This window comes from Neisseria sp. SLRRB23 (assembly GCF_050896295.1).
GTDB lineage: Bacteria > Pseudomonadota > Gammaproteobacteria > Burkholderiales > Neisseriaceae > Neisseria.
The window spans coordinates 1-56133 of sequence record NZ_JBPBFH010000010.1; the positions used below are offsets into that span (position 1 = coordinate 1).

Consider the following 56133-nt stretch of genomic DNA (forward strand, 5'->3'; position numbering starts at 1 on the left):
TTCTGCTCATTTGTCTCTTCCATCCTATCGGCAAATATGCCGTAAAACACAATCAGTAAATTTTTCCCAGTATAACATTTGCGGTACGGATAGGCGAATACGNCAATCAGAAACCGCGTAGATCAGACTGCCAACAAGAGTGCAGGCAGCGTAATCAAACCACCCCCGCCCGCAATCGCATCGATAAATCCGGCGATCATCGCAACCAAACCCAAAGCGAGTATTATGTATAAATCTTCCATGTTTCTTATCCTGTTACTTGCGCCAATACAGGATTATCTTCTCCTATTAGATTAAACTTATTTCAGACAACCTTTCCAATAAGGCAAGGTCGTCTGAAATCCTCAGCTTTGCATACCGAAATAAAGAACAAACTGCTATTGCATTCTTCAATCTGTCCGCAAACTGATTACCGCCGATATGGCTGCGGACTGGTCGTCGGCGATGCTGGCGCAGCGGCTTAATTGCAGCGAGGCCGCGTTGCGGCGGCGGTTGGCGCGACAGGACACGAATTTCCGTACGCTGCTGACGGATGTACGCATGATGCGCGCGCTGACGCTGTTGCAGGTTACGCAATGGCCTGTGGCACAGATTGCCGGCGCGGTCGGCTATGACTGCCCGTCCCGTTTCAGCGCGCGCTTCAAAGAGCGGTTCGGTTGCGTACCGTCGGCGGTCCGCTCGGAAGCGGAGCAGGCGGCATATCGGCGCACGGGGCAGGTCAGCGTCGGTGTTCGACCGTGAATTTCGCTTCGCCCAAGCTGTTTGCCTTAGTGAAGAAACCGACCAGCGCGGGTGTGGATTCAGCGGTGATGTTCGGCAGCTTGGCGACTTTTAGCGCGGTGAGCGTGAATTCGTAGCGGTGTTTCCTGCCTTCGGGCGGACACGCGCCGCCGTAGCCCGGGGTGCCGAAGTCCGTGCGGGTTTGCAGCGCGCCTTTGGGCAACCTGCCGTCTTGCGCGGTAATGCCTGCGGGCAGGCGGCGGACATCGGCGGGAATGTCGGCGACCACCCAGTGCATCCAGCCCAGGCCGGTCGGCGCGTCTTTATCGTAAACGGTCAGGACGAAACTTTTTGTCCCTGCGGGCGGGTTTTACCACGACAGCGCGGGCGAAGCATTGCCGCCCGAACAGCCGAAGCCGTAAGGCGCGCTCAAAAGCTGGTTTTGTGTGAAGCCGCCGTTTTTGGACGGGTTGTCGAATTGCAGCGTGAATACGCCCCCGGCAAAGGCAGCGGTTGAAAAAGCCAGCAGTACGGCGGAGAGGATGCGGGTTTGCATAGATGATTCCTTTGCTTGATGAATAAGTGGATTCATTATAGGCTGTCAACGGCGGCAGGAATGTGCCGAAACGGTTGGATGATGTGCCGAAATGCGCAAATGCAAAAATTGTGGTTTCAGACGACCCTTTGCAGGNCGTCTGAAGTCTTTAATTCCTTTCCCTGATGCTTTGGAAATATCGCATATTTAGACATTGCCGCAACCCGACCCTCAAGGTTTCCGCCTCAGCCTGTTCCTACGCCGGCGTGCGGGAATGGCGGAAATCGGGGATTTTGCCGTCAAATCCATGATAGAGATACGGAGCAAACGAATGATTACCCTGCCTTCCTTAAACAATCTGCCGTCAAAATGGGATGAAATCCGCCATTGGCTCGAAACCCAAGTTTTTGAGTGCGAAGTTATGCCGTATCCCAATCTGACGGAACNCGAAGCCAAGCAGTTCGAGCAGGATTTTATCGACTGTATCGGCTGCACGCCCGAAGAATATGTCCGCATCCACCGCGCCATCCGTCTGTTGGAAGCGCGTTATCCCGACAGCTTGAACGAACTGACCTCCGCCGCCATTGCCACGCCTTTGGGCGAGATGTTGGCGGTGTTTGGAAATAAGGGATTGTGTCTGCTGGAATTTGTCGGACAGAAGCATTTGGAACAGGAAATTGCCGCCGTCCAGAAAGCCTTGCGCGGACTGTTTGTGTTTCGGGAGGATGAGTGGACGCAACTTTTGCGGCAGGAATTGGATTTGTATTTCCAATGCCGTCTGAAAACTTTTGCCACGCCCTTGGAAATGATTGGTACGGCGTTTCAAAAGCAGGCATGGGACGCACTTTTGGCGATTCCTTACGGCGAAACGCGCAGTTATAAGGAGCAGGCGCAGCGTTTGGGCAACCCCAAAGCCGTCCGCGCCGTTGCCGCCGCCAACGGGCAGAACAAAGTGTCCATTCTGATTCCCTGCCACCGCGTCATCGGCAGCGACGGCAAACTGACCGGCTACGCGGGCGGTTTGAACCGCAAACAGTTTTTACTGGCTTTGGAACGCGCCGAAGTTCAGACGGCATTGTTTTAAGCGGGGAAATGTAGAACGGTTCACTGGGCTTAAATATGGTGTGATGACGGCTGTGGAAATTCATACAACGGCAATCCTTTTAAGGCATCGGTCTTAATGTCTTTCTGATTCATATGCTTGTCGTTTTGTCGCCCATTTTTCCAAAATTAAGGATTGACACATTTTTTGCGGACGCTATAATACGCCCCATTCCCCGATAGCTCAGTCGGTAGAGCGACGGACTGTTAATCCGCAGGTCCCTGGTTCGAGCCCAGGTCGGGGAGCCAAAATTCTAAAGCCTGAACATGATTGTTCAGGCTTTTTCATATTTGCACGTCCGGCGTTCGGAATGCGGCGAGATAGGTTTTCCAACGGTTTCGCGGTAAAATTCCGCCTGTCTGATTTCGGTTTCTTGTTATGTCCATCAAAATCCTGATTATTTCCCCCAGTTGGATAGGCGACTGTGTGATGACCCAGCCCTTGTTCCGCCGTTTGAAGGAACTTCACCCCGGTTGCACGATTGATGTGTTCGCACCGAAGTGGTCGATGGCGGTGTTTGAGCGTATGCCTGAAGTGAATGAGATTCTTGAAAATCCGTTCGGACACGGTGCGTTGGAGTTGAAACGCCGTTGGCGGGTCGGCAGGGAGTTGGGACGGCGCGGATACGACAGGGTTATCGTGTTGCCGGGTTCTTTGAAGTCGGCAGTCATCGCGCTGGCAACGGGCATCGGAAAAAGAACGGGTTATGTCGGCGAAAGCCGTTATTTTCTGTTGAACGATATACGCAGGCTGGATAAGGAACGTCTGCCTTTGATGGTGGACAGATATACGGCTCTCGCGCATCAGAGTCAGGAAGATTTTGACGGGCATTCGGGATTCCCCGAGTTTTCCATTGATGAACGGCGGCGGGAAATTTCTGTCGAAACTTTCGGTTTGAATCTTGGAAAGCCTGTTCTGGCTTTTTGTCCGGGTGCGGAATTCGGACCGGCAAAGCGTTGGCCGGCAAAGCATTTTGCCGAGTTGGGCAAACATTATTCGGCGGCGGGTTGGCAGGTTTGGCTGTTCGGTTCGCAAAAAGATGATGAAATCGCCGAGGAAATCAACCGCCTTTCAGACGGCATATGTGTGAATTTATGCGGTAAGACCGATTTGTCTCAGGCAATGGACTTGTTGTCGTTGGCAGATACGGTTGTGTGTAACGACAGCGGGCTGATGCACTTGGCGGCAGCTTTGGGCAGGAGGGTAGTGGCGGTTTACGGTTCTTCCAGCCCGACGCATACGCCGCCTTTAAGCGATAAGGCAAAAATCGTCAGTCTGCACTTGGAATGTTCGCCCTGTTTCAAACGGGAATGTCCGTTGGGGCATACCGACTGCCTCAACAGGCTGTATCCCGAGAAGATTGTGCAGGCGGTTGAAGAGGCGGTATGATGGCTTCTGTTTTCGGATTTATACCGTCTGACGGCGGATATTGATAGGATGTTTATGGCTATTGCGAACAATAAAAAAGCATTTCACGATTTTTTCATTGAAGACCGGATTGAAGCCGGTTTGGTATTGGAAGGCTGGGAAGTTAAAGCAATCCGCGCCGCGCGCGTACAGCTTAAAGAGAGTTATATTTATTGGAAAAAAGATGCGTTTTATCTGGTCGGCTGCCATATTACCGCGTTGCCCACAGCCTCGACACACATCAAACCTGATGCCACACGCCCGCGCAAGCTGTTGTTAAAACAATTGGAAATCAACAAATTAATCGGAAAAACCGAACGTGCCGGTTACACTATCGTGCCGCTGGATTTGCATTTTTTGCGCGGAAAAATCAAGATGGAAATCGGTTTGGCAAAAGGTAAGAAACAGCACGACAAACGCCAGAGTATGAAAGAGGCGGATTGGAAACGCGAGAAACAGCGGTTGATTAAGCATACGCGCTGATGGGGGATGCGGTTTCAGACGGCATTTGAACAATGCCGTCTGACGGTCGTTTGGACAATGGTGTTGAAATACGAAACGGAAAAACAGGGCGGTTGCCCTGTTTTCTATTTGCGTAAAAGATGCGGATGACGGGAAGCGGAAAAACGGAAATGCCCGTCTTTGGCGAAATCGTAAACGTTGCTGACTGCCCTGATATGGTGGGGTGATTCTTTTCCTTGTTTTAGACGTTCGCGCGCTATTCTCCGTAATTTCCGGTTGGCAAGGCGTTTGTCCTGTTTTTCGCTGACTGCCGTGGTTATAGGGGAAAAGGGGTGTTTTCTGTAACTTTTACTCATGATGGTCTCCCAGGTTGAAATACCTAGGTTTCCTTGAGTGCGATTCCGTACTTTGTCTTCATCAAAGTTTCTGTGATGTTTGAAATATATTTAGTAAATGCTGACCAGTACATTGCTATTTGAATGCCGGGCGGTTTTGTAAAAATTGCCGATTTTGTAAAAGTAGTCGGTAATTTCTTCTTTTATATCATCAATTTCATCTTCATAATCCCAAATGTCGGGGTAGATATGATGCTCTTTGCACACCTGCATACTGAAATGCTCCATTGCGCTTTTTATGTCGAAGCCTTCCAAAGCTGAGACGATTTCATGGATTTGGGCGGATTCGATATAAGCGGCGTATCCGTCGCCGTCCGAAATGGGTGCCGTTCCGACGATTGATTCGGATAACAGATTGCCCTTTAAGGGATTTTCTGCANTTGTTCCGGTCAGTATAAAATGCAAAACATCCCACATTTTATCGATGTCGAGACAGACGGCAGCCTCATCCTCCAAATCTTCCAGTTCTTCAAACAATTCCTGCCATTCGGTATCGGTGTTTTTAAGCAAAGCCAGTTTTTCATTATCGACCAGTTGATAGGTTGCTGTCATTCCCATGATATTTCCTATAATTTCATTTTAAATCAGTTATTTATGGAAGAAGTTTGCCCGGGTTCATGATGTTATATGGATCAAGGTGTTGTTTGATGCTTTTCATCAGGGCGATTTCGGCAGGGGTGCGTACTTTGTCCAGCCACTGTTTTTTGATGATACCTATGCCGTGTTCTGCGGCAACTGTACCATTGCAGGCAAGAACGTTGCAATAGACTGTGCTGTTGATGTCGTTTTCGTAACGATAGACTTCATTGCTGAGGATTTCGGGAAGGAAAGTATTGTAGTGCAGGCTGCCGTCGCCCAGATGTCCGAAGCAGACGATTTGTATGCCTTTGAAATTCTGTTCCAAATCTTTGGCGCACCGGCGGACAAAGTCGGCAACGCGCCCGATGGGGACGGCAATATCGTGTTTAATGCTGGTTCCCAGTTTGCGTTGTGAAGCGGAGATGTTTTCGCGCAACGCCCACATATTGATACGTTCTTGTTCGCTTTGTGCCAATACGCTGTCGGTAAAGCCTTTTTCGTACAGGAACTCGGCAAGTTGTCCGTCAAGGTTGCTGTTTGGCAGAGAGTCGGTCAACTCAAGTAAAATATGCCATTCTGAATGTGTCGGCAGGGGGAGTTTGCTGAATTCGGAAGACAACTCGGCGGCAAAACGGCTGATCAGCTCAAAACTACATAGGCGTTCGGCAAAGTGTGCTTGGGTTTCGGTCAGCAGGCGGACGGCGGATTCGATGTCGGGTATGCCGACCCATGCGGTTGCTTTGTCTAAGGGGCGGGCAAACAGCTTGAGCGTGGCTGCAGTGATAATGCCCAATGTACCTTCGCTNCCGATAAACAGATGGCGCAGGTCGTAGCCGGTGGTGTTTTTATGCAGGGGATGGAGATGGGAAACTAGCTCGCCGTTGGGGAGGACGACTTCCAAACCGATAACCAGGTCGCGCATCGTGCCGTAACGCAATACGTTCAAACCTCCGGCATTGCAGGCGATGTTCCCCCCGATTTGACAGGAGCCTTCGCTAGCAAGACTGAGCGGGAACAGACGGTTGGCAGCTTCTGCCGTTTGTTGTACGGTTTTAAGGACCGTACCTGCTTCGACGGTTATGCAGTTGTCTGACAAATTGATGCTGCGGATGCGGTTGAGTTTGGAAAGGTTCAGCAATACGCCGTTTTCCGATACTGCCGCGCCGCACAAACCGGTATTGCCGCCTTGAGGAGTTACCGAAATATGGTGTTGGTGGCAAAAGCGCATTATGGTTTGAACGCTTTCAACGCTGCGCGGCTGCAAAATGATGTCTGGTGCAGACGTAAAACGGTTGCGTTGATCTTTTAAAAGTATCGGGGAAGGCTCAATGATTTCGTCTGCCGGAAGGAGTTGGGAAAATTCGGTATGCAGGTCAATCATGTTTTTGGGAAAAAGAGTGGAGATTGAGAAATAGGATTAAATGCGTCTGGAAAATTAAAAAAGCAGGATACGCAAAGTATCCTGCTTTTTTGCAAGCAGAAAATGCTTATTTTGCAGCTTCAGAAGCAGGAGCTTCAGAAGCAGCAGCCTCGGCAGCAGGAGCTTCAGCAGCAGGAGCCTCGGAAGCAGCAGCTTCGGCAGCAGGGGCTTCAGCGGCAGGAGCCTCGGAAGCAGGAGCTTCAGAAGCAGCGGCTTCAGAGGCAGGAGCTTCGGAAGCAGGAGCTTCAGCAGCTTTTTCTCCGCCGCAGGCGGCCAGAGCCAAAGACAACAAAGCAGCAGCAAACAGGGATTTTTTCATTTTAGTAACCTTTAAAATCAATTTAAATTATTGAAACAAACCGGTCTTCATTGACCGTACTACAAACTGGGTTGGAAATTCATTGCTGAATTTCGCGTAATTATGCACCATGAAATAAGGGATTGCAATGTCGTAAAAATGCTAAGTAAAGATTGAATGAAAAGTTTTTAGGTAGGGAGAGTGATAAATCCTGTAAAACAACTGCCTCATTGAAAGCCTGATGGTCAGGAATATTATATAGATTGATATAATTCAGTATGTNGTATGATTTATCGGGGCATGACAAGGGGAGTGGCGGATGAAAAGAGCGGTATTTATTCCATGTTGCGTAAAAACAACATGATAATAAAATAACAGAACTTTACATTTTGACGGACGGAGAATAGTCTGTGAATAGGTTAATGGTAATCGACGGGGGAGGGGGTTATGTTAGAATTCGCCTGTAATCAATCTGCTGTCCCTGAAAGGATAAATATGGCTATCGTGAAAAATTCCGTCGTTTCTCTGCATTATGAAATGTATGATGTCAACAATCAGCTTCTGGATAAGACTGAAGAACCGATTGTGTATTTACATGGTGGTTATGACGGTATTTTCCCTTTGGTGGAAGAGGCGTTGCACGGCAAGGATGTCGGCGATACGGTAGATGTGGTGCTTTCGCCAGATGATGCGTTCGGCGAGCAGGATCCGGAGTTGGTCCGTATCGAAGATGTCGGCGTGTTCCCTGTGGAGGTCGAAGTCGGCATGATGTTTGAAGCCGACGATCCGGAAACCGGCGAAGTTATTATCTACCGTGTAACCGATGTTGCCGACGGCAAGGCGGTGGTAGACGGCAACCATCCTTTGGCCGGTATGAAGATACGCTTTAAGGCAACGGTTGAAAGTGTGCGCGATGCATCTGATGAGGAAATCGCACACGGACATGTCCATGGTCCGCACGGTCATCACCATCATTGATTTGCCGGCAACTTGTCGATATTGGATGCCGTTTGAAAATGGTTTGCTCCGTTTCAGACGGCATTTTTCCGTATGGGGGTTAAATTATGTCGGTTGGGCATTATGAGAATTTTCCTGTCGGCTCATTGATTTTGCCGCGCAGGTTAAGAAAGCCGGTCCATGCTGTATATGCGTTTGCACGGACTGCGGACGATATGGCGGATGAGGGGGATTTTCCGATTGAGGAGAGGTTGGAAAATTTGGACGTATTGCGGCGCGAGTTGGATGTGTTGGCATTTGGTGGACAGTCTGCACATCCTTTGATTGCCCGATTGGATGCCGAGGCAGTTACACCGTTTGGTTTGGATTTACAGCCGTTTTATGATTTGCTTTCTGCATTTTCTCAGGATGTGGTTAAAACAAGGTATGAAAATTTCGGCGAACTGGTCGATTATTGCCGGCGTTCTGCCAATCCTGTCGGACGCATCATGTTGGCCTTATACGGAAAAACAGATGCGGTGAGCGTGGCGCAAAGCGACGGTATCTGCACGGCTTTGCAGCTTGTGAATTTTTGGCAGGATGTGGCTGTCGATTGGCGTAAAGGGCGTGTCTATATCCCTCAGGACGATTTGCTGAAATTTGGTGTTGCTGAAGAACAGATTGCGGCAGGCAGGGCGGATGCGGCGTTTCAACGTCTGATGGCCTTCCAATGCCGACGCGCATTCCGTATGCTGAGGGCCGGTTCCCCCTTGGCAAAGGAATTAAAGGGGCGTATCGGTTTGGAACTTCGTATGATTGTGTTGGGTGCGCAGATGATTTTGCAGAAACTGGATGCATGTCGATATGATGTGTTTGCCCAGCGTCCCCTTTTGGACAAGAAAGATTGGCTGATTATGTTGAAACGTGCGGTATGGCGATAAGGCGGCATATTCAAACCGATATGCCGTCTGAAAAGGTCTGTTCGGTTTCAGACGGCATATTGTAACCGGTTCGATGCTCCTAGGAGATTTCGTGAGGGTTGGGTCTGGCATTGTCTTCAGCCCCCAAGCCGACAAGCCTGCGTAACCTGGTCATGTAGGCGTTGACATCCAATCCCGTTCCGTAGCGTTGCGCCGTCCATAAGGTTTCTGCCAAGGCCTCCATCATGTCGTGTTCGGCTTTGAGCCAGCCGTTTTTGGCACACAATGTTTTATGGATGGTACGTATCCCGTGCGGTTGGTCTATGCCTGCTTGTTCTTGGATGGAAAGGTGCAGCGACATGTGAAGAAACGGGTTGCTTTCTCCGTTTTCCGGCAGCCAGCAGGTATCCAGATGGTTTTCGATATGTTCGAGGTAACGGTGGTATTCGGGGTGTGCCTCGATAATGCGAAGAGCCTTTTGTTCTAATGCGCTCAGCTGTAACGGGCGGAGGCGGTGTTCCCATACTTTGGCGAAAAATCGGCGGACATCGTGTGTATTTACATCATACATGGCGTATTATCAGGTAGGGTGTTTATAGGTTTGATCAATGGTGGTTTTACATAAATTAAATTCAGCAGTCAACCGCACCCTATATAATGTCGGAAACTTATCTGTCCGAAACGGGCTTAGTTATGAAAAAACTGATTTACTTTTTTACCTTATTTTTCGTTTTGTGCGGTCAGGCTTTTGCGCTGGACGCGAACGATTTGTTACCGCCGGAAAAGGCATTTGTGCCTCAGGTCAGCGTGGCGGATGATGGTGTAAACGTCCGCTTCAAGATTGCCGACGGATACTATATGTATCAGGCAAAAATTATCGCGCAAACCGATCCCGCAGGTTTGTTGGGTCAGCCTTCGTTTGGCAAGGGCGAGGAAAAAGAAGATGAGTTTTTCGGCAAACAGACGGTTTTTCATCAAGAGGCTCTGGTTTCCTTCCCATATACCAAACCTGTCGGCAAGCCGTATAAATTGGTCTTGACCTATCAAGGGTGTGCGGAAGCAGGTGTATGCTATCCGCCTGTAGATACGGAACTCGACATTTCCGGCAACGGTGTTTATCAGGCTCAGAGTGATGAACCTGTATCGGCAAAAGACCGGTTTCTGCAAAAAGAACCTTCAGGCGGTGAGCGTTCTACAAGTCCGAAAAATACTCCGGACAGCAGCCGTTTCAAACTGTCTTGGGATACGCTCAACGCCAATCTTTTGGCGTTTTTTCTCGCCGGTTTGGGCCTGAGCTTTACCGCCTGTATGTATCCTTTGCTTCCGATTGTTTCCAGTATCGTGGTCGGGGATAAAAAGGCGAGCAAGGCGCGGGCATTGGCATTGACTGTCGTTTATGTTCAGGGGTTGGCGTTGACTTACACATTGGTCGGTATTGTTGCCGGACTGACGGGCGCGCTGCTGACAGTTTGGTTGCAGCAGGCTTGGGTGGTGTTGGCGGCATCGGCTTTAATGGTCATATTGGCGTTGTCCATGTTCGGCATGTTCAATATCCAACTGCCCAATGCCGTACAGTCATATTTTCAGAATCAAAGCAGTAGGCTTTCCGGCGGCAAGATAGTATCCGTTTTCGTAATGGGCATATTGTCCGCACTGATTGTCGGCCCGTGTGTCGCTCCGCCGCTGGCATTTGCTTTGGGTTACATCGGTCAGACGGGTGATGCGGTCCTCGGCGGTTTGGCACTTTATGTCTTGGCACTCGGTACCGGCGTACCGTTGATTATTATCGGAACATTCGGCGGACACATCCTCCCTAAAGCAGGCGACTGGATGAATGCCATCAAATACGCTTTCGGCTTTATCCTTTTGGCTGTAGCGGTTTATCTTGCCACACCGCATCTGCCTTATTATCTGGTGGTGGTGCTTTACACCCTTTTGATGCTGGTTCCGGCCTTTATGCTTTTGGGTAACGGACGCAAGCAGAAATGCCGTCTGAAAGCAGCGGCGTATGCATTTGGGGGCGTATTGTTGATAGGAGGCGCATGGTTTGGCTGGCAGAGTGCAAATGGAAAAACGACTGCACTTCACCATTTTCTGACGCTCAATCCGCCGTCTGAAACAGGCAACCCTGCCGAACATGGAAAAATGTTTACCGATGTTGCGGCACTGAAAGTTGCAATGGCAGATGCATTGAAAGAATATCCCGATAAACCGGTTATCTTGGATTTTTATGCGGACTGGTGTATTTCCTGTAAAGAAATGGCGGCATATACACTCAATCAGCCGGAAGTCCATCAGGCAGTCGATATGGGACGATTCTTCCAAATCGATGTAACTGCCAACACGCCGGATCATCAGGCATTATTGAAAGAATACGGATTGTTCGGGCCGCCGGGTGTATTTGTCGTCCGCGCGGACGGCAGCCACAGCGAACCGCTGTTGGGGTTTGTCAAAGCAGACAAGTTTATCGAGTGGTATGAACGGAACCGTTAATCCGATTTTTAAAATGCCGTCTGAAATTTCAGACGGCATTTTATTTGGCAGGGCAATGCCTGCTATACACATGGAAACCGCCTGAAGATGTGAAAATTTTGTGTATAAGCCGGTTTGTCATTTGAAAATAAAGCAGAAAAAATAATTGATGGAAAAATAAGCAGTCAAGAGTAAACACAGGAAGTGTTTGCCGGTGTGTGTACCTTTTGTGGATAAATATCTTAAGAATATGTATTTTATAGAAAATAACGGGTTGATTAAAAAGTAGTCAGCTGCACGGTTTGAATGGGTGCCGAATTTTTAATACATTTTAGGCCAAATGGATCAAGAAAATCTAAAGGATTTTGGACATAAAAATACGGCGTGCTAGCACCTTCTAATCCAATCGGATCAGAATTTAGGTAACAAGCCGTTTCAGGATTATAGTAACGGAAACGGTTATACGCTAAGCCGTTTTCTTAGTTTTCTAAGCTTAAATTACCTGATTTCCATTCACTTAAAATAGTCTCGGCATCAAGTCCAAATATATCTGAAGTATTAGCTATTTCTGCTAATTTTTCTTGGCTAATTTCTGAAAAATTTTTACTAAATAATAAATAACTTGCAGCCCAATTTATGACGGAGCTTGACTTGCTATGTAACAAGACTTCTAAACTATCTATTTTATCAATAGAAAGAAGATAATTTTTAGCACTAACTATTTTCTTATAGCTACTGTTAGCTAATTTGTAGTTTCCTTCCAACGTTGCTTTTCCATGTATATCAGAATACTTTTCAAAATACTGAATAGCTTGAGATATATTATTAAACTTCATATTCCTACTCCTAAAATTTCTAACCAAATCGTTCAAGAGCTTTAATACCGTATTGATACTGTTCATTAAAATTTTTATTTTTCAACCAGTCTCTAACTCTCATAGATGTTCCACGACTAAGTGCCGATACCTTGAAGCCATCAAGTGTGTATTGTTTGGGCATTAGGGTAGAAAAAAACTGCCTCTGTTTCCAGAGGCAGTTTGCGTGCGGATTGAATCTTACAAACCGCTCAAGCGAGCGGTATCGTGTGCAATCATCAATTCTTCATTGGTCGGAATCACAACGGCAACGGCCGTGCTGTCGGCAGTCGTAATTACGCCTGCGTTACCGAAGCGTGCCTTCAGGTTGGCCTCGTGGTCGGCTTTCAGACCGAGAAAGCCCAAGTAGCCGAGTACGCGCTCGCGGATGATTTCGGAGTTTTCGCCGATACCGCCGGTGAAGACGAGTACGTCCAGACCACCGGCAGCCACAGCCATGCTGCCGATGTATTTGGCGAGGCGGTAGATGAAGACGTCCAGGGCGAGTTTCGCGCCGGGATGGCCTTTACCGGATTCTTCTTCGATAGTGCGGCAGTCGTTGGACAGACCGGACAAACCGAGCAGGCCGGATTTTTTGTTCAGCATCTCGGTTACTTCTTTGACGGACATGTCGGCATTATCGGCTAGGAAACCGAATACGGCAGGATCGATGTCGCCGCTGCGCGTACCCATTACGAGACCTTCCAGCGGTGTCAGACCCATGCTGGTGTCGCGTGATTCGCCGTTGGCGACGGCGGTAATGGATGCGCCGTTACCCAGGTGGGCGATGACCATGCGCAGGTCTTTTTTGTCTTTGCCGAGGAAGCGTGCGGTTTCGTCGGCAACGAAGCGGTAGCTGGTACCGTGCGCGCCGTAGCGGCGCAGGCCGTATTTTTCATAGTATTCTTGCGGAATGGCGTATTTGTAGGCGTGTTCCGGCATGGTTTGGTGGAAGGCAGTGTCGAAAACGACGACGTTGGGCAGGCCTTTGAAAATGCTTTGTGCGGCACGCAGACCCAAGAGGTGGGCGGGGTTGTGCAGAGGAGCGAGCGGGATGCATTTTTCGATGCCGGCAATGACTTCGTCGTCAACGAGGATGGATTCGCTGTACAGCTCGCCGCCGCTGACGACGCGATGGCCGATGGCACCGATGCGGCTGTCGAGGCCGTGGGCTTTGAGTTCTTCCATCAGGGCTTCGACTGCGCCGGTGTGGTCGGGCTTGGCAGACAGGTCGACTTTGTGTTTTTCGCCGTTTACTTTGAATGTGATGTACGCGTCGGGCAGGTTGAGTTTTTCGGCAAGGCAGCTGAGCAGGACTTCGCCGCTATTGTTATCTAAGACTGCACCTTTGAGGGACGAGCTGCCGCAGTTCAAAACCAAGATTAATTTTTGGGACATTTTCTAACTCCGGAAAGTTTCAGACGGCATGGGGGTCGGACCCGGATACTAACCAAGTCCCGTGCCGAATCCGTTTTGCTTTCCTTGACGGGAAAGTAGTGGGGCCGACTGAAACGGTTGATGAATAAAAACGCGTTATTTTATCAAAAAACCGTTGCGGCTGCTTGGCTTAATCGGGCGTTTGCGTGAAAATGGCGGAAGTTGGGTATTTTGATGGGGAAGGGAAAATATGCGGGATGCCGGTATTTTTCAAGGTTGCAGAGAGGATTCTTTGCGTTTTTCCCGTTCAAGCTGGTACATTCGCCCTGTTTTTAGTTGATGCCGTCTGAAAAAAGGCGGGTGGGGAATTTATGCATTATTTCAGTATTCATGACCAATCGGGACAGCATATAGGCTTCTTTGTCTTGCTTGCCGACGATGAATCGGAGGCGCGGCCGCAGAGCGGACGTTTTGCCGTTAAATTGGAAGATGGGGCGGGCAACCATGTCCTTTCGCCGTTTGCCCAGACGGAAGTTCCCCAGTATTGGCGCGTGGTCAAAGACCGTATCGAGCTGTTTTTTGACGAAGCGGCTGTAGGGACTTTACGCAATGAGTATTTGAACGTGTCGGGGCAGACTTTTATTCTGACCGACCTGACCGGAGCGGTGTGATGGAAAGTATGTTTATTCTGGTGCCTATCAGCATTATTTTGGCATTTGTTATCGGCTGGTTTTTTTGGTGGTCGGGTAAAAACGGACAGTTTGACGACTTGGAAGGGCCTGCGCACCGCATTCTGATGGATGATGATTCAACAAGTAAACTGATTGAAAAAGAGAAGGAAAACGATGGACGCTAAAAAAGGCGGTTTGGGATTGGTCAAAAGCCGCCGTTTTGCCCCGCTTTTCGGCACGCAGTTTCTCGGCGCGTTCAACGACAATGTGTTCAAAACCGCGCTGTTTGTGATGATCAGCTTTTACGGTTTGGGAAAAAACGGCTTCCTGCCTGCAGGACAGATGTTGAATTTGGGTGCATTGCTGTTTATTCTTCCGTATTTCCTGTTTTCTGCACTGTCGGGACAGTTGAGCAATAAATTCGACAAGGCTGTTTTGGCACGTTGGGTCAAGGTGCTGGAAATCATCATTATGGCAGTGGCGGCATACGGGTTTTATATCCAGTCTGCCCCGCTACTCTTGCTCTGTTTGTTTTGCATGGGCGCGCAATCGACGCTGTTCGGCCCGCTGAAATATGCCATCCTGCCCGATTATCTCGACGACAACGAGCTGATGATGGGCAACAGCCTGATTGAATCCGGTACGTTTGTCGCCATCCTGTTCGGTCAGATTTTGGGAACAGCGGTTGCCGGCGCGCCGCCTTGTATTGTCGGGATACTGGTTTTGCTGGTCGCCGTCGGAGGGACGATCAGCAGCCTGCTTATGCCGTCCGTACCCGCCAAAGCAGCAGATACGGAAATCGAGTGGAATATTGTCCGGGGTACAAAATCCCTGCTTCGTGAAACGGTGCGGTACAAACCCGTCTTTACCGCCATTATCGGTATTTCGTGGTTTTGGTTTGTCGGCGCGGTCTATACTACGCAACTGCCGACCTTTACCCAAATCCATTTGGGCGGCAACGACAATGTTTTTAACCTGATGCTTGCCCTGTTTTCCATCGGTATTGCAGCCGGTTCGGTACTGTGTGCCAAGTTCAGCAGGGAACGGCTGATGTTGGCTTGGGTAACGGTTGGTGCGTTCGGTTTGACGGTTTGTGGCCTGGTTTTGGTATGGCTGACGCACGGTCATCGTTTTGAAGGGCTGAACGGCATTTTCTGGTTCCTGTCGCAAGGATGGGCATACCCCGTCATGTTGGTGATGATGCTGATCGGCTTTTTCGGCGGCTTCTTCTCCGTCCCACTCTATACTTGGCTNCAAACCGCCAGCAGTGAAACTTTCCGTGCCCACGCTGTTGCCGCCAACAATATCATTAACGGTATCTTTATGGTTTCCGCCGCCGTTTTGAGTGCGCTATTGCTGTTTTTGTTTGACAGCATTTCACTGCTGTATCTGATTGTCGCCTTGGGCAATATTCCGTTGGTGGTATTTTTGATTAAGCGCGAAAGGCGGTTTTTAGGCGCGGCGGCAATCGGGGAAAAACGGTAAATGCCGTCTGAAAACATTGTCCCCAAAATACACAATCCGCCTGTCCAATGTTGTGAACACGCTGTGAATAAGTGGGTTTGTGCATTGAAATGAAAATAGAAAAATACGCTGCCTAAAAAATAGTCAGCAGATGGAAAATTTGAAGAAAGAAGCAGATATGATTCAACGCCAAATCATCCTCGATACCGAAACCACCGGCCTGTATGCCGACGGCGGCGACCGCTTGGTCGAGTTTGCCGGTCTGGAAATGGTCAACCGCCAAATGACCGACAAAAACCTACACCTCTATGTCCACCCCGAGCGCGATATGCCCGAAGAGGCGGCACGCGTCCACGGCTTGACGATACAGGTTTTGGAAGGGAAAAACGCGCCGCCGTTTGCAGAGGTCGGCAGGCAGATTGCCGATTTTCTGCGTGGTGCGGAACTGATTATCCATAATGCCAAATTCGACGTGGGCTTCCTCAATATGGAGTTCCGCCGCATGGGGCTGCCGACTGTTGAGGAACTCGGCTGTACCGTTACCGATACCCTGGCGATGGCGCGCGAAATGTTCCCCGGGCAGAAAGCCAGCCTGGATGCCCTGTGCAACCGTTTTTCCGTCGACCGCAGCAAGCGCGTCCTGCACGGCGCATTGATTGACTGCGAACTTTTGGGCGAGGTCTATCTTGCTATGACACGCCAGCAGTTCGACTTGATGGGGGAGACCGCAGAGGAAAAAATGGAAACCAAACCCGTGGCGCATACCGAAACCAAACGCAGCGGCAAACTGAAAGTCATCAGGGCGGACGAAAACGAGTTGGCGGAACACGGGCAATATTTGGACGGCTTGGGCGAAGCCTGTATTTGGCGTAAGGAAGCCGTGCCGTCTGAAAACGGCGGGGAAAACGCATGAAACGCAAAAATATTGCCCTGATTCCCGCTGCGGGCATCGGGGCGCGTTTCGGTGCGGACAAACCCAAGCAGTATGTCGAAATCGGCGGAAAAACGGTTCTGGAGTATACGGTTTGCATTTTTCAAAATCATCCGTCCATCGATATGACGGTTGTCGTCGTATCGCCGGAAGATGTCCTTGCCGATGGTTTTCAGACGGCATTTGCCGGTGTGGAAGTCTGGAAAATCGGAGGGCGGAGCCGCACCGAAACCGTCCGCAACGGTGTGGCAAAACTGTTGGAAACCGGTTTGGTGGTGGAAACCGACAATATTCTGGTACATGATGCCGCCCGCTGCTGCCTGCCGTCTGAAGCTCTGACGCGGTTGATAGAACAGGCGGGCAACGCTGCCGAAGGCGGAATTTTGGCAATTCCCGTTGCCGATACGCTCAAGCGTGCGGACGGTGGGAATATTAGTGCAACCGTCGAGCGGACGGGCCTTTGGCAGGCACAAACGCCGCAGCTTTTCCGCGCCGGGCTGCTGTGCCGCGCATTGGCTGCGGAAAACTTGGAAGGCATTACCGATGAAGCGTCCGCCGTGGAAAAATTGGGTGTGCGTCCGCTACTGATACAGGGCGACGCGCGCAATTTGAAACTGACGCAGCCGCAGGACGCATACATCGTCAGGCTGCTGCTCAATGCCGTCTGAACTTCAATTCAAAACATCAGGAACACAAATGATGACGAACATCCGTATCGGACAGGGCTACGATGTCCACCAACTGACCGAAGGCAGAAAGCTGATACTCGGCGGAGTTGAAATCCCATTTGAAAAAGGGCTGCTCGGACATTCCGATGCCGACGCGCTGTTGCACGCCGTTACCGACGCGCTGCTCGGCGCGGCAGGTTTGGGCGACATCGGCAGCCATTTCCCCGACACCGCCGCAGAGTTCAAAGATGCGGACAGTCGCGCCCTTTTGCGTGCGGCGTATCAAAGCGTTCAGGCGCAGGGTTGGCAGGCGGCCAATGTCGATACGACCGTGATTGCACAGAAACCCAAACTCGCACCGCACATTCCGCAAATGCGTGCCAACATCGCCGCCGATTTGGGTATCGATATTTCGTGCGTCAATATCAAAGGCAAAACCAACGAAAAACTCGGCTATCTCGGGCGGATGGAAGGCATAGAGGCGCAGGCGGCGGTATTGCTGGTACGGATTTGAACGCGGCGGGCAGGACGTGCAAAAAAATGTTAAGATGGCGGCTGTTTGTTGATACGGTTTCCCAAAGGACAAAAATATGACGACACAAGACGAACTCAAGCGCATCGCCGCCGAAAAAGCAGTCGAATTCGTACCCGAAAATGAATATATCGGCATCGGTACCGGCTCGACCATCAACTTTTTCATCGAAGCCTTGGGGAAGAGCGGCAAAAAAATCAAAGGCGCGGTATCTACTTCCAAAAAATCCAGCGAACTGCTTGCCCAGTACGACATTCCCGTCGTTTCTTTGAACGAAGTGTCCGGTTTGGCGGTCTATATCGACGGTGCGGACGAAGTCAACCACGCCCTGCAAATGATTAAGGGCGGCGGCGGCGCGCACCTCAACGAAAAAATCGTCGCCAGCGCGTCCGAAAAATTCATCTGCATTGCGGATGAAAGCAAATATGTTTCACGTTTGGGCAAATTCCCTCTGCCTGTGGAAGTCGTCGAAAGCGCGCGTTCGCTCGTGTCGCGCCGCCTGCTCGCTATGGGCGGACAGCCCGAACTGCGTATCGGCTACACCACGTTTTACGGCAACCAAATCGTCGATGTCCACGGCTTGAATATCGACAAACCGCTGACGATGGAAGACGAAATCAACAAAATCACCGGCGTGCTCGAAAACGGAATATTCGCCCGCGATGCCGCCGATGTGTTGATTTTAGGTACGGAAGAGGGCGCGAAAGTCATCTATCCCTGCCAAGGGTAATCCTGACGTTAAGATGCCGTCTGAAATCCGGTTCCGATATGTTCAGACGGCATCGGCATTTGAAAAATATGCAGATTAAAAAAATCATGAAATGGCTTCCCGTCGCCCTGTCGCTTTTGGGTGCGTTGGGTTATACGGGATACGGCAGNGAGGCGGTGCGGACGGCGGTTGCCGTACTCGACGTACTCGGCACGGCAGGGGACGTGGGTTCCGACGCACCCGTTCGCCGACGGGCATCGGCGAAATCCGGCCACCGCTACACAGGCACGGTGTCCAAAGTCTATGACGGCGATACCCTGCACGTCATCGACGGCGACGGCGCGAAACACAAAATCCGTATGGCGTATATCGATGCGCCGGAGATGAAGCAGGCTTACGGCACGCGTTCGCGCGACAACCTGCGCGCGGCGGCGGAAGGCAGGAAAGTCAGCGTGCGCGTGTTCGATACCGACCGCTATCAGCGCGAAGTGGCGCAGGTTTCTGTCGGCAAAACCGATTTGAACCTGATGCAGGTGCAGGATGGGGCGGCGTGGCATTATAAAAGTTATGCTAAAGAACAGCAGGATAAGGCGGATTTTGCCGACTATGCCGACGCTCAAATTCAGGCGGAAAGGGAACGCAAAGGATTGTGGAAAGCTAAAAATCCGCAAGCGCCGTGGGCGTACCGCCGGGCAGGCAGGAACGGCGGGGGCAATAAGGATTGGACGGATGCCGTGGGCGAATGGTTGGGCATTTGGTAAAGACACCGCACGGCTTTGAACGGCAAATGCCGTCTGAAAACCGCGCGTCCGGCATTTTTGCGGAAACGCGCAACCGCCGTCTGCCGCGATAAAAAAGTTCAGGCGGCGGTTTTTACGGTAAAATGGCGGATTATTTTGAAACGGCGGCAGTTTCGCCGGTTTTTGATACGGACACTATATGGATTTTCGTTTTGACATTATTTACGAATACCGCTGGATGTTCCTTTATGGCGCACTGACGACACTGGGGCTGACGGTCGTGGCGACCTCGGGCGGTTCGGTATTGGGGTTGCTTTTGGCATTGGCGCGCCTGATTCACTTGGAAAAAGCCGGTGCGCCGATGCGTGCTCTGGCATGGGTGCTGCGTAAGTTTTCCCTGTTGTACGTTACCTTGTTCCGCGGTACGCCGCTGTTTGTGCAGATTGTGATTTGGGCGTATGTGTGGTTTCTGTTTTTCGTCAATTCTTCAGACGGCATTTTGGTCAGCGGCGAGGCGGCAGTCGAGCTGCGTCGGGGATATGGGCCGCTGATTGCCGGTTCTTTGGCACTGATCGCCAACTCGGGGGCGTATATCTGTGAGATTTTCCGCGCGGGCATCCAGTCTATAGACAAAGGGCAGATGGAGGCGGCGCGTTCTTTGGGTATGACTTATCCGCAGGCGATGCGCTATGTGATCCTGCCGCAGGCATTGCGCCGTATGCTGCCGCCTTTGGCAAGCGAGTTCATCACGCTCTTGAAAGACAGCTCGCTGCTGTCGGTCATTGCCGTGCCGGAGTTGTCCTATGTTCAGAAAACGATTACGGGCCGGTACTCGGTTTATGAAGAACCGCTTTATACCGTCGCCCTGATTTATCTTCTGATGACGACTTTCTTAGGCTGGATATTCCTGCGTTTGGAAAAACGTTACAATCCGCAACACCGCTGATTGGAGTCATATCAACAAAAAGTCGCCTCGGTATTCATTTGAGGCGGCTTTTTTGTGGCAAATTTACATTCAAAGAGAAAAAGCTATGCCGTCTGAAAGTTTTTCAGACGGCATTTGTCAGCCTCACGCAAGAGGGAATCCCATCTGTTTGGTTTCAATTTTTTGGGGTGATGTATGAGCCGTCATTCCTGTGCAGGAGGGAATCCTGTCCGTTCGGTTTCCGTTGTTTTTGAGTTTCGGTTTTTCCGATAAATTTCTGCAGTTTCCGGATCTGGATTCCCGCTTTCGCGGGAACGACGGCGGCGGCGTTTCAGTTATTTCCGATAAATTCCCGTGGCTTTGGATTCCCACTTTCGCGGGAATGACGAATCCATCCATACGGAAACCTGCACCACGTCATTCCTACGAACCTACATCCCGTCATTCCCACGAAAGTGGGAATCCAGAACGTAAAATCTGAAGAAACCGTTTTATCCGATAAGTTTCCGCACCGACAGACCTAGATTCCCGCCTGCGCGGGAATGACGGCGGCGGCGTTTCAGTTTTTCCGATAAATTCCCGTGGCTTTGGGTTTCTGGATTCCTGTTTTCGCGGGAATGACGGCGGAGAAGTTTCGGTTTTTCCGATAAATTCCCGTGGCTTTGGATTCCCGCTTTCGCGGGAACGACGGCGGAGAAGTTTCAGTTATTTCCGATAAATTTCTGCAGTTTCCGGATCTGGATTCCCGCTTTCGCGGGAATGACGGCGGAGAAGTTTCGGTTTTTCCGATAAATTCCCGTGGCTTTGGATTCCCCCTGCGCGGGAATGACGGTGGATGGTTTCTGTTTTTTTGATAACTTCCTGTGATTTTGGATTTTTGGATTCTTACAAAGCGACGATGAAAAAAGTGGGCTTGAGGGGGTCGGTCTGTCTGCAAAATGCCGTCTGAAGGCTGTTGATGCTTTCAGACGGCATTGTTGTTATTTGATTTTGAAGTGCAGCCAGGCGACGTGCCCCTGTTTGAGGTAGCGGAAGGTTTCATTGAGGTTGCCGACGGGCGGCGGATGGTCGCCGACGATAATGACTTCCACGCCTTTCATTTCGGGGCGTCGGATCAAATCCGCCAGTTGGTCGAAGAATTGGGTGTGCAGGCTGAAATTGCGGCAGAGGTCGGTTTCGGCGGGCAGGCCGTATTCGGTGCATTTGAGCCTGTGGTTGAAAATGTCGGATTCGGGATAGTCGGCGTGGCTGGTCAGCGTCATCCAGTAAAACAGTCCCTTGTCGTGTTTTTTGAAAAATGCCGACACTTCGCCGAACAGCTCGCTGTCGCACACGCCGCTGAAAATGGCGCAGGTTTTTTTACCGATCAGGTTTTCGGCGGTTTTGATTTCTTGAAAGCCCGCCCTCGGATACCAGCTGAAGCGGTCGTAAAGCGAACTACCCGCGCCGTGCATCGCAAAGGTGGCGTAACCTTCTTGTTTCAAACGGTTGGGGAGGCAGCGGGCAAATTTTTCGTCGGGCGCGCGGCGCAGTGCAAACCCGCGCAAACCGCCGTAGGCGCACAATTCGCGCATTTCGCCTTCGACCGTCGCGCCGATGAAGGGAAAACTGCCGCTTTCCCAAACTGAAAAACGGTCTTTTTGCGCCAGCAGTTTGGCAAAAGTGGCGTTTTGAAGTTCGGGATTGGCCGGCAGCCCCCAAGATTCGGCGACGATAAAGAGGATTTTTTGAGATTTCGGCTCGTTCAGATGCGTGGCGGCACGCTGCTGATTGCCCAAGGGGAGGAAGACGGGATCGACCAGGCCGGCGGTAATAAAGTCGGCATTCTGGCTGACGGTGTAGAGCATCGCCTGACTTTTGGCGTAATAGAAGTTGTTTGCGCCGAAGATATTGGCCATCCGCCCCCGGTCGTAGTAACTCAAATGGCCGGTGAAATAGCCGGCTGCCGCCACGACGGCGGCACAGGCGGCAAGGTGTCGGAAGTCGGTTTTGGCGGCGGCTTTCTGCAACACAAACGGCATCGCCAGCATATACAGCAGCAACAGCCCGGTCATTATCTGATAAGGGGCGGGGGCGGTCAGGATGAAGGGAACTAGGTTGATGGCGCCGATGAGGTCCATAAAAGGGAAGAGCTGGATCACCATCATCAGCCCGTCAAACAAAACCGCCAGCCAAAACGCCAATACGCCGGTAATTTTGACGAAACGCCAAGGCAGGGCGATCAGCAGCGCGGCGGGAAGGTAGTCCAAATTGACAATCGGGCGGGCGGTGGCGGTCAGCAGTGCCAAAACCCAAAACATCGCATTGGGGGCCAGCAGTATCAGCAGGGACAGCAGCAGCCGTTTCGGCAGAAATGGCGGCAGCGTCCATTGTTTGGAGAGCAGGGTGTGAATATTCATCGTATTTCCTTTTCGGTTGAAACTTCGCCACTCGGACATCTGTCCTTCGGGGCGGCAGGATCAGACTTTATTTGGGAGGCGCAACCCCTTCCAAATCAGGGCAACACATAGGGCGGTGCTTTATATGTTGTCCTGTGTGTTGAAACATCTGCATTTCTTTCTGAAACAGGGGTATTTAAAACAGAGAACCGGATGACAGACCGATGCCGTCCGGGCGCGAAAATGCGGCACGGTGCGGCAGGGGTCGCGCGCGCGTGTCGGGGAAAGGAAAACAGGGAAAAGAGGCGGGCTGAAACCCTGCCTGAAGAAAAGGCGGGTTTGAGGGGCGGGAAAAGGGGAATGCGCCGCGCGGAAAGTGCGTGCGTCGGCAGGAAGGGGGTTATAATTTTTTGCTTGCTTGCTTGCTTGCTTGCTTGCTTGCTTGCTTGCTTGCTTGCTTGCTTGGCGTTTGTCTGTTTCGCATTTTGGGAGGGGCGGCGGATACGGTGTATCGCGCCGCTTTTTTCAGATTCGGATGAGGATGGTCCGCCGGTTGATTGCGGGGCTGTTGTCCGCAATCGGGCGGTGCGGTTTTACATTACGTCCAACACATCCATGCCCAGCAAATCCAAGCCTTGTTTCAGCGTGTCGCCGGTGAGTTTTGCCAGTTGCAGGCGGCTGTTGCGGGTTGCGCCTTCTGATTTCAGAATCGGGCAGGCTTCGTAGAAGCGGCTGAACAAGGTAGCGATTTGATAGAGGTAGGCGGCGAGGTAGTGCGGATACGCCGTGTCCGCCACGCTTTGCAGCACGTCTTCGAATTTCAGCAGCTCGGCGGCCAGTTGTTTTTCCAAAGGTTCGGTCAAAACGGTTGGCGCAGTTGCGTCCCATTCGCCTGCTTTGCGGAACACGCTTTGCACGCGGGTGTAGGCGTATTGCAGATAGGGGGCGGTGTTGCCTTCAAACGAGAGCATGGCGTCCCAGTCGAACACATAATCGCTGGTGCGGTTTTTGCTCAAGTCGGCGTATTTGACTGCGCCGATGCCGACGGTCTTGCCGATTTTAGCGGCTTCGTCCGCACCCAATTCGGGATTTTTTTCTTTCACCAAAGCAGTGGCGCGCTCGACGGCTTCGGTCAGCAGATCAACCAGTTTCACGGTGTCGCCACTGCGCGTTTTGAACGGTTTTCCGTCTTTGCCCATCATCGTGCCGAAGCCGACAAATGCCGCACTGACGTTTTCCGGCAGATAGCCTGCTTTGCGGGAAGTGGTAAAGAGTTGCTCAAAGTGCAGGGCTTGGCGGTGGTCGACGACGTACAGCAGGCGGTCGGCTTTCAGACGGCCTATGCGGTAGCGCAGACACGCCAAATCGGTGGAGGCGTAGAGGAAGCCGCCGCCTTGTTTTTGCACGATAAACGCGGCGGGGTCGCCTTCTTTGTTTTTAAACTCGTCCAAGAACACGACTTTCGCGCCGTCGTCTTCGACCGCTAGACCTTTTTGAACCAAATCATCGACCACGGCTTGCAAATCGTCGTTGTATTTCGATTCGCCTGCCACGTCTTCGGGGCGCAGTTTCAAGCCCAGCGTGTCGTAAACGGCTTGGGCGTGCGAGAGCGAAATATCGACAAACTGTTTCCATAATGCCAATACGGTTTCATCACCGCCTTGCAGCTTCACAACGTATTCGCGTGCGGTATCGGCAAAGGCGGGATCTTCGTCAAAGCGTACTTTGGCGGCGCGGTAAAACTGTTCCAAATCCGCCAACTCAAACGCGGCATTGTCTTTTTGCTGCTCGACCAAATAAGCGACCAACATGCCGAACTGCGTACCCCAGTCGCCGACGTGGTTTTGGCGGACGACAGTGTTGCCCATAAATGCCAACACGCGCGAAATGCTGTCGCCGATGATGCTGGAACGCAGATGACCGACGTGCATTTCCTTTGCCAGATTGGGCGAAGAATAGTCGATAACGACGGTTTTCGGTTGGGCGGTTTTCGCCACGCCGAAACGCGCGTCGTTCAAAGCCGCATGAATGTTTTGCGCGAGAAATTCGGGGCGCAGACGCAGGTTGATGAAACCCGGACCGGCTACTTCCGCGCTTTCAATCACGACGTTGCCCGCCAATGCTTCGGCGACCTTTTGCGCCAATTCGCGCGGATTTTGTTTGGCTTTTTTCGCCGCACCCATCACGCCGTTGATTTGGAAATCGCCGTGTTCGGCGTTTTTGGTCGGCTGCAAAACAATAGGGCTGTTGGCGATGCCTGCAGCGGCAAAGGCGGCGGCGGCTTCGTGTTCGACGGTTTGGTGTAGGTTCATGAAGTTCGGTCTTTCGGTTAAATTCAAATCAGGCGGTATTTTAAAAGAATTTGTACGGCAGCAATAGAAATTGTGGGATTGTTGCCGGGGACTAGGATGTTTGTACGGCGGGAACGCCGAATACCTGCCTCAGGTAGGCAAGGAAGGTATTGTTGTTGGTCATGGTTTTTCCGGGAGAATCGGAGAGCTTGGCGACGGACTGACCGTTGCATTCGACCAGTTTCAACACGATATTCAAAGGCGTATGCCCCATATCGTTGGTCAGGTTGGTGCCTATTCCGAAACTGGTTTTGAAGCGGTCTTTGAAATATTGGTGCAAAGCCCAAGATCGGTCGATATCCAGCCCGTCGGAGAAGGTCAGCATTTTGGTCCGGCTGTCGATTTTGAGTTTTTTATAGTGCGTGTAGGCTTTGTCCCCCCATTCGTAGGGGTCTCCACTATCATGCCGCAAACCGTCGAAGAGCTTGGCGAAATAAAGGTCGAAATCGCGCAGGAAGGCATCCATGCCGACCACGTCGGTCAATGCGATACCGAGGTCGCCGCGGTATTCGTGTACCCAGCTTTCGAGCGCGGCCTTTTGGAAATTCCGCAGGCGCACGTCGAGTGCTTGGAAGGCTTGGAGGAATTCGTGCGCCATGGTACCGATGGGGGTAATGCCGAGTTTTTTGGCGAGAAAGACATTGCTGGTGCCGCGCACGATACTTGGGGCGGCTTCGAGCAGGGTGCGGATGACGTGTTCCTGCCACGCGAGCTTGTAGCGGCGGCGCGTGCCGAAGTCGGAAATCAGGAAGGGCGGATCGTCCGGATTCTGTGTGGCGGCTATTTCTTTCAGACGCGCGGCTTTGGCTTGAAGCCGGCGTTCGCCTTCTTCTATGACCGCAGGGGTTTCCAGGCGGCGGAAGTAAAGTTCATTGACTATGGCAAGGATGAAGATTTCAAAGAACATCGCTTGAATCATGGGGCCTTCGATACGGATGTTCAGACGGCCTTCGGCATCGGTGCCGACTTCGACAAAGCGGCGTTGGAGCTGGAAGAGTTCGAGATAGTCGACGAAATCGCTTTTAATGAAACGCAGGCTGCGGAGGTAGCCGAGTTCGTCATGGGTAAAGCGCAGTTGGCAGAGTGAGTCAAGTTCCTTTTCCAAGTCTTCCTTGATATCGGCAAGCGGATAGGGAGTTGAGGCATTGCGGCATCGGAATTCGTAAAGGCTGTGTGTCTGCGGAAACTGGTGCAGAACCACTTGCAGCATAGTGAATTTGTAGAGGTCGGTGTCAAGAAGTGAATGTATGATGCCTGTCATGCGGCGGTTCTCCCAGTTTCTGGTGGCGGCTTAGGACGTATTAGAACACATCACATTTGCCCTGTGTACCGAAAATGCCGTCTGAAGGTCTTTCAGACGGCATGGTTTCAGGATTTTTTCCTTACGGCCGCATTGAGCAGGCAGCCTAAGGCAAAGCAGGTTAAAGAGGGAATAATCCAACCCAGTCCTATGCTGTATAGGGGAAGGGCTTTGTCGATGGCTTTTGCTGCCGTTTCGCTGAAACCGAAGGCGGTTTTGTATGCATCGAGCAGGCCGACCGCCAGTGCGGGCATCATGGTGCAGAAATAGACGATGCGGCTGCTGCCGAACAGCCTATCGGTCAGGGCCAGCAGGATGAGTACGATGGTCAGCGGATAAAGCAGCATGAGCATGGGGATGGAAATCTGTAGGATGGCTGACAGACCCTTGTTTGCCAAGACAATGGAAACCAGCGTATTGATGATGACGAAGGTTTTGTAGGAAATGCCCGGACAGAGGCGGTTGAAATATTCGGCGCATGAGGTAACCAGGCCGACAGCGGTGGTCAGGCAGGCAAGCAGTACGATAACGCCCAGCAGCAGGTTGCCGCCCAGTCCGAAATAGTATTGTGCCGATTTCGACAATACCAGCGCACCGTTTTCCTGCAAACCGATTCCCGCCACACTGGTCGCCCCCATATAGCCTATCAGCAGGTAAACCGCAGCAAGGCAGCCTGCAGCCATCAGGCCTGATATGGCGGTGGTTTTCAGCAGGTCCGAACGGTTGTCGACCCCCATGGCGCGGACGGCGTCGATAACGATAATGGCAAATACGAGCGAGGCGAGGGCGTCCATCGTGCCGTAGCCTTCCAAAATGCCTTTAATCATCGGGCGGACGGCAAAATCGCCTTGTGCGGCAAGCGGTGCGCCGATGGGGTTGAGTGCGGCATAACCGACCAATACGGCGATGGTCAGCAGGAGTGCAGGCGTCAGGATTTTTCCGATGCGGTCAACCAATTTGCCCGGAGACATCGAAAGCCAGTAAGTCAGCCCGAAAAAAAACAGGCTGAATACTGCCTGAGCCATATTCGGGGAAAGATTGCCGATCAGCGGTAAAACGGCGATTTCAAAGGAAACCGTCGCCGTCCGAGGCATGGCGAACAGCGGGCCGATGGCAAGGTAGAGGGAGGCGGCAAACGCTACGCCGTACCAGGGCGCGACACGCGAGGCGAGTGCTTCGACATCACGGGAACCCGAGTAGCCGATGGCGATTACGCCCAATAGTGGCAAGCCTGCGCCGGTCAATAAGAAGCCGGGCATGGAAATCAGCCAGTTTTCTCCTGCCTGTTGGCCGAGATACGCTGGATAGATGAGGTTGCCTGCGCCGAAAAACAGGGCAAACAGCATCAGTCCTACCGCCCATAATGAGGCTTGGTTTTGTTTGCTTGTCATCATGATCCTTTTTAAATAGGTCAATCCGGTGTTTCTGTCCCGGTCGTGCCGTCTGAATGCGCCCCTTCATGATTGAGGCTGATTCGGATTTCTCCGAAACCGTCTTCCTGTACGATTCCGACCAATCCTTCTTTGGCAAGCTCCAACAGTGCGATGAAGTTGACGACCACGTAAGCCGCACCCTGTTCGGGATTGAACAGGTCGTGAAACCTGCATATTCCGTGTCCGTTCAAACGGCGCAGGATTGCCGTCATTTGCGCTCGCACGGAGATGGTTTCTTTGATCACTTCGTGGCTGCGCGTATGTTTTGCCCGAGAAAGAATGCCCAACCATGCCTGCGTCAAATCGGCGATGTAAACCTCGGGCAGCTTGGCTTCGACGGCAATTTCCAGAGGCAGGTACGCCCATGCGAAATCCCGTCCGGCTCGGGGCAGCGCGTCCAAACCCTGTGCCGCCAGCTTCATCTGTTCATAAGCCAACAGGCGGCGCACCAGCTCGGCACGCGGGTCGGCTTCTTCGTCTTCGACGGCTTCGGTACGCGGCAGCAGCAGGCGCGATTTGATTTCAATCAGCATGGCCGCCATAAGCAGGTATTCCGCCGCCAAATCAAACTGATAGGCTTCCATTTGGGCAATATAGTGCAGATACTGTTCGGTAATCTTCACCATCGGAATATCTAGTACGTCGATATTCTGTTTGCGGATCAGATACAGCAGCAGATCCAAAGGGCCTTGAAAACTGCCCAATACGACTTTCAGCGCGTCGGGCGGAATAAACAAATCCCGGGGCAAATCGGTAACGGGTTGGCCGAATACCCATGCGACGGTGTGCTCGGATGGTGCGGATGGGGCAGGGATGGGCGGCATGGCGTGAATCGGTAAGTGGATTTTAACATAAGTTTACAAAAGAAAACAATCTGCCGGCATTCACGCATAATGTGGTCGGGCAGATGTTCAGACGGCATTATAACGGCTTTTAAATGCAAATGTTTTGAAAAGGAGCAGGTTGTGAATACGGTTTTAGGCGTGCTGATGCTGGTTTTTCTGAACCGACAGCTTGATTGCCGCCTTCAGGTAGTCGGCTACCAAACCGGGATGCCGGTTCAGATAGCCTATGGATTCTTTTTTCAAATCCTTGAAACGTTCATCGTAGCGTTTGTCTTTCGCGAATTCGATGATGCGCCCTATATTTTGACGGCACTCTTGCTAAAACCTCTTAATTAATATAAATGTCTGAATTTTAAGTTTCTTGAGACAATATAATCAGTACTGGCTCTATCTATATAACCAGTAGCTTCTTTTACTTCAATATTATCTACATTACCGTATATTACAGGTAGCGACCCATAAATGATAAATTTATTCCCCAAAATTTTTTTACTAATTGATATATCATCTTCCATAAGTAATTCAGCGTAATTTTTAGCTCTTACTTGAAATCTAAACAATATTTTTCCTGCGTAAATTCTCGCATATGTGGGAGAGTTTATACCATAATCTTTGTATAGATGAACAATAGAAATACATTGTTTATCTATGCAATAATAAGCTACTTTTTGTTGGTCAAGATAACGGCAATATATGTAATACATACTGCAAAGTATTACCACTAATAATGTAAAACTTGTTATTAGGATACATATTTTGCGACAACGTATCTTATGGTATATACCATATACTACAAAAAATATCGGAATAAGCATTAGTAATAAAAATGAAAAAATAACTAAATTATTAACGAATTCCATTAAATAGCTCTCCGATACTTGGTATATTATTTTATGTTATTTTTTATCCGTATCCTTTGTTGTCCTAAATCATAACCATAGTTTGTTCAAATGCCGTCTGAATCCTGTTTCAGACGGCATTGCTTATTTTTTGCCCGCGATGTGTTCCACCGCCGCCTGCGCGCAATACAGACCGAACGAAGCGGTAACGAGCATACTTGCGCCGTAGCCGGCGCACGACAAGCCCTGCGGTGCGGCATCGGCAGAACACGCCACGCCCGATTGCGGCGGCGTGATGTTTTCGGTTGAGAACACGCACGGCACGCGCATTTTGGCTTTCGTATCGCGGCTGAAGCCGTAGCGTTTCCGCAAGGTGTAGCGCAGGTTGGCAAGCAGCGGGTCGTGGGTTACGCGGCTCAAATCGGCGGTTTGGATCAACGCCGGATTTTTTTGTCCGCCTGCGCCGCCGCTGAGGACAAACGGTTGTTTGCGTTCCACAAAATAAGCCGCCATTGCCGCTTTGACGCGCACTTGGTCGATTGCGTCGATGACGAAATCGAAGCTTGTGCCGAATATTTCGTCCAAATTGTCTTCGGTAACGAAATCTTCAATTTCAAACACTTCGCATTGCGGATTGATTTGTGTAATACGTTCGCGCAAGGCGGTAACTTTTGCTTTGCCGAAGTCGCCGGTCAGGGCGTGCAGTTGTCGGTTGACATTCGATTCGGCAACGTTGTCCAAATCAATCAAAGTCAAACGCCCGATGCCCGTCCGCGCCAAAGCCTCGACCGCCCACGAGCCGACACCGCCCACGCCGACTACGCAGACGTGTGCCTGTGAAAAGTGCGCCAAGGCAGAGTCTCCGTAGAGTCTGGCGATGCCGCCGAAGCGTCGCGAAGAGGTCAAAGCGTTGTCGGACATGGTCGAATCCTGCAAGATTGCGTCAAATCAAAAAGTGAACGAAAGCCGGCAAAAAATGCCTGACTGCACGGAAGCGGCATATTATACTGGAAAGCAGTCAGGCTGTTCGGCTGTTGTATAAAGCCCGACGGCGGGTCTATAATGAAACGGCGCAGACTGCCTTTGCGCAAACCTGAAGAGACGGCACCGTGAGACGGTGCAAAAGGAGAATACGATATGTACAAACATCTGGTCGTTGCCGTTGACGGCAGTGAAACTTCCATCAATGCCCTGAAACATGCCGCCGAACTTGCAGGAGTCAACAGCGCGCGCCTGACTTTGGTGCACGTTGCCAATCCTGCCGAATATATGGCGCTTGCCCCTGAATTTTTGCAACACGAGAGTTACGAGGCAGCCGCCATTGCACAAGGCAACGAGGTTTTGGATGCCGCCGAGCGCACCGCCCGGGAACTGGGTGTGGAAAATACCGTCAAACACCTGCTGGTTGCCAATAAGGGTGCGCGCGAAATGGCGCAGGATTTGGTCGATTATGCCGATGAAAACGGTGCCGACCTGCTGGTGTTGGGCACGCACGGACGTACCGGGCTGATGCACCTTTTGATGGGCAGTTTCGCCGAAACGGTAATGCGCCAAAGCCACCTGCCGCTTTTGATTATCCGCAGCAAAGCCGAAGAGGCGTAGAAATTTTCAGTTTGAAGGCCTTAAATGTGATTTTTCATATTTAAGGCTTTTTAATTTATCTGTTTTTAACGGGAGGGCAGTATGCCTGATTACATCCGCACCTCACGCGCCGCCGACAGCCTGCGCGATATCAAAATCACCCCTTATTTCCTGCCGCATACGGACGGTTCGTGTCTTATTGAATGCGGTAATACCAAAGTTATCTGTACCGCTTCCGTGGATGAAAATGTCCCACCGTTTTTGCGCGGTAAAAACCAAGGCTGGGTAACGGCGGAATACGGGATGCTGCCTGCATCCACCGCTTCCCGGATGCGCCGCGAAGCCTCGGCGGGCAAACAGTCCGGGCGCACGCAGGAAATCCAACGTTTGATCGGGCGTTCGCTGCGCGCGGTCGTGGATATGGAAAAACTCGGCGAACGACAAATTTTGATTGATTGCGATGTGATTCAGGCGGACGGAGGCACGCGCACGGCTTCGATTACCGGTGCGTTCGTCGCGTTGCAAATCGCCGTCGGAAAATTGCTTTCAGACGGCATATTGACCGAAAACCCCATCCGCGAAGCCGTTGCCGCCGTATCCGCAGGCGTAGTGAACGGCGTGCCGCTTTTAGATTTGGATTATCCTGAAGACTCCGGCTGCGACAGTGATGTGAATATCGTGATGACCGCATCGGGAAAAATCATCGAAATACAGGGAACGGCGGAAGGCGCGCCATTCAGTTTGGAAGAATTGGGCAAACTGATCGGATTGGCCGAACAAGGCATAAGAGAGCTGGTGCGATATCAGCAAAATGCATTGTCCGTTGCTTAATTATTGTCCGTATGCCGTCTGAAAACCGTTCAGACGGCATTTTGTCAAAAATCTGAAAGAACAGGTTTTTTGCTGACCGCTGTCAAACGGCAGGCGGGAAAGCGCAGTCCGTTCTTGAACTTCATGTAAAAAATAGTAATAATAGCCGCTTTTCCAGCAAACCATGCTGCCCGACCAACCCTACACAAGAAAGCACGAAACATGGCGTTAATCGTACATAAATACGGCGGCACATCCGTAGGCTCGCCCGAACGCATTAAAAACGTAGCCAAACGTGTCGCTAAAGCCCGCGCCGAAGGACACGATATCGTTGTTGTCGTATCCGCGATGAGCGGCGAAACCAACCGCCTGGTTGCGCTGGCGCACGAAATGCAGGAGCATCCCGATCCGCGCGAATTGGACGTTGTCCTCTCCACCGGCGAACAAGTAACCATCGGCCTTTTGGCGATGGCATTGAAAAATATCGGCGTGGAAGCCAAAAGCTACACCGGCTGGCAGGTCGCCCTCAAAACCGATACCGCCCACACCAAAGCCCGCATCGAAAGCATTGATGACGAAAAAATGCGCGCCGACCTTACCGCCGGCAAAGTCGTCATCGTTGCCGGCTTCCAAGGCATCAGCAGTGAAGGCAATATTTCCACGCTCGGACGCGGCGGTTCCGACACTTCCGCCGTTGCACTCGCCGCAGCCCTCAAAGCGGACGAATGCCAAATCTATACCGATGTAGACGGCGTTTACACCACCGACCCCCGCGTCGTACCCGAAGCGCGCCGTATGGATACGGTAACGTTTGAAGAAATGATTGAGCTGGCAAGCCTCGGCTCGAAAGTTTTGCAAATCCGTTCAGTAGAATTCGCCGGAAAATACAAAGTGCGCCTGCGCGTACTGAGCAGCCTGCAAGATGGCGGCAACGGCACTTTAATTACCTTTGAAGAGGACGACAACATGGAAAAAGCCGCCGTAACCGGTATCGCATTCGATAAAAATCAAGCCCGTATCAACGTGCGCGGCGTACCCGACAAACCCGGTGTTGCCTATCAGATTTTGGGCGCGGTCGCCGATGCCAACATCGAAGTCGATATGATTATCCAAAATGTCGGCAGCGAAGGCACAACCGATTTTTCCTTTACCGTACCGCGCGGCGATTACAAACAGACTTTGGAAATCCTGTCGAAACGCCAAGACAGTATCGGCGCGGCCTCTATCGACGGCGACGACACCGTGTGCAAAGTCTCCGCAGTCGGTTTGGGTATGCGTTCGCACGTCGGCGTAGCCGCCAAAATCTTCCGCACGCTCGCCGAAGAGGGCATCAACATCCAAATGATTTCAACCTCCGAAATCAAAGTTTCCGTATTGATTGATGAAAAATACATGGAACTGGCAACCAGGGTATTGCATAAAGCCTTTGATTTGGGCTGATGTTTTACGGTTTGAAACGGACAACGGCACTGCCTTTATCGGGCAGTGCCGTTTTGTCTGCCGCCCGAACGTTCGGACGACATATTTTTAATCCTCCCGACGGAGAAAACCATTTCTGCTTTTAAAATTTGTAGCTCATCGTGATTAAAGATGTTTCAATCGGTAAAAAATTTGAGGCCATCTTAGATAATTAGAATAAGCCCTTGCTTTACTAATTGTTTTAAGCGTTAAGCGGCAGGGGCAAAAGGATAATGGCAGGACAGTGCGGCTTTATGGTCTGAACGGGGCGTATGCCCATTCCCCGGGTTTTAAATCCAAATCAAACAGTTTCAGTCTGCCGCTTGCCACTCTGATCAGACGCAGGCAGGGATAGCCCGCCTTGGCGGTCATTCGCCTGACTTGGCGGTTTTTGCCCTCAGAAATGGTAATTTCAATCCAAAAATCGGGAACGGTTTTGCGGACGCGTATCGGCGGGATGCGCTCCCATAACGAATCTGCTTCGCCGTGTTTCAAGATGCGGACGGTTGCCGGACGGGTAACGAAATCGCCCAAGTCTATCCCTTTTCTTAGGCTTTCTAATCGGTTTTCGTCGGGCAATCCCTCCAGTTGCGCCCAGTAGGTTTTGGGGTGTTTGAATTTGGGGTCGGTAATTTGTGCTTGAAGTCTGCCGTCGTCGGTCAGCAGAAGCAGCCCCTCGCTGTCGGTGTCGAGCCGTCCGGCAGGATAGAATCTGGGCAGGTTGATGAAGTCTTTGAGGCTTTTGTGTTTTTCGTGCGGTGAAAATTGGCAGATAACGCCGTAGGGTTGATTGAAGATGATAAGGTTTTTCATGGTTGGTCTATAGGGGCTTGATGCTGGATATTGTAGCTGTTTGCCTTTTGGTGTGGAACTTCAAGATAAAATACCGTCTGAAATCGGTTTCAGACGGCATTTGTTTCAAGCAGGCTTAACAGCAGCGTCCGCCGTTTGCACCGCAGCGGCGTTTGCGACAATAGTCTTGAAATTGCAGCTTGGTCATCACGGGGGCGTTGGGATTATGTTTGCGTTGTTGTGCAACGTAGTTTTCATAATCGGGCACGCCTGCCATCAAGTTTGCCGTCAGCTTGATGGTTTTCCACCAAGACGCGAGCTTATGCTTCACTTTGTACCTCCGGCTGTTTGCCGTCGCGGTACACCGCTGGGATTTCTTTGGCGGTCGGCCAGCCGACTTTGCGTGCTTTGAGGGCGGTACGCAAACCGTACGCGGCGACAATCACGACAACCGACAAGAAGAGGATGGTCAGACCGGCATTAATCTTGTCGTTGAAGATGATTTGCGCCATTTCGCCGATGTCTTTAGCGGGTGCAAGGACTTCGTTTTTAGCCAATGCGTCGCTGTATTTGCCGGCATGAGCGAGGAAGCTGACACGCGGGTCGCTGTGGAACAGTTTTTGCAGACCGGCGTAGCAGGTTACAAACAGTACGCCGACGGCGGGAACGAGTGCCACCCAGACATAACGGTCGCGCTTCATCTTAATCAGCACCACGGCGCACATAATCAAGGCTACGCCTGCCAGCATTTGGTTGGCGATGCCGAACAAAGGCCAGAGCGAGTTGATGCCGCCCAGCGGATCGGTTACGCCGGTGTAGAGGAAGTAGCCCCACAATGCCACGGCGAAGAAGGTCGCAATCAGGTTGGCGGGGATGGAGTCGGTGTTGCCGAAAGGTTTGTAGAAGATGCTGCCCAAGTCTTGAATCATAAAACGTGCGACGCGCGTACCGGCATCGACAGCGGTCAGGATGAACAAGGCTTCAAACAACAGGGCGAAGTGATACCAGAACGCCATCATCGCCTCGCCCGGAATCAGGCGGCTCATAATGTGCGCCATACCGACTGCGAGGGTAGGTGCACCGCCCGCACGGGAAAGGATGGTGTTTTCGCCCACTTCCTTAGCGGTGTGCAACAGGGTTGCCGCATCGACAGGGAATTGCAGCTTGGTGGTAATCACTTCGGCGGCGGTATTGGCATCCGTACCGATCAGGGCGGCTGGGCTGTTCATGGCGAAGTACACGCCGGGATCGAGCGAAGCGGCGGCGGCAAGCGCCATAATGGCTACGAAACTTTCCATCAACATACCGCCGTAACCGATCATGCGGACGTGGGTTTCGTTTTCCAGCATTTTCGGCGTAGTGCCGGAGGAAATCAGCGCGTGGAAGCCCGAAACCGCACCGCAGGCGATGGTAATGAACAAGAATGGGAACAATGCGCCTGAGAATACCGGACCCGAACCGTCGATAAAGTGGGTTACGGCAGGCATTTGCAAAGCGGGATTGACGATGACGATGCCCAAAGCCAAGGCCGCAATCGTACCGATTTTCAGGAAGGTGGAGAGATAGTCGCGCGGAGTGAGCAGCAACCATACGGGCAATACGGAGGCGACAAAGCCGTAAATCATAATCGCCCAGGTGAGCTGGATGCCGTCAAGGTCGAACCAATGCCCGATGGAACTTTTCGCCACATCTTCGCCGTAAATTACCGCCAGCATCAGCAAAATAAAGCCGACGATGGAAATCTCGCCGATTTTGCCCGGACGGATATAGCGCGTGTAGATACCCATAAACAGGGCAATCGGCATAGTTGCTGCAATGGTAAACGTACCCCAAGGGCTGTGAACAAGTGCTTTTACGACAATCAACGCCAACACCGCCATAATGATGACCATAATCATCAAAATACCGATGGACGCAATCACGCCGGGGACAGTGCCGAGTTCCTGTTTCACAATATCGCCCAAAGACTTACCGTCGCGGCGCATAGAGACGAACAAGACCATCATATCCTGTACCGCACCGGCAAATACCACGCCGAAGATAATCCACAAAGTACCGGGCAGGTAACCCATTTGCGCTGCTAAAACCGGACCGACCAAAGGGCCCGCGCCCGCAATCGCGGCAAAGTGGTGTCCGAACAATACGCCTTTGTGCGTCGGAACATAGTCCAAGCCGTCGTTGTGGCGTTCTGCCGGAGTCAGGCGGTTAGGATCGAGCCGCATTACGCGGTTGGCGATGTAGAGGCTGTAAAAACGGTAGGCGATGCAGTAAACGGATATGGCGGCGGTAACCATCCATACCGCGCTGACCTGTTCGCCTCGGCTGAGGGCCAGAGTGGTAAAGGATGCTAAGCCGACCAGTACCACTATGCCCCAAATGAGGAAGGTTTTGAGTGATTTCATCGAATAAATCCTTATCTCACACTGTCGGAATATGCCTGAACGGCGGGAAACGACCGAACCGCCCACCGGCACGGGCACAAACCGGAGTCTGAATGATTGACGAAGTATGAAACAGTGCGCTTGTCGGGATTTGTGCCTTATGCCCGCATCAAACAGTGCAGGAATGTACGCGCACAAAACGTTAAACGCCGAATAGGATTTTAACGCAAATTAGCACACTGATAGCGGTTTTTACTTGGAATTTGGAAAAAATTTACATTCCTCCAGGCGGGCAGGCAGGTTCAGACGGCATCGTCAGGCAAAAGGCGGTGTCGGAATACGGGAAAGGGGCGCGCAATCCGGATTATTGATTCATCGTGTTTCCTTTTCGGTTGAACCTCCGCCACTCGGACATCTGTCCTTCGGGGCGGTAGAATCAGACTTTATTTTGGGGGCGCAACCTCTTCCAAATCAGGACGGCACATAGGGCGGTGCTTTAATGTGTCGTCCTGTGTGTTGAAACATATTTTCTTTTTATTCATGCTGTATAAATAGTAATTAAATGTTTAGATGTTAACCACGCTATTAATTTAACGATAGTTTTCCAAATTTGGACGTAAAGTATTATCAAGGAGAATTTTATCAGTATATTTCAAGCATAAAGGGTGAAATATATCTCCTAATATATTTGTCCAAGGGATAGGGTATCCAGGGTTATTGCCTAGAACGTTACCAGGATTATTCTCCAGTTGCTCAGCGTAATTATCCATTCTATTTAATAGTTCGTTATACCATTCTTGAGTGAAAGGGGTTTGTTTGCGAAAAATATAGGCACCATTCCCTGCTATTATACTAAAATAACATCGCATATCTTCGCCAATCTTGCCTTCAACAGGTGCTAAGTCTTCTGCTTTAATCTCAGGATAGCCAATAAAATATGCATTACTACAATCTAAAGTGTCAAAAACAGGACTCCAATTGTATTGAGCAGCTTTAATATCACTATAACCTCCACCGTAATGATGCATAAAATAGCAACGTAGATAATCAGCTTTATGTACTAAGGATAAGTATTTAAATGCGTGGTGCAGTGGATACTCAGGTAAAATATATTCTGATAAATTATTTGGAGTAATCAATACCACTTCTACTCCTGCAACTAGTTTCAGAAGCTCAAAATGCGATTGACGGGATTCTGACATAGGATTGTTACCAGTCCAAAAAGTGTAAATTTTTCTAGGAACGGGATTCTCGTCAATTATGAATGTTGTTTGCTTAATAACCTACTTAGAAAACTATCTGGATAGTTTTCTGACTTATATATATATATCAGGATTACTTGAAATGAAGTGATAATTTGCTTGAAGCTGACGTTGTATTTTCCAAGTATGAAATATTTTTTTAATTCGTTTCATTGGTTACTATTCCAAGTGGGGAGCTTTTATAATATCAGGTTTTTCGCGCTGACCGTACCGGTTTTGTCTTTGGCGGCCTGTGCCGTGCCGGAAGCGTATGATGGCGGCGGACGCGGGCATATGCCGCCTGTTCAAAACCAAGCCGGCCCGGCAGATTTTCGGGCATTTTCCTGCGAGAACGGTTTGTCTGTGCGCGTCCGTCGTTTGGACGACGGCAAAATCGCGTTGCGGCTGGACGGCAGGCGTGCCGTCCTCTCTTCCGACGTTGCCGCATCCGGCGAACGCTATACCGCCGAACACGGTTTGTTTGGAAACGGAACCGAGTGGCACCAGAAAGGCGGCGAAGCCTTTTTCGGCTTTACCGATGCCTACGGCAATTCGGTCGAAACTTCCTGCCGCGCCCGTTAAACGGGGCAGCCTGTTTGAACCGCTGTCCGGATTTCTCGGGCGGTTTTTTGTGTCGGATTTGTTTTGCAGTTCGGCCTCCAGCAGGGTTCGGGCTTCCTGATACCGTTTGTAACTTCGGGTTTTGCCGAGTTTGTCTGCAACGGCCGCTGTGGCTTGGGTGGCGTTTTTACCAAATTCCTGCGTTACTTCCCTTTGTAGGTCGACCTCTTTGGCAACCGCGTCTTTGTCGAAGCTGTTTTTCAGACGGCCTTTTGAATTCATACAAGCTATGGTTTGCTTATCTTTATAATTGTCTAAATTTCCAATAATCCCGTCCTTCAATTTTCCAATAACAAAATTCGTCCGGTATTAAATACCCAAAATCCATCGCCTTTGAAAACCAGCCATCATAGACATAATCTTCATGACATCTGTCCCAATCCATATGTAAGTACACTTCAGTGTCAAAATTGACATAGAATAAAGGCAGCCTCGAAGAAATCTGATTGATTTTTAAGAAATCACTTTGCCGGCCAGAATCTGAGATAGGATCATTGTATGACAGCTTGTTCTCGACAACGGAATATAATCTTACCGCTTCATCAGAAGTAAACCACTGAACCATCAGTTCCTTCAATTCATCCTTTTTTAATTCAATGACTGAATCTGATTGAAGATAGCTTTCAAAATTGTCCTTAGTTAACTGCCAGATGCCGTTTCGGTAATAATAACTATTCATTTCATCCTGATATTGTTCTAACGTAATATTACCGTTTTTAAAATCCAAATCTAAGTCTAATTTCATGTTTAATATGAAATTTTCCTTATAATCAATCAAATAATATATCTTTTTCTTGTGGACAAAAATAGATATGCATTGAATGTACTCAAAAATGTTATCCAATAATTCAGATTTAAATTTCTCAATCTTTTCCATATTTGCCAAATTCCTTAATAACTTTATCNTCAGCAAGCCGTAGCCCGCATTAAACCTATGTAGGTAAGGTGTGTGCGGTACGCACGCAGGCTTTGAGTCTAATAAAAAGGTCGTCTGAAAAAAGTTTCCGGCTTTCAGACGGCCTTTTGTCAAATATTATCGGCAGCGGCTCAATGCCAACTTTAAACCTGCTCCGATTTCTTCAGGGCTGTTATCCAATGATAAAATTACATCGTCTGCATCAATGGCATCCCACGCTTCCAGCTTGACATGGCGGCTTGGGCTGATTTTCAGGCAGCCGTTGTGCAGCCAAATATCCCCGCTCATCATGTTTTTAAATAGGGCGCGTCTGGTTTTATAGCCCAAGTTCCCGCATAGGTTGGCAACCCAATCCTCATAGCGTTGCCGAATTTTTTCGGTATCAAAAAAATCTTGGTCTTCTGGACTGTCATAAACGAAAGTCCTGCTGTTCGCCAACGCTTGCAAGACCGTCGTGCCTAAAGTTTCATTGTCGGTATCCAATGGCAGGATATGGGGGGGATATAGGTGGTCTATTGCCGTTAACCCCAAACCTGAACATGTTTGAACAATCAGAGCTTCTTTATTAGCATCAAAAACTGCCCAATAATTTTGATTCTGTTTAAAAATCATTATTTGATCTCCGTAATTTTGACTGTAATGTTTCGATTTTTGCCATACTCTACCACGCGTTGCAACTGCAATCTTTGCTCCTTATATATTGCACCCCATCAAAGGGTTGCATTACTTTTCTTTCTAAAGATTACTATTGTATAGCGGATTAAATTTAAACCAGTACGGCGTTGCCTCGCCTTGCCGTACTATTTGTACTGTCTGCGGCTTCGTCGCCTTGTCCTGATTTAAATTTAATCCACTATATAAAAAGTATTTTTCTTAAACGACAGGGATTGCGCCCGTGCCATATTCAGACACCGCCCGGATGTTGCGCTGCCCGATCGGATGCTTCAGACGGCATCGGAAGGGTTTGCAGTTTTGGAATATGAAGATGATAATGTCCGTGAGATTGACGGCATTTGAAAGCGGTTATTCCGCATACCGGAGGACATGAAATGAACGAATATTCCCAATTAATCAAGCATCCCGATATTTCCCTTTCTCCGGTTTCAGACGGCATCAAAGTCGATAATCCGGCAACGGGCGAGACTTTGGCGTTTGTCCGCAAGACGGATTCGGACAAGCTGAAAAACCTGATTCAAAAGGCAGCTGCAGCGCAAAAATTATGGGCGGCAAAAACTGCGTTGGAGCGGGCCGATGTGTTGTGGCGTTGGTATTTTCAGATTAAAGAAAACAAAGAAGCATTGGCGCGTCTCATGACGATGGAGCAGGGCAAAAGCCTGACCGAGTCGCGCGGCGAGATCAATTATTCGGCTTCGTTTGTGCGCTGGTTTGCCGAAGAGGCGCGGCGGATTGACGGCGATGTGCTGACAAGCGTGAAAGCGTCGCAAAAACTGGTTGTGTTGAAACAGCCCGTCGGTGTTACCGCCGCGATTACGCCGTGGAACTTCCCGTCTGCGATGATTGCGCGCAAGGCCGCGCCTGCTTTGGCGGTGGGCTGCGCGATGATAGTCAAACCAGCATCGCTCACGCCTTTGAGTGCGTATGCGCTGGCCTTGCTGGCTTACGAAGCGGGCGTGCCGCAGGATTTGCTTCCCGTCGTCAGCGGCCGCGCTTCAGAAATCAGCCATGAATTTGCTACGAACCCGACTGTACGCAAAATTAGCTTCACCGGCTCTACCGAAGTCGGCGCGAAAATTTTTGCCGACAGCGCGGCGGACATTAAAAAACTCAGTTTGGAACTGGGCGGCAATGCGCCGTTTATCGTGTTTGACGATGCCGATTTGGACAAAGCTGTCGAAGGCGCGCTCGCTAGCAAGTTCCGCAACAGCGGTCAGACCTGTGTCTGCACTAACCGCGTTTACGCTCAATCCGGCATTTACGATGAATTTTGCCGCAAATTAAGTGAAAAAGTGGCCGCGCTCAAATTGGGCAACGGCCTGGATGAAGGCGTGAACCAAGGGCCGCTGATTGAGGAAAAAGCAGTGGAAAAAGTCGAGCAGCACATCGCCGACGCGCTTGCTAAAGGCGCAAGCTGCCTGACCGGCGGCAAACGCAGCGCGTTGGGTGGAACGTTTTTCGAACCGACTGTTTTAAGCGGCGTAACGGCGCAAATGGCGGTAGCTCGCGAGGAAACCTTCGGGCCTTTGTGTCCGGTATTCCGTTTTGAAACCGAAGCCGAGGTCATCGAGGCTGCGAACAATACGGAATACGGTTTGGCGGCCTACCTTTATACGGCTGACACCGCCCGCCAATGGCGCATAGGCGAAGCCTTGGAATACGGTATGGTCGGCATCAATACGGGCCTAATCAGTAATGAAGTGGCACCCTTCGGCGGCGTGAAACGCAGCGGTTTGGGACGTGAAGGCAGCAAATACGGTGCGGACGAATATCTGGAATTGAAGTATTTGTGCATTGATGTCGGGTAAGATATGCCGTCTGAACGGCAGGGTTTCAGACAGTGCCGCATTTTAAGCAGTCTCTATCTGTTGTACAATGCGCCCTGTTTTTACGGTTATTTTTGATTTGAATTAAGATATGATGGAAAACGGAAAAACAGTTTCGAGATGGCGTTTTGCCTTGAAAAGTGCGGGCTGGCACCTCTTAATCAGCCTATCGGTTGCAGGGCTGGCGGCATTGCTGGTTTTTAAGGTTTGGTATCCTTATCCTTATGCCGAGCTGACGGGAGGGCTGTCGCTTTATAAGCTGGTGGTGGCTGTCGATATTGTATGCGGACCCCTGTTGACGCTGATATTGGCCAGTCCGAAAAAGAAAATCAAAGAGCGCGTGGTTGATTTCTCTTTGATCGGTACGATTCAGTTTGCAGCATTGGTATACGGTTTGCACAGCGTTTCTTTGGCGCGTCCTGTGGTAGAGGCTTTTGAAAAAGACAGGATTAATATTGTTACCGCCGCCGAAGTGGTGGTTGAGGATTTGCACAAGGCGCCGGAAGGGCTGCAGAGCCTGTCGTTGTCCGGTATCCGCCGGGTTGCGCTGAAAGAACCTTCCGATGCGGATGAGCAAAACAAATCATTGGAGTTGTCGTTGCAGGGCATAGAGCCGAGCATGCGTCCGGATCAGTGGCTGCCTTATTCCGACCAAGAGGCGGAGAGGATACGTAAGGCGATGAAACCTCTGAAAGAACTGGCTTATGCAAGAAAGACCACGGTCGCCCATATCTTGAAACAGGCAGGTATTTCTGAAGATAAAGACTGGTATTACCTGCCTTTTACCAGCAGCAGGCAGAAAGATTGGATTGTGGTGATGGATGAGCAGGGAAATGCTCAAGGTTATGCGCCGATAGACGGTTTTGTTTCCAAGTAGCTTCCCATGCCGTCTGAATCCGATTCAGACGGCATGGCTTGTTTTGCCGTTGCATATATGAGATGTTAAACTGTGCGTCCCGTTTTTACGGAAGGTATGCGTATATATGAAATACTGCGGGCAGGGCGGCTGTTCCGTCTGCTGTTTTTTGCGTATGCAGTTTGTTCAGGCAGCTTGAACGTTTCAGGCTGCCTTTCTGCGTTGGAACATTAAGGAATACAAAAATCATGGATTTCAGTTGGTTGGCAGAACCGCATACTTGGATAGGTTTTGCCACACTTTTGGTCTTGGAAGTCGTCCTTGGGATAGACAATCTGGTATTTGTGGCGATTTTGGCAAATAAGGTCAAACCCGCAAAGCGGGATCGTGCACGGATTACCGGCCTGGGGCTGGCAGTCGTTATCCGCATCATCATGCTTGCCTTTATGGCACATATCATCACGCTGACCCGGCCCCTGTTCCAAGTCGGCAGCCTTTCTGTTTCCGGTAAGGACATGATTATGTTTGCCGGCGGCATTTTCCTGCTGTACAAAGCCACAACCGAATTGCATGAACGCCTCGAAGGGCATAACCGTTTTACCGTTGCCGACAACCAAAAAAAACACGCGCCGTTTTGGGGCGTGGTCGCGCAAATCCTGATACTGGATGCCGTATTTTCCATCGATTCGGTCATTACTGCGGTGGCGATGGTTGACCATATCGTCGTGGCGATGGGTGCGGTGGTCGTCGCGATGGCTGTAATGATTTCCGCCAGCAAACTCTTGACCGAATTTGTCGACAGACACCCTACGGTCGTGATGCTTTGCCTTGGTTTTTTGTTGATGATCGGTTTCAGTCTCATTGCAGAAGCGTTCCATTTCCATATCCCTAAAGGTTATCTCTATGCCGCTATCGGTTTTTCCATCCTGATAGAACTGTTTAACCAGATTTCACAGAGGAACAGCCGTAAGAACGACTATATCAGCAGCTCTTGGCGTAAACGGACTGCTGAAAATGTCTTGGGTATGATGGGTATACGCGAGAGCGTGCTGGCCAAAGCGGGTAATGAAGCCGAAGACGACGCCCATTTTGAAGAAAACGAAAAATCGATGATACGCAGTGTTTTAACGCTTGCCGAGCGTCCGATTCCGGGCATCATGATTCCTCGGCGCGACATCGAGCGGCTGGACATTTCCCAAAGCCGGGAAGAACAGTATGCCCAACTGCAAAATACGCCTTACAGCCGCCTGCTTGTTGTCGGCAAGGCGGGTGTTGACGAACCGTTGGGTTATGTCAATAAAAAAGACCTGCTTGCCCAACTGCTCGAAACTGGGGAACTTAACATTCAGACGGCATTGCGCCAACCGCTCGTATTGCCCGACAGTACCACTGCTCTGGGGGCAATCGAGCTCTTCAGGCAAAGCAGTGCGGATTACGCCCTCATCGTAGACGAGTTTGGTGCGGTATTGGGTATGGCAACAATGAAAGACCTGCTTGAAACCATTGCCGGCGATTTCCCTGAAGAATTCGAACGGGAAGAAGAGCCGTCCGTTCAAGAAAATCCTGACGAAAGCCTGACGGTGGAAGGTTCGTTAGAATATGTCGAACTTGCCCCTCAACTTAATTTGCCGCAGCAGGAGGAAGATGCCGATTTCCATACGGTTGCAGGGTTGATTATGGAAGAGCTGCAAAATATTCCCGATGTCGGAGATTTTGCCGATTTTCACGGCTGGCGGTTTGAAGTGGTCGAGAAGGAAGGACAGCGCATCGAACGGGTCAGGATTACCAAACTCTCCGAAGAATGATTCAGGATAAGAAATGAATGTTTTGATTTCCAATGACGACGGCTATCTTTCTGAAGGCATTGCCATTTTGGCGCGTGTAACGGCAGAATTCGCCAATGTCAGGGTGGTTGCGCCGGAGCGCGACAGAAGCGGTGTCAGCAATTCGCTGACGTTGGACCGGCCTTTGGAGATGAAGCAGGCGCAAAACGGCTTTTACTATGTCAACGGTACGCCGACCGACTGTATCCATGTCGGTCAGTCTGCCTTGTCTGACTTCAAGCCGGATGTCGTGTTTTCAGGCATCAACCGTGGCGCAAATATGGGGGATGACACGCTTTATTCGGGAACGGTGGCTGCAGCAACCGAAGCCTATCTGATGGGTATTCCCGCATTGGCTTTTTCCTTGAATGACAGTTCGGGACGCTATTGGGAAACCGCAGAGAAGGCTGTGTGGGCGGTGTTGGCGCATTTCTTCAAGAATCCGCCTTCCTCACCGGTTTTATGGAATATCAATATTCCTGCCGTCGCCCCGGATGAAATCAGGGGAGTTAAGATTACCCGTTTGGGCAGGCGGCATCACGAGCAGAGTATTGTACCGTCCCGAAATCCGCGTGGTGAGCAGATTTACTGGATAGGTCCGGTCGGCAGGGTTTCCGATAATGAAGAGGGAACGGATTTCGGAGAATGCGCGGCAGGCTTTATCAGCATAACGCCGCTGCAAATTGACCTGACCGCTTATTCGGAGATGGCGGATACGGTGGCTTTTTGGCATGCGGACTAAGCCTTTCTTCAAAGGCGGATGGGCTTTGCGCTTGAGAAGAACGCGCATTTTTATTATGATATAGCGCATTCAGGCTATATATCGGAACATGAAGGTTATCTTATGTTGAAACAAACGACACTTTTGGCAGCTTGTGCCTCCGTTGCCGCACTGTTGGGCGGTTGTGCCACCCAACAGCCTGCCCCCGTCATTGCAGGAAATTCAGGAATGCAGGCTGTACAGTCTGCGGCGGTCTACGACAACCCTTATGGCGCAACGCCGTACAGTCCTGCTCCTGCCAACGATGCACCTTATGTGCCGCCGGTGCAAAGTACGGCGGTTTATACGCCTCCTGCTTATGTGCCGCCTTCTCCGGCGGTTTCGGGTGCATATATTCCTTCTTATGCGCCTGTCGACATTAATGCGGCGACGCACACTATTGTGCGCGGCGACACGGTGTACAACATTTCCAAACGCTACCATATCTCTCAAGATGATTTCCGTGCGTGGAACGGGATGGCGGATAATACGCTCAGCATTGGTCAGGTCGTAAAAGTCAAACCGGCAGGATATACCGCACCGAAAACCGCCGTCGCAGAAAGTAGACCCGCCGCACAAGTCGCTGCACAGCCGACAGTGAAGCCTGCTGCGCAACCTGTCGTACAAACAGCGACGCAACCTGCCGCTCCTGTTGTAGAAAATAAAGCAGTTTCTGCTCCTGCGCCAGCTGTTTCACAGGCTTCTGCCTCTTCGTCATCCGGTACGCGTTCGGTCGGCGGCATTGTTTGGCAGCGTCCGACGCAAGGCAAAGTGATTGCCGATTTCGGAGGCAGCAACAAGGGTGTTGATATTGCAGGAAATGCGGGACAGCCTGTTTTAGCGGCGGCAGACGGCAAAGTAGTTTATGCAGGTTCCGGTTTGAGGGGGTATGGAAACCTGGTTATCGTTCAGCATAATTCTTCTTTCCTGACTGCATATGGACACAATCAAAAATTGCTGGTTGGAGAGGGTCAGCAGGTTAAACGCGGGCAGCAGGTTGCCTTGATGGGCAATACCGATGCTTCCAGAACACAGCTTCATTTCGAGGTTCGGCAAAACGGTAAGCCGGTTAACCCGAACAGCTATATCGCGTTCTGACTTTCTGTTTGAAATCAGGCTAAAAATGCCGTCTGAAAGCTTTTCAGACGGCATTTTATTTGAGGATAGTTTGAGTTGACGGAGATAACCGGCCTATATGCCTGTTTCGGATGCCGCCGTCAGCAGCCGCAGGACATGTCTTCAGAGGCTTGCAGGCTGATGTTTTTACGTTTTTTGGCTTTTTCGTAGCGGCAGCGTTGACGGTCAGTCAGGATTTCCAGTGGCGGTACGGGAACGGGTTTGCCGTCTTTGACTGCAACCATGGTGAAGTAGCAGCTGTTGGTATGGCGGATTTCTCCCGTACGGATGTTTTGTGCTTCGACACGGATGCCGATTTCCATAGAGGTACGCCCCGTGTAGTTTACGCTGGCGTAGAAAGTAACCAGGTCGCCGACATGGATGGGTTCTTTAAACAGGACTTTGTCTACTGAAAGGGTTACGCAATAGTTGCCGCTGTAACGGCTGGCACAGGAATAGGCAACCTGGTCGAGCAGGAGCAGGAGTTCGCCGCCGTGTACGTTGCCGCTGAAATTGGCGGTGTCCGGCATCATCAGTTCGGACATAATGAGTTCGTGGGAAGGCAGTTGGCGTTGTTGTGTCATAGTGTACCTGTTTTAAGAAAGGGTATTTTGAAATGGGTGTGGAAAAATTTTAGGGAATGGGAAAGTGGAATTCAAGCTAAAAAAAGCTATGATGGGATAGCCTGCCGAAATGGGCTGCCGATGCCGTCTGAAGGTTTCAGACGGCATTTTGTTTAGGAAAGCCAAAAACGGAAGACTAGGAAAAACACGAGTGCCAATACGGCGGCCCAAACGACGAGCATGAATCCGGCAACTGCCTGACCCATACGGTAAACTGGGTTTTTGCGTTCATCTTCAAGAAGTGGGTTGTGATTTTTCTCGGATTGTTCGGACATTTTATTCTCAATCGGAAAAGTTGGAAATGGAGGTAAGGTTACGCCGTCATGCAAAAAGATTCAAGGATTCAGTTCAGCAGTCTTCCTCCCAGCCGTCATCCCAGGCATGTTTCAATGCCGTCTGAACGGTATCGGCATCAAAACCGCGATAGGCGAGGAAGCGTGCCTGTTTTTGTTTTTCTTTAAGGTCGGCGGCCGGATGTTTGAATTTTTTACGCAACACGTCCATGGCGGTCTGTTTTTCGCTCAATCTGTCCGGAAGCAGCTTTCGGCTTGTCTCTTCGTCTATGCCCTGTTGAGCCAGGGCTTGTTTCAGGCGCAGGGAGCCGTGTTTACGGCTTTTGCTGTGGATATAGGCTTCTGCATAGCGTAAATCCGATTGCCAGTTGCGTTCGGAAAATTCGTTCAAGACGTTTTCCAACTCTTCTTCGCTTTCGGCATGGGGGGCGAGCTTGCGCTGCAGCCCGAGACGGCTGACTTCTTGGCGCGAGAGGATGTCCATCGCGCGGGCGCGTAGGGATTTTTGCGGTTTCATGGCGGCGGTTTCGGCGTGCGGCAGGTTTCAGACGGCATAGCGTGCCGTCCGAATGCCTACTCTTCTTTATTTGTCTGCGGTTGCAGGTTTTCGTAAATTGCGGGCAGCGAGCCGATAATCCGGTCGGGGCGGGTCGTATCGTCTTGCGCGAGCAGCGTCATATCGCCGTAACCGAAGGTAACGCCGACACTCAGGCAGCCGGCGGCTTTGGCGGCGATGATGTCGTTGCGCGAGTCGCCGACCATAAGCATATTGGCGGCATCGATACCCAAAACTTCGGCGGCGTGCCGCAGCGGCAGCGGGCTGGGTTTTTTTTCGGGCAGGCTGTCGCCGCCGAGTATCAGGCTGAAATAGTCGGCGAGTCCCAGTTGTTTTAGAAGCTCGGCGGCAAGGATTTCGTTTTTGTTGGTAACGACGGCGAGCGGGATGCCTAAAGATTTGAGCAATGCCAGCCCGGCTTCGGTTTCGGGATAGGGGCGGGTGAAGACGCTCAAATGGTCGCGGTAGTATTTCATATAGAACACGAAACCTTTTTCCCACAGTTCGGAATCGGCTTCGCGGTCGCGGTCGTTGGTGAGGACGCGGTGAACCAGTTTGCCGATGCCGTCGCCCACATAGCTTTCGACCACTTTTGCAGGCAGCGGTTTCATACCGAGGTGTTCCAACATCGCTTCTGCGGCGGCGGCAAGGTCGGGGACGGAATCGCACAGTGTGCCGTCCAAGTCAAAGGCAACAGCTTGGACATGTTCGATGGCAGCATTCATAGTTTGGTTTCCTGTAGATTGCAATAGTTTATTTTAACATTGTTTGCACAGAGCTTCTAATGTATGGATTGTTAACAATCGCAACAGGTTTTGCAGGCGGTGTTTTCGGAGTTCGGAACGGAGTCGGGCAAGGTGTGCAAATCCCGGCGATGTTCCAATTAAATTTTTAAAAAATAAAAGGATGTTTATATCTTTATTTAATTGGACATTTGCTTTTCGGATGCGTGTGCTGCTTTTTTCAGACGGATTCTGTGCGGCTTGGGAAATAAAATCATATATAGATTAATCAAATCGGGCTGATTCCGACTACACGCTATTACATTTTGTCGGGAAATTGGTTATAGTTGCGAACCTGATGGCTTGTTCCATTCCGAACCTCTCTTTGTGAAAAGGAAGCAAAATGTCTCATGCTGCTGTAAAAGAAACCCTCAATCCGTTTGAAACCGCCCGCAAACAGGTGAAAACCGCCTGTGACCAACTGAAAACCGATCCGGCTGTTTATGAAATTCTGAAAAGTCCGAAGCGCGTTTTGGAAGTCAATTTTCCCGTCAAACTCGACGATGGCACGGTCAAAACCTTTACCGGTTACCGTTCGCAACACAACAACGCCGTCGGCCCCTATAAAGGCGGCGTGCGCTTCCATCCCGGTGTGAATTTGGACGAAGTCAAAGCTCTGTCGATTTGGATGACCATCAAATGCTGCGTGGCCGGTATTCCTTACGGCGGCGGCAAAGGCGGCATTACCTTGGATCCGCGCGATTATTCCGAAGCGGAACTGGAACGTATCGCCCGCGCTTATTCCGAGGCCATTTCTCCGCTGATTGGCGAGAAAATCGATATTCCTGCACCTGATGTGAACACCAACGGCAAAATCATGTCTTGGATGGTGGATGCTTATGAAAACGTGGTGAAACATTCCGCACCGGGCGTATTTACCGGCAAACCGGTTGAGTTCGGCGGCTCTTTGGCGCGTACCGAGGCTACCGGTTACGGCGTGAACCTTGCCGCCATCCAAGCTTTGGAAAAACTGGGCAAAGACGTGAAAGGCGCAACCTACGCCATCCAAGGCTTCGGCAATGTGGGCTACCACACCGGTTATTACGCGCATCAATCCGGTGCGAAAGTTGTTGCGGTTTCTACTGTCGATGTTGCTATCTACAATGAAAACGGCTTGGATATGGAAGCCCTGTTCAAAGAGTTCCAAGAAAAAGGTTTCATCACCAACGAAGCCGGTTACGGCAAGGAAATTACCAACGCCGAACTTTTGGCTTTGGATGTGGACGTACTCGCCCCTTGCGCGCTGGAAAACCAGCTGACTTCCGAAAACGCCGGTAAAGTCCGCGCGAAAATCGTGGTTGAAGGCGCGAACGGCCCGACTACGCCCGAAGCCGACGTTATTTTGCGTCAAAACGGCGTATTGGTCGTGCCCGATATTCTGGCGAACTGCGGCGGCGTGGTCGTTTCCTATTTCGAGTGGGTGCAAAACCTGCAAGGCTATTATTGGGAGTTTGACGAAGTTCAAGAGAAAGAAACCGTTGTCCTGCGCCGTGCGTTCCGCGATATTTGGAACTTGGCGCAAGAGTATGATGTCGATTTGCGAACCGCGTCTTATATGATGAGTATCCGCCGTGTTGAAAAAGCGATGAAGCTGCGCGGCTGGTATTGATGTTTGAACAAAGGATGCCGTCTGAAGCCTTCAGACGGCATTTTTGTGCGGGCGGAATGAATGGTGAGAATGGCCGATTTGGAAGGTTAAAGTCGAGTAGTTCGCCTGTTTTTGACACACGGTTTGATCGGGGAAGTCGGCTTTGTGTTCGACACTGGCTTTCCAAAAGCCTTGGCGCAAGGGGATGATGTCTGCTCCGTCTTTGTCGTCTGTGCTGTCGGCGAAAGCCTGTGCTTCGGTGCTGATAAATAAATTATTGTCTGATATATGGTTTTTGAGAAATGAAAAAGCCGGTTGGGTGTAACGGGCTTGTCTGATAAGATGGCAAAATTTTTGAATGGAGAGAAAAGATGCCCTATGTCAACATTAAAGTAACCGGTGGTAAGGAAGCGCCGAGTACGGAGCAGAAGGCGGAGCTGATACAAGGTGTAACGGAATTGTTGCGCCGCGTGCTGGGTAAAAATCCCGAAACAACGGTTGTCGTGATTGACGAAGTGGATACCGATAACTGGGGCATAGGCGGCAAAAGTGTCAGCGAACGGCGCAAAGAGGGCAGGTGAAAAGCCTGAAAAACCCCGCCCTGATGCTTTAAATTCCGCGTGAAAAAGAGTACATTCCCACCCATTGCCCAAAATTTACGGAACACATTATGGATAAGTTTCCCAAGTCTGCAAAGCTCGACCACGTCTGCTACGACATTCGTGGCCCCGTACATAAAAAAGCCCTTCAGTTGGAAGAGGAGGGTAACAAAATCCTCAAGCTCAATATCGGCAACCCTGCGCCGTTCGGCTTTGAAGCCCCTGATGAAATCTTGGTCGATGTCATCCGCAACCTGCCGACTTCGCAAGGCTATTGCGATTCCAAAGGGCTGTATTCCGCCCGCAAAGCCATCGTTCACTACTATCAGACCAAAGGTTTGCGCGATATTACGGTAAACGATGTCTATATCGGCAACGGCGTGTCCGAGCTGATTACGATGTCTATGCAGGCATTGCTCAACGACGGCGACGAAATCCTGATTCCCGCGCCCGACTACCCTTTGTGGACGGCGGCGGCAACGCTTGCGGGCGGTACGGTACGCCATTATCTGTGCGACGAAGAAAACGGCTGGTTTCCCAACCTTGCCGATATGGAAGCCAAAATCACGCCCAAAACCAAAGCCATCGTCGTCATCAACCCCAATAATCCGACAGGAGCGGTGTACAGCCTGGAAATTCTGCTCGAAATCGCCGAACTGGCGCGCAAGCATGGTTTGATTATTTTCGCCGACGAGATTTACGACAAAATCCTTTATGACGGCGCGGTTCACCACCACATCGCCGCGCTTGCCCCCGACCTTTTGACGGTAACGTTCAACGGTTTGTCCAAAGCCTACCGCGTTGCCGGATTCCGCCAAGGCTGGATGGTGCTCAACGGGCCGAAACATCATGCAAAAGGTTATATCGAGGGTTTGGATATGCTCTCGTCCATGCGCCTGTGTGCCAATACGCCGATGCAGCACGCGATTCAGACGGCATTGGGCGGTTATCAGAGCATTAACGAATTCATCTTGCCCGGCGGGCGGCTTTTGGAACAGCGCAACAGGGCGTGGGAACTGGTCAACCAGATACCTGGAGTGTCCTGCGTCAAACCGATGGGCGCGATGTATATGTTCCCGAAAATCGATATCGAAATGTACCGCATCCACGATGATATGAAATTCGTTTACGATTTGTTGGTGCGCGAAAAAGTCCTGCTGGTGCAGGGAACGGGGTTTAATTGGATTAAACCCGACCATTTCCGCATTGTCACGCTGCCTTACGTCCATCAGATTGAAGAGGCGATGGGCAGGCTGGCAAGATTCCTGCAAACCTACCATCAGTAGGGTTCTGATAAAAAATGCCGTCTGAAACGGAGATTCCCGTTTCAGACGGCATTTTCAACAGCAGGAACGAATCAGGCAAATTTCAGTCTGTCGCCGTCGGCTTCCACCCTGATTTCGCTTTCGGGCGCATAGTTTCCGGCAAGCAGGGCTTTTGCCAGCGGGTTTTCGATTTCCGATTGGATGGCGCGTTTGAGCGGGCGCGCGCCGTAAATCGGGTCGAAACCGGCTTTGGCGATGATGTCCAGAGCGGCATCGGAAACAGCCAGGCGCAGGTTTTGTTTTTCCAAACGTTTTTCCAAACCTTTAAGCTGGATTTTCGCAATGTTGCGGATATTATCCTGATCCAGTCCGTGGAACACGACCACTTCGTCGATACGGTTGATCATTTCAGGACGGAAATGTTCTTTCACATCCTCCATCACGACTTCTTTTACCGCTTCGTAGTCTTGAGTACCCATTTGTTGGATGTGCTGGCTGCCGATGTTGGAAGTCATGACGATGACGGTATTTTTGAAGTCCACAGTTCGACCTTGTCCGTCGGTCAAACGGCCGTCATCCAATACTTGCAGCAGGATATTGAACACGTCGGGATGGGCTTTTTCCACTTCGTCCAAAAGAATCACGCTGTACGGTTTGCGGCGCACTTGTTCGGTCAGGTAGCCGCCTTCTTCGTAGCCGACATAGCCCGGAGGCGCGCCGATGAGGCGGGCAACGGCGTGTTTTTCCATGTATTCGGACATATCGATGCGGATCAGATGGTCTTCGCTGTCGAACAGAAAGCCTGCCAGGGCTTTGCACAACTCGGTTTTACCCACGCCGGTCGGGCCTAGGAACAGGAAGCTGCCGTAAGGCTTGTTTGGATCGGCAAGGCCGGAACGGCTGCGGCGGATGGCGTCAGACACGGCACGCACGGCTTCGTCTTGACCGACCACACGGCGATGCAATACTTCTTCCATTTTCAAAAGCTTGTCTCGTTCACCTTCCATCATTTTAGATACTGGGATGCCGGTCATACGGGAAACCACTTCTGCGATTTCCTCCGCGCCGACATTATTACGCAAGAGTTTGTTTGCCGGTTTTGCGCTACCCGTATCTGCCCGTTCGGCGGCTGCGCGCTGTTTTTCCAAATGCTCCAAATCTTCATACATCAATTTTGAAGCCAGTGCCAAATCGCCTTGCCGTTTGGCCTGTTCGATTTTAATTTTGACTTCGTCAATTTGTTTCTTAATATTAGCAGCACCGTCTGAAATTGCTTTTTCGGCTTTCCAGATTTCGTCTAAATCGGCGTATTCTTTTTGCAGACCGTCGATTTCCTCGTCTATCAGTTCCAAACGTTTTTTGCTGGCATCGTCTTTTTCTTTTTCAACGTGCGCCTTTTCCATCCGAAGTTGAATCAGACGGCGGTCAATTTTGTCCATTGCTTCCGGCTTGGTTTCTTTTTCCATCTTGACACGGCTGGCAGCTTCGTCGATCAAATCAATCGCTTTATCGGGCAGGAAGCGGTCGGTGATGTAGCGGTCGCTCAATTCTGCGGCGGCAACGATGGCGGGGTCGGTGATGTCGATGCCGTGGTGGATTTCATAACGCTCCTGCAAACCGCGCAAGATNGCGATGGTGTCTTCCACGCTGGGCTCGCCAACCAATACTTTTTGGAAACGGCGTTCGAGTGCCGCGTCTTTTTCGATGTATTGGCGGTATTCGTCCAAGGTGGTCGCGCCGATTCAGTGCACTTCGCCTCGGGCCAAAGCTGGTTTTAACATATTGCCTGCGTCCATCGCGCCGTCGGTTTTGCCCGCACCGACCAAAGTATGGATTTCGTCGATGAAAATCAGGGTGTTGCCGTCGTCTTTCGCCAAATCGTTCAACACGCCTTTCAAGCGTTCTTCAAATTCGCCGCGGTATTTCGCGCCGGCAATCAAAGCCGCCAAGTCCAGAACCAAAAGGCGTTTGTTACGCAGGGATTCGGGTACTTCGCCGTTGACGATGCGTTGCGCCAAACCTTCGACAATGGCGGTTTTACCCACGCCTGGTTCGCCAATCAGCACGGGGTTGTTTTTGGTACGGCGTTGCAGCACCTGAATTGCGCGGCGGATTTCGTCGTCGCGGCCGATAACGGGGTCAAGCTTGCCGTCACGGGCACGCTGGGTCAGGTCGAGCGTATATTTTTTCAGAGCATCGCGTTGGTCTTCGGCATTGGCATCGTTCACGTTTTGTCCTCCTCGTACCGCATCAATTGCGGCATTGATATTTTGTTCGGTCGCACCGGCTTCTTTCAGGATTTTGCCGGTTGCATCATTCTGCTGAACCAAAGCCAGCAGGAAAAGTTCGCTGGCGATATAGGCATCGCCGCGTTTGGTTGCCGCTTTATCCATCAGGTTCAACACCGCCTGCAATTCGCGGCTGGGCATAATGTCGCCGCCCTGGCCGGACACTTTCGGCAAGCTGTTTAAATGTTGTTGCAAACGCTGTTTCACCTGCGGCACATTCACGCCCGCATGAGCCAAGAGCGCGGCGGCTCCGCTGTTTTGGTCGTCGAGCAGGGCTTTCAGCACGAAGCCTGCTTCCAGGTAGCTGCTGTCCGCAGCCAACGCCAAACTCTGAGCTTCTGCAAGGGCTTGTTGGAATTTGGCGGTTAATTTGTCGTATCGCATTTTTGTTTCCTTTTCAAAATGTCCGCTGTCGAAGCCTATATGTGCATAATTGTGGATAACTCAAGCGTCAGATTTTAACTTTTCAGATTTAATTGCTTATCTTGTTGAATATGATTGAAATAAATTTTTTGATTTATGTGTATAACTTAATCTGTCCAATAGGGAAGCGTCCGATGCCGTCTGAACAAATATTGTGAATCGGGTATAATCGGCACATTCTTTTCCCTTTCAGACGGCATTGATGCCGTAAGGACATTTTTATGAGCAAAAAACGAGTTCTGACCGGCGTAACCACCACCGGCATCCCGCATCTGGGCAACTACGTCGGCGCCATCCGCCCCGCCGTCCGCGCGGCGCAAAACCCAGATACCGAATCCTTCCTTTTCCTCGCCGATTACCACGGCATCATCAAATGTCATGAGCCGGAAATGATTCATCAATCTACTCAAGCTGTTGCCGCCACATGGCTCGCCTGCGGACTTAATCCGGAACAAACCACTTTCTACCGTCAAAGCGACATCCCCGAAGTGATGGAATTGAACTGGATTCTGACCTGTATCACCGCAAAAGGCCTGATGAACCGCGCACACGCCTACAAAGCCGCCGTGCAGGCAAATGCAGAAAACAATCAGGAAGATCCTGATTTCGGTGTGGAAATGGGTTTGTTCAGTTATCCGATTCTGATGACTGCCGACATCCTCATGTTCAACGCCAACGAAGTGCCCGTCGGACGCGACCAAATCCAACACGTCGAAATGGCGCGCGACATTGCCGGCCGCTTCAACCACCGTTTCCAAGAACTCTTCACCCTGCCCGAAGTGAAAATCGACGAAAACGTCGAACTCTTGGTCGGTTTGGACGGACGCAAAATGTCCAAATCCTACGGCAACACCATTCCGCTTTGGGAAAACGACAAGAAAACCCAAAAATCGGTCAACAAAATCATCACCAATATGAAAGAGCCGGGCGAGCCGAAACAGCCGGACGAAAGCCCCTTGTTTGAAATCTACAAAGCCTTCTCCACGCCGTCTGAAACAGCAGCGTTCACACAAATGCTGGCCGAAGGCCTGGCTTGGGGCGAGGCAAAAAAACTTTTGGCGGCGAAAATCAACGCCGAGCTGGCAGAACCGCGCGAACGCTACAACGAGCTGACCGCCGACCCTTCGCAAATCGAAGACATTTTGCAGGCCGGCGCACAAAAAGCACGTAAAGAAGCGCGCGAACTTTTGAATAAGGTACGTGATGCGGTCGGTATCCGTCCTTTGAAATAAACCCATGCCGTCTGAACATCCATTATCCGTGTTTCAGACGGCATTTTGAAACCATCAGGAGTGCGGAATGCTGAAAATACCTTTTGCCGTGTTAGGCGGCTGCCTGCTGCTTGCCGCCTGCGGCAAATCCGAAAATACGGCGGAACAGCCGCAAAATGCAGTGCAGGGTGCGCCGAAACCGGTTTTCAAAGTCAAATATATCGACAATACGGCGATTGCCGGTTTGGCTCTGGGTGGGGCGCAAGAAGGAAAAACGGCTGAAGGCAAAAAACAGCTGACTTATCCGATTGAGGGCTTGTCGGAACAGAATGTGTTGCAACTGATCGGCAAGCATCCCAACGACTTGGAAGTCATCAGCGGCAAAT

54 protein-coding genes, 1 tRNA gene and 9 pseudogenes (1 of these 64 only partly in view) are annotated in these 56133 nt (G+C 50.8%); 32 read left to right on the plus strand and 32 right to left on the minus strand.

What is annotated here, in order from left to right; all coding sequences use genetic code 11:
* Positions 1–128 precede the first annotated feature (128 nt).
* Positions 129–242: pseudogene (locus tag ACRPFF_RS03690) on the minus strand (TSUP family transporter); the annotation flags it as partial.
* Positions 243–396: 154 nt separating this feature from the next.
* Here ACRPFF_RS03690 and ACRPFF_RS03695 point away from each other — a divergent pair.
* Positions 397–741 (plus strand): annotated as a pseudogene (locus ACRPFF_RS03695) (helix-turn-helix transcriptional regulator); the annotation flags it as partial.
* Here the strand turns inward: ACRPFF_RS03695 and ACRPFF_RS03700 are convergent.
* A pseudogene (locus ACRPFF_RS03700) lies at positions 719–1276 on the minus strand (YbhB/YbcL family Raf kinase inhibitor-like protein). The pseudogenes ACRPFF_RS03695 and ACRPFF_RS03700 overlap by 23 nt on opposite strands.
* A 253-nt stretch (positions 1277–1529) precedes the next feature.
* On the opposite strand from ACRPFF_RS03700, the gene ACRPFF_RS03705 reads away from it, so the two are divergent.
* The 4 genes from ACRPFF_RS03705 (at position 1530) to smpB (ending at position 4247) form a co-directional block, all read left to right on the plus strand.
* A complete protein-coding gene (locus tag ACRPFF_RS03705; protein ID WP_432673848.1) occupies positions 1530–2339 on the plus strand; it encodes a methylated-DNA--[protein]-cysteine S-methyltransferase in 810 nt (269 codons plus the stop codon).
* A 190-nt stretch (positions 2340–2529) separates the two neighbouring features.
* Positions 2530–2605: transfer RNA gene (locus ACRPFF_RS03710), tRNA-Asn, on the plus strand.
* Positions 2606–2735: 130 nt separating this feature from the next.
* Complete coding sequence (gene waaF, locus ACRPFF_RS03715) at positions 2736–3746, plus strand: lipopolysaccharide heptosyltransferase II (RefSeq protein WP_432673820.1); 1011 nt, start codon at positions 2736–2738, stop codon at positions 3744–3746.
* Positions 3747–3800: 54 nt separating this feature from the next.
* Complete coding sequence (gene smpB / locus ACRPFF_RS03720) at positions 3801–4247, plus strand: SsrA-binding protein SmpB (RefSeq protein ID WP_432673821.1); 447 nt, start codon at positions 3801–3803, stop codon at positions 4245–4247.
* Positions 4248–4351: 104 nt separating this feature from the next.
* Here the strand turns inward: smpB and ACRPFF_RS03725 are convergent, their stop codons facing one another.
* The 4 genes from ACRPFF_RS03725 to ACRPFF_RS03740 all read right to left on the minus strand — a co-directional run bounded on the left by ACRPFF_RS03725 (position 4352) and on the right by ACRPFF_RS03740 (position 6939).
* A complete protein-coding gene (locus ACRPFF_RS03725; RefSeq protein WP_411712312.1) occupies positions 4352–4582 on the minus strand; it encodes a hypothetical protein in 231 nt (76 codons plus the stop codon).
* Positions 4583–4672: 90 nt separating this feature from the next.
* Entirely contained in the window at positions 4673–5179 is a 507-nt protein-coding gene (locus ACRPFF_RS03730; protein ID WP_432673822.1) for a YfbM family protein, read from the minus strand.
* A gap of 34 nt (positions 5180–5213) precedes the next feature.
* Entirely contained in the window at positions 5214–6581 is a 1368-nt protein-coding gene (locus ACRPFF_RS03735; RefSeq protein WP_432673823.1) for an FAD-binding oxidoreductase, read from the minus strand.
* A 106-nt stretch (positions 6582–6687) separates the two neighbouring features.
* A complete protein-coding gene (locus tag ACRPFF_RS03740) occupies positions 6688–6939 on the minus strand; it encodes a hypothetical protein (RefSeq protein ID WP_101127447.1) in 252 nt (83 codons plus the stop codon).
* Positions 6940–7413: 474 nt separating this feature from the next.
* On the opposite strand from ACRPFF_RS03740, the gene ACRPFF_RS03745 reads away from it, so the two are divergent.
* Both ACRPFF_RS03745 and hpnC read left to right on the plus strand, forming a co-directional pair.
* Positions 7414–7896, plus strand: coding sequence for an FKBP-type peptidyl-prolyl cis-trans isomerase (locus ACRPFF_RS03745; protein WP_308028501.1), 483 nt, complete (start codon positions 7414–7416; stop codon positions 7894–7896).
* An 86-nt stretch (positions 7897–7982) separates the two neighbouring features.
* Entirely contained in the window at positions 7983–8795 is an 813-nt protein-coding gene (hpnC, locus tag ACRPFF_RS03750) for a squalene synthase HpnC (RefSeq protein WP_432673824.1), read from the plus strand.
* Between the two features lie 79 nt (positions 8796–8874).
* On the opposite strand, the gene ACRPFF_RS03755 is transcribed toward hpnC, so the two are convergent.
* A complete protein-coding gene (locus ACRPFF_RS03755) occupies positions 8875–9345 on the minus strand; it encodes a DUF1841 family protein (RefSeq protein ID WP_432673825.1) in 471 nt (156 codons plus the stop codon).
* Positions 9346–9431: 86 nt separating this feature from the next.
* On the opposite strand from ACRPFF_RS03755, the gene dsbD reads away from it, so the two are divergent.
* Positions 9432–11267 carry a protein-disulfide reductase DsbD gene (gene dsbD / locus ACRPFF_RS03760; RefSeq protein ID WP_432673826.1) on the plus strand — a complete coding sequence of 612 codons (1836 nt, stop codon included), beginning with the start codon at positions 9432–9434 and terminating at the stop codon, positions 11265–11267.
* A gap of 257 nt (positions 11268–11524) precedes the next feature.
* On the opposite strand, the pseudogene ACRPFF_RS03765 reads toward dsbD, so the two are convergent.
* From ACRPFF_RS03765 to ACRPFF_RS03775, 3 genes and pseudogenes are all read right to left on the minus strand, one after another.
* Positions 11525–11713: pseudogene (locus ACRPFF_RS03765) on the minus strand (RHS repeat-associated core domain-containing protein); the annotation flags it as partial.
* 12 nt (positions 11714–11725) lie between these two features.
* Positions 11726–12082 carry a hypothetical protein gene (locus ACRPFF_RS03770; protein WP_250314191.1) on the minus strand — a complete coding sequence of 119 codons (357 nt, stop codon included), beginning with the start codon at positions 12080–12082 and terminating at the stop codon, positions 11726–11728.
* A gap of 219 nt (positions 12083–12301) precedes the next feature.
* On the minus strand, positions 12302–13498 hold the full coding sequence (locus ACRPFF_RS03775; RefSeq protein ID WP_250314190.1) for an acetate kinase: 1197 nt from the start codon (positions 13496–13498) through the stop codon (positions 12302–12304).
* Between the two features lie 350 nt (positions 13499–13848).
* On the opposite strand from ACRPFF_RS03775, the gene ACRPFF_RS03780 reads away from it, so the two are divergent.
* The 10 genes from ACRPFF_RS03780 (at position 13849) to ACRPFF_RS03825 (ending at position 20138) form a co-directional block, all read left to right on the plus strand.
* On the plus strand, positions 13849–14148 hold the full coding sequence (locus tag ACRPFF_RS03780) for an HLGFF motif protein (protein WP_118792285.1): 300 nt from the start codon (positions 13849–13851) through the stop codon (positions 14146–14148).
* Positions 14148–14333 (plus strand): cbb3-type cytochrome oxidase assembly protein CcoS, encoded by a 186-nt coding sequence (ccoS, locus tag ACRPFF_RS03785; protein ID WP_003688317.1) that lies wholly within the window; start codon positions 14148–14150, stop codon positions 14331–14333. The genes ACRPFF_RS03780 and ccoS overlap by 1 nt, the downstream gene beginning before the upstream one ends.
* The gene (locus ACRPFF_RS03790; protein ID WP_411712306.1) at positions 14323–15633 is read left to right on the plus strand and encodes an MFS transporter; all 1311 of its coding nucleotides are present in this window, start codon (positions 14323–14325) and stop codon (positions 15631–15633) included. The genes ccoS and ACRPFF_RS03790 overlap by 11 nt, the downstream gene beginning before the upstream one ends.
* Positions 15634–15790: 157 nt before the next feature.
* A complete protein-coding gene (gene dnaQ / locus ACRPFF_RS03795; RefSeq protein ID WP_411712305.1) occupies positions 15791–16525 on the plus strand; it encodes a DNA polymerase III subunit epsilon in 735 nt (244 codons plus the stop codon).
* Positions 16522–17211, plus strand: a complete 690-nt coding sequence (ispD, locus tag ACRPFF_RS03800) for a 2-C-methyl-D-erythritol 4-phosphate cytidylyltransferase (protein WP_411712304.1) — start codon at positions 16522–16524, stop codon at positions 17209–17211. The genes dnaQ and ispD overlap by 4 nt, the downstream gene beginning before the upstream one ends.
* A 31-nt stretch (positions 17212–17242) precedes the next feature.
* Positions 17243–17725, plus strand: a complete 483-nt coding sequence (gene ispF / locus ACRPFF_RS03805) for a 2-C-methyl-D-erythritol 2,4-cyclodiphosphate synthase (RefSeq protein ID WP_101105727.1) — start codon at positions 17243–17245, stop codon at positions 17723–17725.
* 76 nt (positions 17726–17801) lie between these two features.
* Complete coding sequence (gene rpiA / locus ACRPFF_RS03810; RefSeq protein WP_118792281.1) at positions 17802–18473, plus strand: ribose-5-phosphate isomerase RpiA; 672 nt, start codon at positions 17802–17804, stop codon at positions 18471–18473.
* Positions 18474–18541: 68 nt separating this feature from the next.
* Positions 18542–19213, plus strand: a complete 672-nt coding sequence (locus ACRPFF_RS03815) for a thermonuclease family protein (RefSeq protein WP_432673827.1) — start codon at positions 18542–18544, stop codon at positions 19211–19213.
* Between the two features lie 15 nt (positions 19214–19228).
* Positions 19229–19408 (plus strand): hypothetical protein, encoded by a 180-nt coding sequence (locus ACRPFF_RS03820; RefSeq protein WP_013448733.1) that lies wholly within the window; start codon positions 19229–19231, stop codon positions 19406–19408.
* Entirely contained in the window at positions 19392–20138 is a 747-nt protein-coding gene (locus ACRPFF_RS03825) for an amino acid ABC transporter permease (protein ID WP_308073191.1), read from the plus strand. Before ACRPFF_RS03820 ends, ACRPFF_RS03825 begins: the two co-directional genes overlap by 17 nt.
* Positions 20139–21097: 959 nt before the next feature.
* Here the strand turns inward: ACRPFF_RS03825 and ACRPFF_RS03830 are convergent.
* From ACRPFF_RS03830 to ACRPFF_RS03865, 8 genes and pseudogenes are all read right to left on the minus strand, one after another.
* Positions 21098–22516, minus strand: a complete 1419-nt coding sequence (locus tag ACRPFF_RS03830) for a sulfatase-like hydrolase/transferase (protein ID WP_411712302.1) — start codon at positions 22514–22516, stop codon at positions 21098–21100.
* 572 nt (positions 22517–23088) lie between these two features.
* Complete coding sequence (gene argS / locus ACRPFF_RS03835) at positions 23089–24807, minus strand: arginine--tRNA ligase (RefSeq protein ID WP_432673828.1); 1719 nt, start codon at positions 24805–24807, stop codon at positions 23089–23091.
* A 91-nt stretch (positions 24808–24898) separates the two neighbouring features.
* Complete coding sequence (gene pncB, locus ACRPFF_RS03840; protein WP_432673829.1) at positions 24899–26107, minus strand: nicotinate phosphoribosyltransferase; 1209 nt, start codon at positions 26105–26107, stop codon at positions 24899–24901.
* 107 nt (positions 26108–26214) lie between these two features.
* A complete protein-coding gene (brnQ, locus tag ACRPFF_RS03845; RefSeq protein ID WP_311397829.1) occupies positions 26215–27540 on the minus strand; it encodes a branched-chain amino acid transport system II carrier protein in 1326 nt (441 codons plus the stop codon).
* Between the two features lie 17 nt (positions 27541–27557).
* Positions 27558–28403, minus strand: coding sequence for a segregation and condensation protein A (locus ACRPFF_RS03850; protein WP_432673830.1), 846 nt, complete (start codon positions 28401–28403; stop codon positions 27558–27560).
* A gap of 198 nt (positions 28404–28601) precedes the next feature.
* Positions 28602–28739 (minus strand): annotated as a pseudogene (locus ACRPFF_RS03855) (VENN motif pre-toxin domain-containing protein); the annotation flags it as partial.
* Between the two features lie 17 nt (positions 28740–28756).
* Positions 28757–29284, minus strand: a complete 528-nt coding sequence (locus ACRPFF_RS03860; protein ID WP_432673831.1) for a hypothetical protein — start codon at positions 29282–29284, stop codon at positions 28757–28759.
* Between the two features lie 123 nt (positions 29285–29407).
* A complete protein-coding gene (locus ACRPFF_RS03865) occupies positions 29408–30184 on the minus strand; it encodes a tRNA threonylcarbamoyladenosine dehydratase (protein WP_432673832.1) in 777 nt (258 codons plus the stop codon).
* Positions 30185–30400: 216 nt separating this feature from the next.
* Here ACRPFF_RS03865 and ACRPFF_RS03870 point away from each other — a divergent pair, with 216 nt between their 5' ends.
* The 3 genes from ACRPFF_RS03870 (at position 30401) to ACRPFF_RS03880 (ending at position 33094) form a co-directional block, all read left to right on the plus strand.
* Positions 30401–30865 carry a universal stress protein gene (locus ACRPFF_RS03870; protein ID WP_025457029.1) on the plus strand — a complete coding sequence of 155 codons (465 nt, stop codon included), beginning with the start codon at positions 30401–30403 and terminating at the stop codon, positions 30863–30865.
* 81 nt (positions 30866–30946) lie between these two features.
* Positions 30947–31675: a ribonuclease PH gene (rph, locus tag ACRPFF_RS03875; protein WP_432673833.1), complete on the plus strand. Its 729-nt coding sequence runs from the start codon at positions 30947–30949 to the stop codon at positions 31673–31675.
* A 201-nt stretch (positions 31676–31876) separates the two neighbouring features.
* Entirely contained in the window at positions 31877–33094 is a 1218-nt protein-coding gene (locus ACRPFF_RS03880; RefSeq protein WP_432673834.1) for an aspartate kinase, read from the plus strand.
* Positions 33095–33364: 270 nt separating this feature from the next.
* On the opposite strand, the gene ACRPFF_RS03885 is transcribed toward ACRPFF_RS03880, so the two are convergent.
* The 4 genes from ACRPFF_RS03885 to ACRPFF_RS03900 all read right to left on the minus strand — a co-directional run bounded on the left by ACRPFF_RS03885 (position 33365) and on the right by ACRPFF_RS03900 (position 37487).
* Complete coding sequence (locus ACRPFF_RS03885) at positions 33365–33925, minus strand: rRNA large subunit pseudouridine synthase E (RefSeq protein ID WP_432673835.1); 561 nt, start codon at positions 33923–33925, stop codon at positions 33365–33367.
* A gap of 115 nt (positions 33926–34040) precedes the next feature.
* Positions 34041–34235 (minus strand): YbdD/YjiX family protein, encoded by a 195-nt coding sequence (locus ACRPFF_RS03890; protein ID WP_002212918.1) that lies wholly within the window; start codon positions 34233–34235, stop codon positions 34041–34043.
* Positions 34225–36306 (minus strand): carbon starvation CstA family protein, encoded by a 2082-nt coding sequence (locus ACRPFF_RS03895; RefSeq protein ID WP_107863128.1) that lies wholly within the window; start codon positions 36304–36306, stop codon positions 34225–34227. Before ACRPFF_RS03895 ends, ACRPFF_RS03890 begins: the two co-directional genes overlap by 11 nt.
* A gap of 569 nt (positions 36307–36875) precedes the next feature.
* On the minus strand, positions 36876–37487 hold the full coding sequence (locus tag ACRPFF_RS03900; RefSeq protein ID WP_234403204.1) for a glycosyltransferase: 612 nt from the start codon (positions 37485–37487) through the stop codon (positions 36876–36878).
* A gap of 186 nt (positions 37488–37673) precedes the next feature.
* On the opposite strand from ACRPFF_RS03900, the gene ACRPFF_RS03905 reads away from it, so the two are divergent.
* Positions 37674–38108, plus strand: coding sequence for an MliC family protein (locus tag ACRPFF_RS03905; protein WP_432673849.1), 435 nt, complete (start codon positions 37674–37676; stop codon positions 38106–38108).
* Positions 38109–38168: 60 nt separating this feature from the next.
* On the opposite strand, the pseudogene ACRPFF_RS03910 reads toward ACRPFF_RS03905, so the two are convergent.
* From ACRPFF_RS03910 to ACRPFF_RS03925, 4 genes and pseudogenes are all read right to left on the minus strand, one after another.
* Positions 38169–38357 (minus strand): annotated as a pseudogene (locus tag ACRPFF_RS03910) (hemagglutinin repeat-containing protein); the annotation flags it as partial.
* A 34-nt stretch (positions 38358–38391) separates the two neighbouring features.
* Positions 38392–39024 (minus strand): hypothetical protein, encoded by a 633-nt coding sequence (locus tag ACRPFF_RS03915; RefSeq protein WP_432673836.1) that lies wholly within the window; start codon positions 39022–39024, stop codon positions 38392–38394.
* Positions 39025–39180: 156 nt separating this feature from the next.
* Positions 39181–39675 carry a contact-dependent growth inhibition system immunity protein gene (locus tag ACRPFF_RS03920; protein ID WP_411712292.1) on the minus strand — a complete coding sequence of 165 codons (495 nt, stop codon included), beginning with the start codon at positions 39673–39675 and terminating at the stop codon, positions 39181–39183.
* Positions 39676–39813: 138 nt separating this feature from the next.
* A pseudogene (locus ACRPFF_RS03925) lies at positions 39814–39921 on the minus strand (IS5/IS1182 family transposase); the annotation flags it as partial.
* Positions 39922–40112: 191 nt separating this feature from the next.
* Here ACRPFF_RS03925 and ACRPFF_RS03930 point away from each other — a divergent pair.
* The 5 genes from ACRPFF_RS03930 (at position 40113) to ACRPFF_RS03950 (ending at position 46101) form a co-directional block, all read left to right on the plus strand.
* The gene (locus tag ACRPFF_RS03930; protein ID WP_432673837.1) at positions 40113–41546 is read left to right on the plus strand and encodes an NAD-dependent succinate-semialdehyde dehydrogenase; all 1434 of its coding nucleotides are present in this window, start codon (positions 40113–40115) and stop codon (positions 41544–41546) included.
* Positions 41547–41655: 109 nt separating this feature from the next.
* Positions 41656–42441, plus strand: a complete 786-nt coding sequence (locus tag ACRPFF_RS03935) for a fimb protein (protein WP_432673838.1) — start codon at positions 41656–41658, stop codon at positions 42439–42441.
* Between the two features lie 227 nt (positions 42442–42668).
* Entirely contained in the window at positions 42669–44225 is a 1557-nt protein-coding gene (locus ACRPFF_RS03940) for a TerC family protein (RefSeq protein WP_432673839.1), read from the plus strand.
* Positions 44226–44238: 13 nt separating this feature from the next.
* Positions 44239–44985 (plus strand): 5'/3'-nucleotidase SurE, encoded by a 747-nt coding sequence (gene surE, locus ACRPFF_RS03945; RefSeq protein WP_411712289.1) that lies wholly within the window; start codon positions 44239–44241, stop codon positions 44983–44985.
* Positions 44986–45087: 102 nt separating this feature from the next.
* Positions 45088–46101, plus strand: coding sequence for a peptidoglycan DD-metalloendopeptidase family protein (locus ACRPFF_RS03950; RefSeq protein ID WP_432673840.1), 1014 nt, complete (start codon positions 45088–45090; stop codon positions 46099–46101).
* Positions 46102–46220: 119 nt separating this feature from the next.
* Here the strand turns inward: ACRPFF_RS03950 and ACRPFF_RS03955 are convergent, their stop codons facing one another.
* The 4 genes from ACRPFF_RS03955 to ACRPFF_RS03970 form a co-directional block, all read right to left on the minus strand.
* Positions 46221–46703 carry an acyl-CoA thioesterase gene (locus ACRPFF_RS03955; RefSeq protein WP_101122846.1) on the minus strand — a complete coding sequence of 161 codons (483 nt, stop codon included), beginning with the start codon at positions 46701–46703 and terminating at the stop codon, positions 46221–46223.
* 152 nt (positions 46704–46855) lie between these two features.
* Positions 46856–47017: a hypothetical protein gene (locus ACRPFF_RS03960; RefSeq protein ID WP_003674702.1), complete on the minus strand. Its 162-nt coding sequence runs from the start codon at positions 47015–47017 to the stop codon at positions 46856–46858.
* A 73-nt stretch (positions 47018–47090) separates the two neighbouring features.
* Positions 47091–47552 (minus strand): recombination regulator RecX, encoded by a 462-nt coding sequence (gene recX, locus ACRPFF_RS03965; RefSeq protein WP_250314167.1) that lies wholly within the window; start codon positions 47550–47552, stop codon positions 47091–47093.
* A gap of 56 nt (positions 47553–47608) precedes the next feature.
* On the minus strand, positions 47609–48316 hold the full coding sequence (locus ACRPFF_RS03970; protein WP_432673841.1) for a phosphoglycolate phosphatase: 708 nt from the start codon (positions 48314–48316) through the stop codon (positions 47609–47611).
* 400 nt (positions 48317–48716) lie between these two features.
* Between ACRPFF_RS03970 and ACRPFF_RS03975 the strand changes: the two genes are divergently transcribed.
* Entirely contained in the window at positions 48717–49982 is a 1266-nt protein-coding gene (locus ACRPFF_RS03975) for a Glu/Leu/Phe/Val family dehydrogenase (RefSeq protein ID WP_432673842.1), read from the plus strand.
* A 30-nt stretch (positions 49983–50012) separates the two neighbouring features.
* On the opposite strand, the pseudogene ACRPFF_RS03980 reads toward ACRPFF_RS03975, so the two are convergent.
* A pseudogene (locus tag ACRPFF_RS03980) lies at positions 50013–50225 on the minus strand (hypothetical protein); the annotation flags it as partial.
* A 107-nt stretch (positions 50226–50332) separates the two neighbouring features.
* Between ACRPFF_RS03980 and ACRPFF_RS03985 the strand changes: the two are divergent.
* Positions 50333–50542: a tautomerase family protein gene (locus tag ACRPFF_RS03985; protein ID WP_003710575.1), complete on the plus strand. Its 210-nt coding sequence runs from the start codon at positions 50333–50335 to the stop codon at positions 50540–50542.
* Between the two features lie 89 nt (positions 50543–50631).
* A complete protein-coding gene (locus ACRPFF_RS03990; RefSeq protein WP_432673843.1) occupies positions 50632–51846 on the plus strand; it encodes a pyridoxal phosphate-dependent aminotransferase in 1215 nt (404 codons plus the stop codon).
* Positions 51847–51917: 71 nt separating this feature from the next.
* Here the strand turns inward: ACRPFF_RS03990 and clpB are convergent.
* A pseudogene (gene clpB / locus ACRPFF_RS03995) lies at positions 51918–54497 on the minus strand (ATP-dependent chaperone ClpB).
* A gap of 260 nt (positions 54498–54757) precedes the next feature.
* Here clpB and trpS point away from each other — a divergent pair.
* Together trpS and ACRPFF_RS04005 are read left to right on the plus strand one after the other, a co-directional pair.
* Positions 54758–55768 (plus strand): tryptophan--tRNA ligase, encoded by a 1011-nt coding sequence (gene trpS, locus ACRPFF_RS04000; protein WP_432673844.1) that lies wholly within the window; start codon positions 54758–54760, stop codon positions 55766–55768.
* A 67-nt stretch (positions 55769–55835) separates the two neighbouring features.
* Positions 55836–56133, plus strand: the 5' portion of a protein-coding gene (locus tag ACRPFF_RS04005; protein WP_432673845.1) for a hypothetical protein. It continues 248 nt past the right edge of the window; the window shows 298 of its 546 coding nt (coding positions 1–298); it begins with the start codon at positions 55836–55838; its stop codon lies off the right edge, out of view.

Bases quoted from the DNA above. Each gene is read 5' to 3' on its own strand.
- ACRPFF_RS03745 (WP_308028501.1), top strand. From the start codon at position 7,414: ATGGCTATCGTGAAAAATTCCGTCGTTTCTCTGCATTATGAAATGTAT.
- ACRPFF_RS03935 (WP_432673838.1), top strand. From the start codon at position 41,656: ATGATGGAAAACGGAAAAACAGTTTCGAGATGGCGTTTTGCCTTGAAA.
- ACRPFF_RS03740 (WP_101127447.1), bottom strand. From the start codon at position 6,939: ATGAAAAAATCCCTGTTTGCTGCTGCTTTGTTGTCTTTGGCTCTGGCC.
- ACRPFF_RS03725 (WP_411712312.1), bottom strand. From the start codon at position 4,582: ATGAGTAAAAGTTACAGAAAACACCCCTTTTCCCCTATAACCACGGCA.
- ACRPFF_RS03755 (WP_432673825.1), bottom strand. From the start codon at position 9,345: ATGTATGATGTAAATACACACGATGTCCGCCGATTTTTCGCCAAAGTA.
- ACRPFF_RS03860 (WP_432673831.1), bottom strand. From the start codon at position 29,284: ATGGAATTCGTTAATAATTTAGTTATTTTTTCATTTTTATTACTAATG.
- dnaQ (WP_411712305.1), top strand. From the start codon at position 15,791: ATGATTCAACGCCAAATCATCCTCGATACCGAAACCACCGGCCTGTAT.
- ACRPFF_RS03850 (WP_432673830.1), bottom strand. From the start codon at position 28,403: ATGCCGCCCATCCCTGCCCCATCCGCACCATCCGAGCACACCGTCGCA.
- argS (WP_432673828.1), bottom strand. From the start codon at position 24,807: ATGAACCTACACCAAACCGTCGAACACGAAGCCGCCGCCGCCTTTGCC.
- ACRPFF_RS03990 (WP_432673843.1), top strand. From the start codon at position 50,632: ATGGATAAGTTTCCCAAGTCTGCAAAGCTCGACCACGTCTGCTACGAC.
- ispF (WP_101105727.1), top strand. From the start codon at position 17,243: ATGACGAACATCCGTATCGGACAGGGCTACGATGTCCACCAACTGACC.
- ccoS (WP_003688317.1), top strand. From the start codon at position 14,148: ATGGAAAGTATGTTTATTCTGGTGCCTATCAGCATTATTTTGGCATTT.
- ACRPFF_RS03955 (WP_101122846.1), bottom strand. From the start codon at position 46,703: ATGACACAACAACGCCAACTGCCTTCCCACGAACTCATTATGTCCGAA.
- ACRPFF_RS03985 (WP_003710575.1), top strand. From the start codon at position 50,333: ATGCCCTATGTCAACATTAAAGTAACCGGTGGTAAGGAAGCGCCGAGT.
- pncB (WP_432673829.1), bottom strand. From the start codon at position 26,107: ATGACAGGCATCATACATTCACTTCTTGACACCGACCTCTACAAATTC.
- surE (WP_411712289.1), top strand. From the start codon at position 44,239: ATGAATGTTTTGATTTCCAATGACGACGGCTATCTTTCTGAAGGCATT.
- rpiA (WP_118792281.1), top strand. From the start codon at position 17,802: ATGACGACACAAGACGAACTCAAGCGCATCGCCGCCGAAAAAGCAGTC.
- ACRPFF_RS03780 (WP_118792285.1), top strand. From the start codon at position 13,849: ATGCATTATTTCAGTATTCATGACCAATCGGGACAGCATATAGGCTTC.
- ACRPFF_RS03950 (WP_432673840.1), top strand. From the start codon at position 45,088: ATGTTGAAACAAACGACACTTTTGGCAGCTTGTGCCTCCGTTGCCGCA.
- ACRPFF_RS03975 (WP_432673842.1), top strand. From the start codon at position 48,717: ATGTCTCATGCTGCTGTAAAAGAAACCCTCAATCCGTTTGAAACCGCC.
- ACRPFF_RS03865 (WP_432673832.1), bottom strand. From the start codon at position 30,184: ATGTCCGACAACGCTTTGACCTCTTCGCGACGCTTCGGCGGCATCGCC.
- ispD (WP_411712304.1), top strand. From the start codon at position 16,522: ATGAAACGCAAAAATATTGCCCTGATTCCCGCTGCGGGCATCGGGGCG.
- waaF (WP_432673820.1), top strand. From the start codon at position 2,736: ATGTCCATCAAAATCCTGATTATTTCCCCCAGTTGGATAGGCGACTGT.
- trpS (WP_432673844.1), top strand. From the start codon at position 54,758: ATGAGCAAAAAACGAGTTCTGACCGGCGTAACCACCACCGGCATCCCG.
- ACRPFF_RS03770 (WP_250314191.1), bottom strand. From the start codon at position 12,082: ATGAAGTTTAATAATATATCTCAAGCTATTCAGTATTTTGAAAAGTAT.
- ACRPFF_RS03880 (WP_432673834.1), top strand. From the start codon at position 31,877: ATGGCGTTAATCGTACATAAATACGGCGGCACATCCGTAGGCTCGCCC.
- ACRPFF_RS03915 (WP_432673836.1), bottom strand. From the start codon at position 39,024: ATGGAAAAGATTGAGAAATTTAAATCTGAATTATTGGATAACATTTTT.
- ACRPFF_RS03900 (WP_234403204.1), bottom strand. From the start codon at position 37,487: ATGTCAGAATCCCGTCAATCGCATTTTGAGCTTCTGAAACTAGTTGCA.
- smpB (WP_432673821.1), top strand. From the start codon at position 3,801: ATGGCTATTGCGAACAATAAAAAAGCATTTCACGATTTTTTCATTGAA.
- ACRPFF_RS03930 (WP_432673837.1), top strand. From the start codon at position 40,113: ATGAACGAATATTCCCAATTAATCAAGCATCCCGATATTTCCCTTTCT.
- ACRPFF_RS03960 (WP_003674702.1), bottom strand. From the start codon at position 47,017: ATGTCCGAACAATCCGAGAAAAATCACAACCCACTTCTTGAAGATGAA.
- ACRPFF_RS03885 (WP_432673835.1), bottom strand. From the start codon at position 33,925: ATGAAAAACCTTATCATCTTCAATCAACCCTACGGCGTTATCTGCCAA.
- ACRPFF_RS03825 (WP_308073191.1), top strand. From the start codon at position 19,392: ATGGATTTTCGTTTTGACATTATTTACGAATACCGCTGGATGTTCCTT.
- ACRPFF_RS03905 (WP_432673849.1), top strand. From the start codon at position 37,674: ATGAAATATTTTTTTAATTCGTTTCATTGGTTACTATTCCAAGTGGGG.
- ACRPFF_RS03870 (WP_025457029.1), top strand. From the start codon at position 30,401: ATGTACAAACATCTGGTCGTTGCCGTTGACGGCAGTGAAACTTCCATC.
- ACRPFF_RS03895 (WP_107863128.1), bottom strand. From the start codon at position 36,306: ATGAAATCACTCAAAACCTTCCTCATTTGGGGCATAGTGGTACTGGTC.
- hpnC (WP_432673824.1), top strand. From the start codon at position 7,983: ATGTCGGTTGGGCATTATGAGAATTTTCCTGTCGGCTCATTGATTTTG.
- recX (WP_250314167.1), bottom strand. From the start codon at position 47,552: ATGAAACCGCAAAAATCCCTACGCGCCCGCGCGATGGACATCCTCTCG.
- ACRPFF_RS03775 (WP_250314190.1), bottom strand. From the start codon at position 13,498: ATGTCCCAAAAATTAATCTTGGTTTTGAACTGCGGCAGCTCGTCCCTC.
- brnQ (WP_311397829.1), bottom strand. From the start codon at position 27,540: ATGATGACAAGCAAACAAAACCAAGCCTCATTATGGGCGGTAGGACTG.
- rph (WP_432673833.1), top strand. From the start codon at position 30,947: ATGCCTGATTACATCCGCACCTCACGCGCCGCCGACAGCCTGCGCGAT.
- ACRPFF_RS03830 (WP_411712302.1), bottom strand. From the start codon at position 22,516: ATGAATATTCACACCCTGCTCTCCAAACAATGGACGCTGCCGCCATTT.
- dsbD (WP_432673826.1), top strand. From the start codon at position 9,432: ATGTCGGAAACTTATCTGTCCGAAACGGGCTTAGTTATGAAAAAACTG.
- ACRPFF_RS03970 (WP_432673841.1), bottom strand. From the start codon at position 48,316: ATGAATGCTGCCATCGAACATGTCCAAGCTGTTGCCTTTGACTTGGAC.
- ACRPFF_RS03940 (WP_432673839.1), top strand. From the start codon at position 42,669: ATGGATTTCAGTTGGTTGGCAGAACCGCATACTTGGATAGGTTTTGCC.
- ACRPFF_RS03920 (WP_411712292.1), bottom strand. From the start codon at position 39,675: ATGATTTTTAAACAGAATCAAAATTATTGGGCAGTTTTTGATGCTAAT.